Annotated in this window: 50 protein-coding genes (2 of these 50 cut by a window edge); 23 read left to right on the top strand and 27 right to left on the bottom strand. The window is 40.4% G+C overall.

Annotated elements, in window-relative coordinates; translation table 11 throughout:
• On the top strand, positions 1–178 hold the 3' portion of the coding sequence (locus HMPREF2086_RS08280) for a ComEA family DNA-binding protein (RefSeq protein WP_023928313.1). Its footprint begins 80 nt before the window's first position; the window shows 178 of its 258 coding nt (coding positions 81–258); its start codon lies beyond the left edge, outside the window; the stop codon is at positions 176–178.
• A gap of 201 nt (positions 179–379) precedes the next feature.
• Here the strand turns inward: HMPREF2086_RS08280 and HMPREF2086_RS08275 are convergent, their stop codons facing one another.
• The 3 genes from HMPREF2086_RS08275 to HMPREF2086_RS08265 all read right to left on the bottom strand — a co-directional run bounded on the left by HMPREF2086_RS08275 (position 380) and on the right by HMPREF2086_RS08265 (position 3062).
• The gene (locus HMPREF2086_RS08275) at positions 380–1306 is read right to left on the bottom strand and encodes a radical SAM/SPASM domain-containing protein (RefSeq protein ID WP_148374514.1); all 927 of its coding nucleotides are present in this window, start codon (positions 1304–1306) and stop codon (positions 380–382) included.
• A 111-nt stretch (positions 1307–1417) separates the two neighbouring features.
• Positions 1418–2167: a dephospho-CoA kinase gene (gene coaE, locus HMPREF2086_RS08270; protein WP_023928311.1), complete on the bottom strand. Its 750-nt coding sequence runs from the start codon at positions 2165–2167 to the stop codon at positions 1418–1420.
• Between the two features lie 31 nt (positions 2168–2198).
• Positions 2199–3062 (bottom strand): spermine/spermidine synthase domain-containing protein, encoded by an 864-nt coding sequence (locus HMPREF2086_RS08265; protein ID WP_023928310.1) that lies wholly within the window; start codon positions 3060–3062, stop codon positions 2199–2201.
• A gap of 440 nt (positions 3063–3502) precedes the next feature.
• On the opposite strand from HMPREF2086_RS08265, the gene HMPREF2086_RS08260 reads away from it, so the two are divergent.
• Entirely contained in the window at positions 3503–4123 is a 621-nt protein-coding gene (locus HMPREF2086_RS08260) for a TRAP transporter small permease (RefSeq protein ID WP_023928309.1), read from the top strand.
• Positions 4124–4324: 201 nt separating this feature from the next.
• Positions 4325–5620 carry a TRAP transporter large permease gene (locus HMPREF2086_RS08255; RefSeq protein WP_023928308.1) on the top strand — a complete coding sequence of 432 codons (1296 nt, stop codon included), beginning with the start codon at positions 4325–4327 and terminating at the stop codon, positions 5618–5620.
• 145 nt (positions 5621–5765) lie between these two features.
• Here HMPREF2086_RS08255 and HMPREF2086_RS08250 read toward each other — a convergent pair whose 3' ends face one another.
• The 3 genes from HMPREF2086_RS08250 to HMPREF2086_RS08240 all read right to left on the bottom strand — a co-directional run bounded on the left by HMPREF2086_RS08250 (position 5766) and on the right by HMPREF2086_RS08240 (position 7685).
• Positions 5766–6200: a hypothetical protein gene (locus tag HMPREF2086_RS08250; protein WP_023928307.1), complete on the bottom strand. Its 435-nt coding sequence runs from the start codon at positions 6198–6200 to the stop codon at positions 5766–5768.
• A 71-nt stretch (positions 6201–6271) separates the two neighbouring features.
• Complete coding sequence (locus HMPREF2086_RS08245; RefSeq protein WP_023928306.1) at positions 6272–6454, bottom strand: hypothetical protein; 183 nt, start codon at positions 6452–6454, stop codon at positions 6272–6274.
• 22 nt (positions 6455–6476) lie between these two features.
• On the bottom strand, positions 6477–7685 hold the full coding sequence (locus tag HMPREF2086_RS08240) for a hypothetical protein (protein ID WP_023928305.1): 1209 nt from the start codon (positions 7683–7685) through the stop codon (positions 6477–6479).
• A 148-nt stretch (positions 7686–7833) separates the two neighbouring features.
• Here HMPREF2086_RS08240 and HMPREF2086_RS08235 point away from each other — a divergent pair, with 148 nt between their 5' ends.
• The 8 genes from HMPREF2086_RS08235 to HMPREF2086_RS08215 all read left to right on the top strand — a co-directional run bounded on the left by HMPREF2086_RS08235 (position 7834) and on the right by HMPREF2086_RS08215 (position 13870).
• The gene (locus HMPREF2086_RS08235) at positions 7834–8874 is read left to right on the top strand and encodes an arginase family protein (RefSeq protein WP_023928304.1); all 1041 of its coding nucleotides are present in this window, start codon (positions 7834–7836) and stop codon (positions 8872–8874) included.
• 206 nt (positions 8875–9080) lie between these two features.
• Complete coding sequence (locus HMPREF2086_RS12390) at positions 9081–9203, top strand: hypothetical protein (protein ID WP_267902089.1); 123 nt, start codon at positions 9081–9083, stop codon at positions 9201–9203.
• Complete coding sequence (locus HMPREF2086_RS08230; protein WP_023928303.1) at positions 9200–10363, top strand: MFS transporter; 1164 nt, start codon at positions 9200–9202, stop codon at positions 10361–10363. Before HMPREF2086_RS12390 ends, HMPREF2086_RS08230 begins: the two co-directional genes overlap by 4 nt.
• 3 nt (positions 10364–10366) lie before the next feature.
• A complete protein-coding gene (locus HMPREF2086_RS11700; RefSeq protein WP_156921327.1) occupies positions 10367–10531 on the top strand; it encodes a hypothetical protein in 165 nt (54 codons plus the stop codon).
• A gap of 10 nt (positions 10532–10541) precedes the next feature.
• A complete protein-coding gene (locus HMPREF2086_RS08225) occupies positions 10542–11012 on the top strand; it encodes a hypothetical protein (RefSeq protein ID WP_023928302.1) in 471 nt (156 codons plus the stop codon).
• Between the two features lie 205 nt (positions 11013–11217).
• A complete protein-coding gene (locus tag HMPREF2086_RS12165; protein WP_034561528.1) occupies positions 11218–12183 on the top strand; it encodes a DNA adenine methylase in 966 nt (321 codons plus the stop codon).
• A gap of 29 nt (positions 12184–12212) precedes the next feature.
• On the top strand, positions 12213–12380 hold the full coding sequence (locus HMPREF2086_RS11695; RefSeq protein ID WP_156921326.1) for a hypothetical protein: 168 nt from the start codon (positions 12213–12215) through the stop codon (positions 12378–12380).
• Positions 12377–13870: an MFS transporter gene (locus tag HMPREF2086_RS08215; RefSeq protein WP_023928300.1), complete on the top strand. Its 1494-nt coding sequence runs from the start codon at positions 12377–12379 to the stop codon at positions 13868–13870. Before HMPREF2086_RS11695 ends, HMPREF2086_RS08215 begins: the two co-directional genes overlap by 4 nt.
• 57 nt (positions 13871–13927) lie before the next feature.
• Here HMPREF2086_RS08215 and HMPREF2086_RS08210 read toward each other — a convergent pair whose 3' ends face one another.
• From HMPREF2086_RS08210 to purM, 10 genes are all read right to left on the bottom strand, one after another.
• Complete coding sequence (locus HMPREF2086_RS08210; RefSeq protein ID WP_023928299.1) at positions 13928–15265, bottom strand: NTP/NDP exchange transporter; 1338 nt, start codon at positions 15263–15265, stop codon at positions 13928–13930.
• 30 nt (positions 15266–15295) lie between these two features.
• Positions 15296–15616, bottom strand: a complete 321-nt coding sequence (locus HMPREF2086_RS08205) for an SMR family transporter (RefSeq protein ID WP_023928298.1) — start codon at positions 15614–15616, stop codon at positions 15296–15298.
• A complete protein-coding gene (locus tag HMPREF2086_RS08200; RefSeq protein ID WP_023928297.1) occupies positions 15613–16053 on the bottom strand; it encodes a DMT family transporter in 441 nt (146 codons plus the stop codon). Before HMPREF2086_RS08200 ends, HMPREF2086_RS08205 begins: the two co-directional genes overlap by 4 nt.
• Before the next feature lie 91 nt (positions 16054–16144).
• Positions 16145–17086, bottom strand: coding sequence for an aldo/keto reductase (locus HMPREF2086_RS08195; protein WP_023928296.1), 942 nt, complete (start codon positions 17084–17086; stop codon positions 16145–16147).
• Between the two features lie 295 nt (positions 17087–17381).
• The gene (locus HMPREF2086_RS11945) at positions 17382–18005 is read right to left on the bottom strand and encodes a methylated-DNA--[protein]-cysteine S-methyltransferase (protein ID WP_023928295.1); all 624 of its coding nucleotides are present in this window, start codon (positions 18003–18005) and stop codon (positions 17382–17384) included.
• Between the two features lie 107 nt (positions 18006–18112).
• Positions 18113–19075, bottom strand: coding sequence for a YihY family inner membrane protein (locus tag HMPREF2086_RS08185; RefSeq protein ID WP_023928294.1), 963 nt, complete (start codon positions 19073–19075; stop codon positions 18113–18115).
• Positions 19076–19144: 69 nt separating this feature from the next.
• On the bottom strand, positions 19145–21541 hold the full coding sequence (locus HMPREF2086_RS10975) for an RNB domain-containing ribonuclease (RefSeq protein ID WP_023928293.1): 2397 nt from the start codon (positions 21539–21541) through the stop codon (positions 19145–19147).
• Between the two features lie 21 nt (positions 21542–21562).
• A complete protein-coding gene (locus HMPREF2086_RS08175; RefSeq protein WP_034561526.1) occupies positions 21563–22405 on the bottom strand; it encodes a shikimate dehydrogenase in 843 nt (280 codons plus the stop codon).
• A gap of 20 nt (positions 22406–22425) precedes the next feature.
• The gene (locus HMPREF2086_RS08170) at positions 22426–23301 is read right to left on the bottom strand and encodes an SH3 domain-containing protein (protein ID WP_023928291.1); all 876 of its coding nucleotides are present in this window, start codon (positions 23299–23301) and stop codon (positions 22426–22428) included.
• The gene (purM, locus tag HMPREF2086_RS08165) at positions 23298–24389 is read right to left on the bottom strand and encodes a phosphoribosylformylglycinamidine cyclo-ligase (RefSeq protein WP_023928290.1); all 1092 of its coding nucleotides are present in this window, start codon (positions 24387–24389) and stop codon (positions 23298–23300) included. The genes HMPREF2086_RS08170 and purM overlap by 4 nt, the downstream gene beginning before the upstream one ends.
• Positions 24390–24787: 398 nt before the next feature.
• Between purM and HMPREF2086_RS08160 the strand changes: the two genes are divergently transcribed.
• Positions 24788–26071: a hypothetical protein gene (locus tag HMPREF2086_RS08160; RefSeq protein ID WP_023928289.1), complete on the top strand. Its 1284-nt coding sequence runs from the start codon at positions 24788–24790 to the stop codon at positions 26069–26071.
• Positions 26072–26316: 245 nt separating this feature from the next.
• Here the strand turns inward: HMPREF2086_RS08160 and HMPREF2086_RS08150 are convergent, their stop codons facing one another.
• The 4 genes from HMPREF2086_RS08150 to fur form a co-directional block, all read right to left on the bottom strand.
• The gene (locus HMPREF2086_RS08150) at positions 26317–27468 is read right to left on the bottom strand and encodes a hypothetical protein (RefSeq protein WP_023928287.1); all 1152 of its coding nucleotides are present in this window, start codon (positions 27466–27468) and stop codon (positions 26317–26319) included.
• A gap of 88 nt (positions 27469–27556) precedes the next feature.
• Positions 27557–29473, bottom strand: a complete 1917-nt coding sequence (locus tag HMPREF2086_RS08145; RefSeq protein WP_023928286.1) for a phosphoethanolamine transferase — start codon at positions 29471–29473, stop codon at positions 27557–27559.
• A gap of 227 nt (positions 29474–29700) precedes the next feature.
• Positions 29701–31761 carry an RNA polymerase sigma factor RpoD gene (rpoD, locus tag HMPREF2086_RS08140; protein WP_023928285.1) on the bottom strand — a complete coding sequence of 687 codons (2061 nt, stop codon included), beginning with the start codon at positions 31759–31761 and terminating at the stop codon, positions 29701–29703.
• A 742-nt stretch (positions 31762–32503) separates the two neighbouring features.
• Entirely contained in the window at positions 32504–32962 is a 459-nt protein-coding gene (gene fur / locus HMPREF2086_RS08135; RefSeq protein ID WP_023928284.1) for a ferric iron uptake transcriptional regulator, read from the bottom strand.
• Between the two features lie 146 nt (positions 32963–33108).
• Between fur and HMPREF2086_RS12385 the strand changes: the two genes are divergently transcribed.
• From HMPREF2086_RS12385 to rmuC, 3 genes are all read left to right on the top strand, one after another.
• Positions 33109–34506: a methyl-accepting chemotaxis protein gene (locus HMPREF2086_RS12385; protein ID WP_023928283.1), complete on the top strand. Its 1398-nt coding sequence runs from the start codon at positions 33109–33111 to the stop codon at positions 34504–34506.
• Positions 34507–34759: 253 nt separating this feature from the next.
• On the top strand, positions 34760–36721 hold the full coding sequence (locus HMPREF2086_RS08125; protein ID WP_023928282.1) for a penicillin-binding protein 1A: 1962 nt from the start codon (positions 34760–34762) through the stop codon (positions 36719–36721).
• 568 nt (positions 36722–37289) lie between these two features.
• Positions 37290–38804 carry a DNA recombination protein RmuC gene (gene rmuC, locus HMPREF2086_RS08115; RefSeq protein ID WP_023928280.1) on the top strand — a complete coding sequence of 505 codons (1515 nt, stop codon included), beginning with the start codon at positions 37290–37292 and terminating at the stop codon, positions 38802–38804.
• 45 nt (positions 38805–38849) lie between these two features.
• On the opposite strand, the gene HMPREF2086_RS08110 is transcribed toward rmuC, so the two are convergent.
• Genes HMPREF2086_RS08110 through HMPREF2086_RS08095 form a run of 3 tightly spaced genes read right to left on the bottom strand, consistent with a single transcriptional unit; the run spans position 38850 to position 47098 of the window.
• A complete protein-coding gene (locus HMPREF2086_RS08110) occupies positions 38850–40622 on the bottom strand; it encodes an ATP-dependent nuclease (protein ID WP_034561522.1) in 1773 nt (590 codons plus the stop codon).
• A 30-nt stretch (positions 40623–40652) separates the two neighbouring features.
• Complete coding sequence (locus HMPREF2086_RS08105; RefSeq protein WP_023928278.1) at positions 40653–44072, bottom strand: Eco57I restriction-modification methylase domain-containing protein; 3420 nt, start codon at positions 44070–44072, stop codon at positions 40653–40655.
• On the bottom strand, positions 44069–47098 hold the full coding sequence (locus HMPREF2086_RS08095; protein ID WP_023928277.1) for a helicase-related protein: 3030 nt from the start codon (positions 47096–47098) through the stop codon (positions 44069–44071). Before HMPREF2086_RS08095 ends, HMPREF2086_RS08105 begins: the two co-directional genes overlap by 4 nt.
• Positions 47099–47126: 28 nt before the next feature.
• On the opposite strand from HMPREF2086_RS08095, the gene HMPREF2086_RS12150 reads away from it, so the two are divergent.
• Positions 47127–47342 carry a hypothetical protein gene (locus HMPREF2086_RS12150; protein WP_232219100.1) on the top strand — a complete coding sequence of 72 codons (216 nt, stop codon included), beginning with the start codon at positions 47127–47129 and terminating at the stop codon, positions 47340–47342.
• Between the two features lie 93 nt (positions 47343–47435).
• On the opposite strand, the gene flgK is transcribed toward HMPREF2086_RS12150, so the two are convergent.
• The 4 genes from flgK to HMPREF2086_RS08075 all read right to left on the bottom strand — a co-directional run bounded on the left by flgK (position 47436) and on the right by HMPREF2086_RS08075 (position 50293).
• The gene (gene flgK, locus HMPREF2086_RS08090) at positions 47436–49265 is read right to left on the bottom strand and encodes a flagellar hook-associated protein FlgK (protein WP_023928276.1); all 1830 of its coding nucleotides are present in this window, start codon (positions 49263–49265) and stop codon (positions 47436–47438) included.
• Between the two features lie 3 nt (positions 49266–49268).
• A complete protein-coding gene (gene flgN / locus HMPREF2086_RS08085) occupies positions 49269–49706 on the bottom strand; it encodes a flagellar export chaperone FlgN (RefSeq protein WP_023928275.1) in 438 nt (145 codons plus the stop codon).
• Positions 49707–49772: 66 nt separating this feature from the next.
• The gene (locus HMPREF2086_RS08080) at positions 49773–50003 is read right to left on the bottom strand and encodes a hypothetical protein (RefSeq protein WP_023928274.1); all 231 of its coding nucleotides are present in this window, start codon (positions 50001–50003) and stop codon (positions 49773–49775) included.
• Positions 50004–50107: 104 nt separating this feature from the next.
• Complete coding sequence (locus HMPREF2086_RS08075) at positions 50108–50293, bottom strand: hypothetical protein (protein WP_023928273.1); 186 nt, start codon at positions 50291–50293, stop codon at positions 50108–50110.
• 53 nt (positions 50294–50346) lie between these two features.
• Here HMPREF2086_RS08075 and HMPREF2086_RS08070 point away from each other — a divergent pair, with 53 nt between their 5' ends.
• From HMPREF2086_RS08070 to HMPREF2086_RS08040, 7 genes are all read left to right on the top strand, one after another.
• Positions 50347–50577 (top strand): hypothetical protein, encoded by a 231-nt coding sequence (locus tag HMPREF2086_RS08070; RefSeq protein WP_034561520.1) that lies wholly within the window; start codon positions 50347–50349, stop codon positions 50575–50577.
• A 171-nt stretch (positions 50578–50748) separates the two neighbouring features.
• Entirely contained in the window at positions 50749–52713 is a 1965-nt protein-coding gene (locus HMPREF2086_RS08065) for a hypothetical protein (RefSeq protein ID WP_023928272.1), read from the top strand.
• A 46-nt stretch (positions 52714–52759) separates the two neighbouring features.
• Entirely contained in the window at positions 52760–53143 is a 384-nt protein-coding gene (gene panD / locus HMPREF2086_RS08060) for an aspartate 1-decarboxylase (RefSeq protein WP_023928271.1), read from the top strand.
• Positions 53144–53245: 102 nt separating this feature from the next.
• A complete protein-coding gene (locus HMPREF2086_RS11690; RefSeq protein WP_148374513.1) occupies positions 53246–53476 on the top strand; it encodes a hypothetical protein in 231 nt (76 codons plus the stop codon).
• 144 nt (positions 53477–53620) lie between these two features.
• A complete protein-coding gene (locus HMPREF2086_RS08050) occupies positions 53621–53917 on the top strand; it encodes a YbaB/EbfC family nucleoid-associated protein (protein ID WP_023928270.1) in 297 nt (98 codons plus the stop codon).
• A gap of 104 nt (positions 53918–54021) precedes the next feature.
• Positions 54022–56925, top strand: coding sequence for a DNA polymerase I (gene polA / locus HMPREF2086_RS08045; protein ID WP_023928269.1), 2904 nt, complete (start codon positions 54022–54024; stop codon positions 56923–56925).
• A 147-nt stretch (positions 56926–57072) separates the two neighbouring features.
• Positions 57073–57671 carry the start of a methyl-accepting chemotaxis protein gene (locus HMPREF2086_RS08040; RefSeq protein ID WP_023928268.1) on the top strand. 1042 nt of this gene lie beyond the right edge of the window, so only the first 599 of its 1641 coding nucleotides appear in the window; its start codon is at positions 57073–57075; the stop codon falls past the right edge of the window.

Here is a 57671-nt window from a genome sequence, read left to right as displayed (position 1 = left end):
TGCCACGAAAAAAGAGCTAATGACTTTGCAAGGAATCGGTGATAAAAAAGCTGATGAAATCATCAAATACCGAACAAAAACACCTTTTAAGAAAATCGAAGAACTAAAAAACATAAAAGGTATCGGTGCAAAGCTATTTGAAAAAATCAAAGATAAGATTGAAGTAAAGCAAAATTAAGCAGAGTGGAGATAGAGCAGTGTTTTAAGCGACACAAAGCAAAATGAGGTAATCTTTATTTGCTTTGTGTTGCTCTTGTTGTTTTGCTTTATTTTGCTTGCGACATTTTGCCTCGTTTTTTGTATCTTTGTTTTACGGCTTTAAGTTTTACTTTTTCTATTTCAAAAACTATCTCAAATCCCCACCAAAAACTTCCAAACCTCACTCCCAAAATCCACAGATTTTGCAAAGATTTTCACGCACCTCTCCTATCTCAAATCCTGCGATGATATTTTGTGCTCGCTTGCTTGATAAAATCTGCTTTAGTGGTGTGGTAAGAATATTGCCTAGATTTATCTCTCCTTGTGCGTCCATACAGCAGGGGACTACTGCACCATTGCTTAGGATTCCCACTTGTTCGCGCAAGGCATAGCATTTGTGATTTTTTCGTTCATTTTTAGGTGCAAATCCAGCCCAAACAAAGCTATTTTTTACCACCAAAAGAGCATTTTTCCACAAGCGGATTCTGCCCTTTGCATCAAGTAGCTCCTCTATCTTGCCCTCCATAAATAGCTTTTTTGCTTTTCCGCTATTTATGCCATTTCTACTAGCACTTCTATCCCAAAATCCAAAGTCCACAAATGGAGCTAAAAATTTTGTAATGATTTGCAACATATCTTTATCTTGCAATGTGCGCTTATCTTGGATTCTAAGGTTTAGAAAAACGCGTGGATTTGCTATGTGTATGTCAAAAACTTTTGTAAGAGAATCAAGATAGACGCTAAATCGTTTATCGCTAGAGTGAGCGAAATTATCCACGCCTGCTTCTAGCGAAATAGAGAGCTGATATATAGGCGGAGATAAAAGCATATCTAAGCTATGTTTGGCAAAAAATGCACCTGAAGTAACTAGCTCAATTTGTGGAGATTTTGATTTGTTGCGTGCCGCTTCTAGGTATAAATTTAGATTTGGCAACGCGCAAGGGTCGCCCAAAATATGCAAAGCAATGCGCCTACTAAATCTCAAAGCCTCCTCCAAACAATGCCCAAAATCCTCCACACTCATAATCCCCCTTTTTCCTTTAGTAGCGGGACAAAAGCTACAAGAGAGATGACAAATATCACTAAGCTCAATATAGATTTTTTTCACAGCGATTTCCAAAAATAAACTCGTAAATACAAGGTAAATCACACCACAGATAAATAACAGATAAAGCAAGCGGAAAAATATTTAGTGCGTATTTTATATCACGCTTGCTTTTTATCTTTTCTCGCACAAATCAAGCATTTCTATGAAGTCTTTTAGGCTAGATTCTAGCTCCTCTAAAGTTGTGTTGTTAAACAACACAAAATCACTTTTTTGCATTTTTTCTACACTTGGCATTTGAGAATTTATCCTCTGCTGTGCTTGCTCTAGACTAAGCAAATCCCTGCGCAAAATCCGCTCCAACTGCAAGGCTTTGGTCGTAATGATACTTAAGGAAAATCGTGCGTTATACCGCGCTTTTCCACCGCTCTCAAAAAACAGCGGTATGTCTAAAAAATAGTATTTTTTTTGCTCGTTATTTTGTGATGTTTGAGACAAAGTTTTTTCTAGCTCTTGGGCTTTGGCATAGATTTTGGCGTGGATTTGTGGGTGGGTTATGGATTCTAAGAGTTTGCGTTTTTTATCATCTGCAAAGATGATTTTACCTAGCTCTTTTCGATTGATTTTGGGCTGTGAGTTTTGAAAAGATTTTGGGGTGGATTTCACACTCAAATCAAAATCTAGCAAAATCTCTTCTCCAAATATTTCTACAAGTTTATCTGCGTTTTCTTCTAGCACTTGATGAGCGATACTATCAGCACACACCACGCTAAACCCCCACTCTTGTAGCATTTTTATGCAGGTGGATTTCCCGCTTGCGATTCCCCCTGTAATCACAATAGCGTGGGGCAAAAATGGTGAATCCAAAAACAATGAATCACAGATAATCTCATCGTTGCTACTAAAATCATCAATCTTTGACATTTTTATTCTTTAAGTTTTTAGGATTTGTATGCTAGCTTTTGATTAGATTTGTGCTTGCTAGATTTGTGCTTAGTGCAAATGCAGCCTCGTGTATGTCGGCATTATAATAGGCTAGATTTTCTATCATATCGCATTTTTGTAGCCAAAAATCAGCTAGCGGGTGAATGCGCTTGGAAGCAAAAACAAATGCTTTGTGGCTAAAAATGGGTGCAAAAAATGGCATAACAATGCTAAAAAATTTGCCAAAATCTTTTAGTGAAATCTCAAACTCTGCTTCCTCAAAAAGCGGGTGAGGCAGTGGAGCGATAAAGATACTTTCTTCTTGCATAAGCCTTATTAAAGCGTCTATTTCGTGTGGATTTGGCGTGCGGTTATGAATGATTAGGGAGTATTTTTGGATAGGCAAATCAATCATTTTCGCGCAATGTGTAAAAAGCGGATTTTCTCTCACTTCTTTAAAATGTGGCAAAAAGCTGATAAGAGAATCAAGCACTTTGCTATCGCTTTGGACAAAAAATGTGTGCATATCGTGCTTAAAAAGCTGATATGCAATCTCTAGATTAAACCCCCCTACTATCAAAGCGTTGTGTGGTATCAAGGAATTGTGCGCAATAGCTTGGTTACTAGATTGTGTGTTTGCTTTATCTGTGGTTAGTGGATTTGGTGGGGTTTGTAGTCTCTCTTGGATACAGCACGCACCGATATGTGCCACTAGCTCACTCTCTATGTGCAAAAACTTCTCTACAAGCACTTCGCTTTCATCAAAAAGTGCGATTTGCCCTAGTGCGTCCGTGCGAAAAAGCTCCAAAATATGCTCGCTTCTCACATCCAAAATCTTATCTTTTATCGCGTATTCTTCTCGAAAGTTTTTCCCTATCTGTCGATTAAGCCACATTCTTATTTCCTTAAATATTTATATGCAAAATTTGGTAATAAAGTAATTAAAAAACACATTATAAAACACTAAAAATATGAAAACGCTTAAATGAGCGGAAATTTTGGGTTCATAGTGTTTTTTAGTATTTTGGGTTTTTATCGTATTAGATTTATTTTTTGTTTTTATCTTTTTTGTTTATTTCTTAATGCTGTCTCAAATTAGCTAGTTTTGCTAGATTTTATAAAAACTCTCTAAAAAGTTTTAAAAACACCATAAAATGTTATAATGCAGAGTATGGCTTGCATTGCAAATACACAAATAGTGCAAAATAAGCCAAAATCTGCTAGTCCTTTTTAAGCAAAATTCAAGTGAAGCAAAAATAAGTAGTGCTAAAAATCAAAAAGCATAAAACTTAAAAAAGCCAAAACGCACTTAAAAAGGCTAGATAAGGAATCATAATGAAAACTCTGCTTTTATACTTGCAAAAGCCTTTCAAATGGGCTCATCTAAGCCCTAGCGTAAATAAAATCTTCTCTATCCTTGATGTCATCATCGCTGGTATAAACAAAAATATCGCCGTGTTTGGACTAGCAGTAGGTGTAGTCATAGTCGCGCTAAATGTCGCTACGCGCTTCATCGCAAGCATCTACCCCGAAGTGCACTCACTCACTTGGGGTGAGGAGCTATCAAGCTATTGCTTTATATGGAGTGCGCTTTTTGGTGCGGCGTATGGATTTCGCAAAGGAGTGCATATTAGCGTTATGGTGCTTGTGGAGAGATTCCCCCCCGCGCTTGCAAAGGCTTGCGTGATTTTCTCTCACATTTTAAGCGCGGTGTTTTTGGCATTTATGGCGTATGCTGGATTTTTGACAGTGGAGCTGTATATGGATTTGGGGAGATATAGCGAGGCGTTTCACAATGTGCCTTTGTGGATTTTCCTAGTGTGCTTGCCATTGTCGTTTTTGGGTGCGACTTATCGCGTGATAGAAAAAATCTATGAAGTATCGTGGATGGAATCATCTAAAGTAGTCAAGCGCACACAAGATGAGATAATGCACGATGTGGCTGTGAAAGAATAGCGTGTGAGTTAGAGGAAAATACTTTGAAAAAGTGTGGTTTGCTTTGGGAAGTTAAAACTTGGTAAGTCAAATAGATTCTCTTATTTGTAAGGGGTTCTATTTGGTAGATTTTTAAGTTTTAGACACCAAAAGAGCTTAGAATAAAAAATCCACCAACACAAAATCAAAAGTTTGTTTAGTCTGTTTATAAGGAGAGTTTAGATGAGTATCATTGTGCTATTTATATTGTTATTTGCATTGCTTCTAGTTGGCGTGCCTGTGGCGGTTTCGCTTGGGATTAGTTCGCTTGTGTGTATGCTACTTTTTACTAGCCACGACATTAGTGGAATCCCAGATATTTTTATCTCCGCGTTTAAGCCCACACTTATGGCGATTCCTATGTTTATCCTAGCAGGTTCGCTACTAAGCAAAGGAAGTGCCGCAAATCGCATAGTAGATTTTGCCAAATCACTTGTAGGACATCTCCCCGGTGGGCTACCTATGAGCGCGATTCTAGCTTGTATCATATTTGCTGCGGTAAGTGGTAGCTCGCCTGCTACGGTGGTAGCTATCGGCTCGGTTATGTTTATCGCCATAAGAGAAGCGGGATACCCAAAATCTTATGCCGTAGGTGCGATAACCACAGCAGGAAGTCTGGGGATTTTGATTCCACCAAGCGTGGTAATGATAGTCTATGGAGTAACGGCAAGCGGGCTAAGCGATTTGCAAGGCAGAGAAATCGTAGTTTCTATCGAAGCGTTGTTTAAAGCAGGGATTATCCCCGGTCTAATGATAGGTGCTATGATGATGGTATATGCTTACTTTGGTGCAAAAAGGCTAGGATACAAAGCGAGCAAAAGAGAATCTTTCAAAGTAAGGCTAAAGCAGTTTTTGCGTGCGTTTTGGGCACTGCTCATCATCGCAGTGGTGATAGGTGGAATCTATGGAGGAGTATTTACCGCCACAGAAGCCGCAGGCATCGCCGTGGTGTATGCCTTTATCATCTCGGTATTTGTCTATAAAGACTTAAAGCTAAAAGACTTATACGCAGTGTGCTTGGATGCGGCGATAACCACGGCGATGATATTTCTCATCATCGGCTGTGCAGTGGTGTTTGCACATTTCCTCACAAGCGAGCGCATACCTCACAGCATAGCGGAGTTTCTTATCCAAAAGCAGATGACTTGGTGGATGTTTTTAATCGTGGTAAATGTATTGCTTTTTGTTATGGGGCAGTTTATGGAGCCTAGCTCGGTAGTGATGATAATGACACCTCTGCTATTACCTATCGCTGTATCACTTGGCATAGACCCTATACACTTTGGGATAATAATGGTGGTAAATATGGAGCTAGGTATGATAACACCACCTGTGGGGCTAAATCTCTTTGTGGCTAGCTCTCTCACAGGACTTAGCCTAAAAGATGTCGTTATATCTGTGCTTCCGTGGCTAATGGTAATGCTAGTGGGATTGGTGCTAGTAACATATATACCGCAGATTTCACTTGCGTTGGTGTAGATTTCATATAGATATTTGTGTGGGATTTTGGCACAAAGTTTTTATGCCAAAATCGTGCGTGAGATTTTTGCGCTAGATTTTGTGGGGGATTTTTGCGTGTGGGATTGTTCCATAGGATTGCAGATTTTGTGCGCAAAAGTTTTTCCTAGCCATTGTGCAAAACCACCTCGCAAAGCACTTGTGTAGTCATCTTATCTTTTTGCTTGTCGCGCCATTTTACGACATATTTTACCTTTGCTTGCTTTTCTAGCTCATAGCCTTGTGCGATTTTATCACGCAGTGTTTGTGCTAGCTTTTTTGAGAGCCTACCCACGCATTTTTGCACGCATTTTCTCTCCACATATTTATCCTCCGCATATTTATTTTCCGCGCACTTGCCCTCCACGCTTTTCCCTTGCACACCTTTATTTTCCACACCTCTGCCTTGTGCGCCTTTGCATTTATAGAGTAGCTCTATGTCCTCTCTATCGCGCACTTCACACATTTCCCCCGCCATTATGCGCAAATCTTTAAGGTTATTTTGCGCCACTTCATAGCTAGGGCATTTTTTAGCGTGGAATGCAATCGCACCAAAATACAAAACCACACACCTTGAGTAATTTTAAAAGGTTTATAAAAATTTAAAGCCACATAATAAAAATTCGCACAAATTTAAAACCTATGATAATGCCTATGGTGGCGATGTTTTTTGTGTTTTTGCGGGATAACTACGGATTCTTTTATCACCACTTTTTCCGCCACACTCGCGCCACAGCCACTTAGCGCAATGCTTAAGGTAAATCCCATCATCACGCCAAGTGCGACTTTGCCAAACACACTAATTCTTTGCCACATTTCACGCCTACCTTATTTTACACTATCGTAAAGCACTATTTTTAGGCGATTTTTTGGGTGCGTGATTTTGCGTAGGCGTTTCTTTGGTGAGCGAATCCAAACATTCATCGATGAGCAAATCTAGTCGTTGCTTTGTCGCTTGTAAGTGCGAATCTTGCGCCTTTAGCATTTTGTCATACAGCGCGTTAAACTCGCGCGTAGTGGCATTTTTGTCGCCACTTTTTAGCGCGGTGGATAGATTTAGGCTATCTTGCTTTTGGCGAGGCGTCCATTCATCAGCGGTATTGCCCCCAAAGGAAACAATCCTATCGATTCGCCCATAGAGATTGCGCTGCGTAGTGAGTTCGCTAAATTGCTCCTCCAAAAACGCGTTATCTGTCATTTTATCTAGCAGTTTTGCCCCGCCTTTAGTGCCTTTACTTTGCGCACTTTTTACGCTTTGCACTCTTGCCATAAGCGCGGCATTATAAGCCTCCGCAATCGCTTCGCGCAGTTTTGCTTTATTTTGCGCGGATTTATCTTGCAAGTAGGCTTTTTGCGCGTCATTGATTTGGGCGTTAAATTTTCGCTCACGCACTCTGCTTTCTGGATTCACAGGGAGCATTTCCGCGCCGACATTGATATAGTTTGCGATGATTTCTGCCAAAACTTCATCGACACTTAGGCGATTGGCACTTTTATTTGCCTCGCCTTTGGGCGATAGGGCGAATCTATCGCTACTAAATCGCTCAAAACTCATAGCGATTCGCTCACTTCGCAAATCCTCTGTCTCTTTGATATGTGCGCGTTGCTCCTCTAAAAACGCCTCATAATATGCACTCAAAGCCTCTCTTAACGCACTCTCATTTTGTGCAGATTTGTTTTGATTGTAAGCACTTATCGCTTTTGCTACGATTTGTCGCTCATTGCCTTTGTTATTATCTGTTTGCAGATTCATAAAAGGTGGATTTTTGCCCCTTTTTACGCCATTTAGCCACAAATCTATATTTTTATCTCTCTCTTTTTCGCGTTGCGCAAGTTTTTCCTTTTTCTGCGCGATTACAGCATCATAGCTTTTGTTTAGCGCATTTAGTAGATTTTGCTTATTTGCCTCGCTTGGTGCGCGTTTATACTGCGCGATTGCCTTTTTGGTATCCTCTGAAAGTGGCGGATGCTCACTCTCTGCTTTTGCGCCAAATGCTGAACTTTGAGCTAAAAAGATTCCTAAAAATACTGCAACGAAATACTTCATTTTGAACTCCTTTAGGATTTTCATAAGCACAGTAGTATAATGTGATAGTGTGAAATAAAAATGAAAAATATGAATAAAGTATGAATATTTAATCGCTAAATAAAAATATTTGCACTACAATTCCGCCAAAAATATAAGGAGCGCGAAAATGCAAAGAATGAAAATGCTAAGATTTTTTGCTTGTCTTGTTGCTGTGCTTGGCTTGTGCGCGCTTATAAGCGGCTGTGATTCAAGCCAAAATGCCAAAGAAGTATCAAAGGAGCAAACAATGCCAAATCAAACACTTAAACTCATTTTCCCGCAATGGCAGGGTGGCGATATAGTGGGCTTTTTTAAAGATTTAGAGCCAAATGAAGCGGCGCGTGGGTATATTTTGGGCGCACAGATTTTAGATTTGCTGACACGCGATATAAACCCAAGCCTTGATAAAAACACCGCGTTTGTGGATATTTCAAAGGATTTTAGAGTGGATTCAAATGGTGGGCGAATCGTGCAAGGTGGCGTGATTGACAAAGAGATTTTACTCTCCCAGCACAAAGCCGCGCTAAAGATTTTAAGTGAAAAAAGTCCTGCCAAAATCCTAACACTTGGCGGGGAATGCGCCACAAGTATCGCACCATTTGGCTATCTAGCCGATAAATATGCTAAGCAGGGCGAAAATGTCGCGCTTATTTGGATTGATGCGCATCCTGATTTGGGTGTGGCAAATGATGATTTTTACAAAGGCTATCACGCTATGGCGGTGAGCGCGATTGTGGGCGATGAGAGCCTAAAGAGCGATTTTGCGCTTCCTGCGTATATCAAGCCTCAAAATGTCCTTTTTATCGGGCTACATTCTAATGAAGCGGAGCATTACAACGCACGGCGCGAAAATCTAGGAGCGCACTCAATCTCTGGCAAAGACATAGCGGACAATGAAGCAAAGGCACTAAGTGCGATGAGTGCGTGGCTAAAGGAGCGCAGGATAACAAAGGTGCTAATCCACCTTGATTTAGATGTGCTAAATCCAAAGGAACTCTATGTCGCGGTTGGGGATTCTGGAATCTTGAATGTGGCAAGTGTGCTAAATGCAATAAACGCGCTTAGCCAAAATGCTGAAGTCGTGGGGCTTACAATCGCGGAGCATTTGCCAAAAGCGGAATTGCAACTAAAAGCAATGCTAAAAAATCTGCCACTTATTAAAGAGTAGGGATAAGCACAAAAACGCGAACAAAACGCACTTTGGTTAATCTAAGTGCGTTTAAGGGCGAGCTTAAACCAAGTAAAATCTCTCTAAAAGCCCTTTGCAAAGCAAAAAAGCCTTTGATAAAATTTGCAAAATCACAAATCGTTATGTGCGCGGGGAGTTATTATCTTAAGGGAATTATAATTTTTACGCAAATTTAATGCTATTTGATGCTTAAAGCACAAGCACAAAAGCGCGTGCAAGATTGCAAGCAAACGCAAGCGCGGGCAAACGCAAAAACAAACACGGGGCAAGCGCAGGCAAATGCAAGCAAATATAGGCAGGAGAGATGAAAGCAAGTGAAAAGATTTTTTGGCTAAATGTCATATTTTTAGTCGCGCTCACGCTAAATCTGCGTGCCCCTATCACTTCGCTAGGACCAATTATAGAGCCTATCAAAAATGCTTATAGCATAAATTCCGCGCTTGGTGGGCTTTTGACTTCGCTGCCGCTGATTGCATTTGGGAGTGTGAGCTTTTTGGTGGCGTATTTCACGCCTATGCGTGCGATTGTCGTTGGGATTGTGCTTATCATTGTGGGGGAAGTGTATCGTAGCTTTGGGGGAAGTGCTGGGCTTTTTGTGGGAATGGCTTTGCTAGGGAGTGGCATAGCCATTGCAAATGTGCTATTGCCTAGCTTTGTCAAAGAAAAGTTCCCGCACAAAATCGCTACTATGATGGGTGCGTATAGCCTCGTGCTAAACCTCTCTGGCATTTTTGGGATACTGCTTGCCCTGCCACTTTTATCACTGCTAGGCTTACAGTATTCACTGCTTGTGTGGCTACCTTTTGCCCTGCTAGCTTTTGTCGTATATATCCCCCAAATGCGCAACGGCAGGATACTTCGCACGATAAAAAGGCAAAAAAGCAAAATTAATGTTTTCACCCAGCCAAGTGCGTGGAAAATCACGGCGTTTATGGGGGCGCAAAGTTTTGTGGCATACTCTATGTTTGCGTGGCTCGCACTCATCGTTAGCGAAATGGGCTATGGAAGCGAGTTTGGCGCAAGTATATTGCTCCTAGCTCAAGCCATAGCCGTGCCGATAGGGTTTGTGGGACCTGTGATTTTGGGCAAGCTTAGGAATGCTTACCGCGCGGTGTATATGGCGTGCTTGTGCGGGCTATATGTGGTGGGATTTGCCTGCCTTATCTATCTAGATTCTAGAATCGGCGTTGTCATCGGGGCGATTTGCATAGGAATCCCTATGGGTGGCGTGTTTGCAATCGCTCTGCTGTTTATCTCCACCAAAAGCGCGAACTCCCTCATCGCTTCCAAGCTCTCTGCTATGGCGCAGGGCTTTGGCTACCTCATCGCTAGCACTGCGCCCTTTATCATAGGGCTTATGCACGACTATTTTGAGAGCTTCGCGCAGGCGTTGCACTTGCTACTGCTTGTGGGCGTGGTGGTAAGTGTTTTGGGGCTTATCGCGTATAGGGCAAAGGTGATAGAGTAGATTTTGGGTAAGTGCTGGGTGAGGTTGATAGAGCATTGGCAAAATCACAAAATGTGCGAGCAAACAAAGGGCGAGGTTGATAGGGCTAGGAAAATCTGCCTATCTCAAATTTTGCCGTTGTGGTTTTTGGATTATCTTGTGCTAAAATGGTGTTTTATCACATTTTAAGGAGTGCTCTATGAGAAGTTTTATCGCTACTATCGCCGTTGTATCCGCGCTTTTTTGCGCAGGGATTGCCACAAACGCGCTTGCCAAACCCCACGAGCATAAGCCACCAAAGGACGCAAAAGGTGCATTGCAAGGTGAGCTGCCACATATCAAAGGCATAGCCCCCGAAATCTTTGCAAACGCAAGCGAGCAAGCCCAAATCAAAGCCTTGCAAATCGAGTCAGATTCCAAAGAGTCGCTTCACAAAGCCACGCAAAAATACCGCGATGAGCGCGACAAACTAGAGCTACAAAAGCGTATCCTCCAAGTGCGACTCCACCACGCAAAAGCGGGGAATGACACGCAAGCTGCGCAAAGACTGCTTGATGAGATATTTAAAAACGAGCAGGCTATCGTGAGAAATAACCAAGATGAGCGCGAGCTACGCGACAAGCAAGAAGCGCAAAGGATAGAGCGCATTTATACCGAGCTACGAAAGTAGCGCGAAACTATGCGATTTAGCCTAGTCTATAAATATTGTGTGTAGCGTTGGGGGGTGCAAATTGGCTATTGTGGTTGGCTATTTTTGAAATATTTAGGGGAACTTAAATGCTTTTTGGCAAAATCACAAATTTTTCTTACAAAAAATGCTGGCGCGAGGATTTGGAATGCACTGCATTTGCCTACCACAGCACAAAAGATGCGTAATGAATGAAGCAAAACTCATCAAATCCCCTTTGCGCTACCCCGGTGGCAAATCCCGTGCGCTTAAATTCCTCTCTCAATTTTTGCCAAAGGACATAGATGAGTTTAGAGAGCCCTTTTTTGGCGGTGGTTCGCTTGGACTCTATGTCGCGCAAAATCACAGCAAAACAAAAATCTATGCAAACGACTTAAATTATGAGCTGTTTTGCTTTTGGCAAAGTTTGCAGAGGGATTGCGCGGGGCTAATCTCGGGAATCTTGAAGTTAAAAAACCGCTTTGCAGAGGGCAAGGAGCTGTATAAATTTATCCTCTCTCGGCGCAATGATGAGCTAGATGAGCTTACGCGCGGGATTGACTTTTTTATCCTCAATCGCATTACATTCTCTGGCGTGGTGGATAGTGGCGGGTATTCGCAGAAATCTTATGAGAGCAGATTTACGCCAAGTAGCATAGAGCGACTAGAGACAACGAGTAAGATTTTGGGGAATTTTGCGTTTTTTAGTGGCGATTATAAGGAGTTTTTGGGCGAAAAATCTTTGTGTGAGGAGTTTTTGAGCGAGGAATCGTTGGATAAAAGCATAGAAAATATCCCAAAAGCAAGCGATACAATTCAGGGCAAAAACGGCGACAAAAAGAGCGATGAAAAAAGCGTTTTCCTCTTTTTAGACCCGCCATACTTTAGTGCTAGCAAATCAAAACTCTATGGCAAAAAGGGCATTTTGCATACCACATTTAATCACTGCGAGCTGTGCGAAATGCTAAAATCCACCAAGCACAAATTCTTGCTTACTTATGATGATAGCGCGTTTATCCGCGATTTGTATAAGGATTTTTGCCTAAAGGAGTGGAGCTTGCAATACGGAATGAATAACTTTAAGCAGACAAACGCCCCAAAGGGCAAGGAGCTGCTTATCAGCAATTTTGACTTGGCAAAAAGTGTGGCACAAAATTCGCTATTTAGTGCTTAAAGTTTTGAATGTAAAATAAAAGGTAAAATATGAAGTTTCCACACGCAAATCCAAGCATAAAAAAGAACAAACCTAAAATCTTACGCACCAAATTCTGCGCACCAAACCCACACGCAAATGCAAAATCCTACGCGACAAATAATGCGAGCCAAACCCCGCGCACTCTAAAAAGTGCGCACTCTAGGCAATCACAATGAATCCTAGCAATCTCTTAGCGTGGCTAAATTTCTTTGTAGCCGATGTGCGCGATGGCTTGGGACCATTTTTGGGTGTGTTTTTACTCCAAAACGGCTTTGGCGAAGCTCAAGTGGGGCTGATTTCGACCATTAGCCACATTATCGCGCTCGCTCTTGGTGTGCCTTGCGGGATTTTGGTGGATAAAACCACGCGCAAAAAGGAGTGCATCGCGCTTTTCATCACGCTTATTATGCTTTTTTGCTCGCTGAATTACTTTTTCCCCTCATTTATTTTTACACTCCTTGCACAATGCCTAGTCGCCCTTAGTGGCGTGTTTTTAGCCCCTGCCTTTGCCGCGCTCACGCTTGGAATCATCGGCGTGAAGCACTACCCGCTTCAATGCGCTCGCAATGAAGCCTACAAGCACGCAGGCACAGCATTTGGTGCGGCTCTTAGCTTTGTGCTTGCTCTGCACTTTGGCATAGCAAGTGTGTTTGTGATTACCGCGCTACTTGGTGGCTGCTCGCTTGTGGTGCTAGGGCTTATTAGAAGCGAGTGTATCGATGATTTTACCGCGCGAGGCGAGATAAGAGAGAGCGCAAACTATGCAGAGCAAAAAGGTGCTGGGCAAGAGGGCGCGAAGCAAAATGGGGCAAGGAAAAGTGGAGTGGGAAAAGTCGTAAGCATTTGGGCATTGTTTGCCGATAAACGCGTGGTGTTTTTAAGCGTGATAATGTTTTGCTTCCACCTAAGCAACGCCGCAATGCTCCCACTGCTAAGCCAAAGGGCGCAAAAGCTAGGCATTGACTCAAGCGGGGCTTATGCGGCTGCTACGATACTTATCGCACAAAGCACGATGATACTTGTGGCATTTGCTTGCGGGAGGGCATTAGGACGCAATCAAGCTGATAATGCAAAGGAAAATGTTGCAGGTGGAAATGTCGCGAGTGAAAACCTCACGGTGGAAAACCACGCAGTAGGGAATCAAAGCCACGCGCAAAGCCACACAGATGACAAAAACAGCTCCCAAAATCTCGCGCAAAGCACGCAGCAAAATCAAGCACAAAATACGACACAAAATCTGCCACAAAATCCCTTGCCAGCGCAACCAAAAAGGCATAATAATTCAGAATTTAAACTCTATTTTTGGCTCTTTTTTGCCTGCTTTTTTGCACTCATCATTCGCGGAGGCATTGCGGCAAACTTCGCAGGCATAGGTGGAATGATTTTCACACAGATTTTAGATGGCATAGGTGCGGGGGTAAGTGGCGTAATCGTCCCTGTCATCGTGGCATTTATGCTTCGTGGGAGCGGGCATATCAACGCAGGGCTTGCGCTCGTGCTTACCTGCGGGGGACTTGGTGCGGCACTAAGCAACGGGATTGGCGGATATTTCGCGCAATTTTATGGCTACCTATACGCGTATCTTTTCTTAGGCACAGTGGCTATGCTTGGACTAATCCTATGGTGCGCAGGCGCAAAAATGCTAATGCAAAAATATAATGCCTAAAAAGTAGTGCTTCTTTAGAAAATCACTATTACAAAATCATATTTATTGCTCATTTTACTAGCTTGTTTGTTCGTCTTTTTGTTGGTATTTCCTCCCTAGAAACACTCCCAAAATCCCCCACACAAAGCTAATCCCAGCTCCCACCAAAAGCACCACGCTTATGCCTAGACTAAATAACGCGCTCTCTACTTGCGCGCTTAGCGCGTCTCCACCGCGATACACCACCGTGTCTATGAAGTTTTTTACCTTGTATTTCTCATCGCTGCTTAGCGGGACAAAGAGCATTTCGCGTCCCGGTTTCACTAGCGCGTATTCGCCCACGCGGCGCATACTCATAACCACTGCTAAGGGCAAAAACGCGGGGTGGGTAAAGCACAGCACCACAAAGCCTATGCTTACCACAAAGCCAAGTGCGCTAAGAAGTGCGCTTAGGCTAAAGAATTTGGCGATTTTTGCTGTGAGAAAGATTTGGATAAAGAGTGAGAGGCTTTGCACGACTAAGTCAATCGTAGCAAACACCGCCACACGCTCCTCTCTGCTAGAAAATGTCTCTTTGATGATGCGCATCTGCTCCATATAAAGAAAAGTCGAAACTGCGGTAAGCAGTAGCACAAATGCGCAAAGTGCGAGTAAGTAGGGCGATTTGGCGATGAGGGAAAATCCTACAAAGGGGTTTTTCGCACCTATGGTTTTATCAAACCTCTCAAGCGGATTTTGGGAGGCGGTTTCAGGGGTTTTAGGATTTCTAGAATGTGCAACTTGTGCGTGCTTAAAAATGTCGCTTATCATCGCGTGCTTTAGCGCAAGGGCAAGGCAGAGCAAAATCATAGAAGCAAGGATAAAGCTACTCGTGCCGATATGCTCGACTAGATAGCGCACACTTGCCGAGCCAGCGATACTCCCTAAAGACGCACCCGCCGCGATAATCCCAAAAAGTCGCAAGGAAGCCTCCTTGCTAAAAATATCGCTTAGCAAACTCCACGCGCTTGAGAACACAAAAAGATTAAACACACTAACCCAGACATAAAAGATTCTACAAAGCCAGATAAACTCGTTACTTTGAGGCTCTATGAGGCTCATCGCAGTATAAAAAATAAGCAGATTTAGCCCAAAAAACACCAACACAAAATCGATATAAAATCGCCTCTTTATGCGCGTGCTAAGCCACATAAGCGCGAGTGAAGAAGCGATAGTGGCCAAAAAAGTGCCTAAAAACAGCCACTTTAGCTCATCATCTCCGCCACTAAGCCCGAGCGCATCGCGGATAGGGCGAAGCAAGGCATACGAGCTAAAAAGCACAAAAATAAAGCTAAAAGAGAGGATTAGGAGTTTGAACTCGCCTTCTTTTAGGCTGAAAAGTCGCATAAGATTATCATAAGTTTTTAGTTTTGGCATTTAATTCCTTAGATTTTGTTTTTTGGATTTTTACGCAAAGTGTAATAAATACACGGCGATAAGCACGAGTGCGATTCCCACAAATCCTATGGGCTTTAGCTTTTGCGCAAACCAATAATACCCGCCAATCACCGTGCCTAAAATCCCTATCGCTCCCCATAGCGTGTAAGCCACAGGGAGTTCCATTCCCAAATCAAGTGCGAAAGCCAAAAACAAAAACACGCTATCCACAAGAAGTAGCGCGAGTAGCCCCCACCAAAGTTTTTTGAAGCCATCGGATTTTGCTAGGGCGAGATTGGCAAGCACATCTAGCAAGCCAGAAAGCACGATGAGTAAAAATGCTAGTGTCATCTCATCCCTCCACTTGCGCTTTTGACTGCTTCTTTAGTCGCGTTTGGCGTGGGTTTACCTGCTGTGTGCTCGCTCGTTATGCTATTATCGTGCGCCTCACTATGCTCCTCGCCTAAAATAATGCAGATAATCCCTGCAAATCCTATGACAATGCCAAAATACTGCTGTGTGCTTAAAATCGGGTCAAAAAACACAAAGCTAACGAGCAACACGCCTATGCCCCCTACGATTTCCCAAGTGGCATAAGCTACGCCCACCGCGATTTGGCGCAGGGTAAGCGACATAAGGAAGTATGAGAGGTTCATAAGCACGATTAGCAAAGCCTTGCCAAGAGTGCCATTGCCCTCAAAGACTTTTAGCAGGCTAAGACCGCATATCTCTAAGCCAATAGCCCCAAAAAGCATTAGCCACGCGCTTAGGCGAGTGAGTTTTAGCATAGATTCTCTTTTGGTTGGTTTTGTAAGGGGTTGGATATTTTGTGGTGTAAATAATCTAGCGTGATTTATCCACAAACCGCGCTAAAATCTACTAAAACCACTTAAATAAAGGCTCATTGGTATCTAGTGCGTTTAGGGCTTCTCTATCTGTGCTATCAAGTGCAAAGTCAAAAATGCTGATATTTTCTATCATTCGCTCTTTTTTTGCAGTTTTTGGGATAACGATAATATCTTGCTCGACTAAAAATCTAAGGGCGATTTGAGCGGGAGTTTTGCCGTGCTTTTTGGCGATAGACACAAGTGTGGGGTTTGCAAAAAAGTCGTTTTTGCCATTGGCAAAAGGACTCCACGCTTCTAGCTTCGTGCCATAGCTTTTCATCACTTCTCTTAAAGGCTTTTGCTGATAAAAGATATGCGTTTCCATTTGGTTTAGCACGGGGAGTGTTTCACACTTTTTGACAAACTCACTATAAACTTCAGGGGTAAAATTTGAAATCCCAAGAGATTTGATTTTGCCCTCTTTGCGTAGCTTTTCCATCGCTTTATACATAGGCACAGATTGTGGGAAATTCCTATGCAAAAGTAGTAAATCCACATAATCAATTTGGAGTTTTTTTAGCGATTCTTGCGTGGCTTTTAGTGTTTCTTCATAGCTCATATCGCTTGAAAGTTTGGTAGTGATAAATAGCTCTTTGCGCTTTAGCTTCCCGCCTTTTAGTGCGGAATTTATCGCGTTGCCTACATCGCTTTCATTACCATACATTTGGGCTGTATCAATTAGTCGATAGCCTACTTCTAGTGCGTTTTCTACGGCTTTTTGACACTCGCTTCCCTGCATACGCGAAGTGCCAAACCCTACAAGTGGGATTGATATGCCATTATTTAGCGTGGTGGTTTTTGTAGCTTTTGCGTCTTTGGCAAGTGCAGATGAGAGAAATGGAGGAAGTGATGGGAGTGCTAAGCCTAGTGCAAGAGTGGCAGAAGTTTTTATAAATCCTCTGCGTGCGTGATTGTATTGTGTGGTGTTTTTCATTTTGTATTCCTTTGGGGTTAGTTTTTCTATGCTTCTACTATGCTTCTTTAGGGATATTTTGGGAATTTTTATAGCCCAAAAAGCTAGAGATTTACAAACCAGATTTAAAAGTAGCGATTGTATTAGATTTTTGTAAATTAAGGTTTAAGCACAAAATCCAAGTGTGTCAAAGTGTGCTAAAAAGGCAAGCCTGCCAAGATATGTCAAACACTTTATTGCAATGATTTAAAAGGCTTTTTAGACTAAAATCTCTACATAAAAGTGCTTAAAAACTCTTGGTGATTTTATGGCGATTCTAAGTAGTTGTGAGGTTTTCAAGTCCTAGTAAGATTTTCTTTTTTTCTACTCCTCCTGCGTAGCCTATCAAGCTACCATTTGTGCCAATCACTCGGTGGCAGGGGATAATGATTGATATGGGATTGTTTTTTAGCGCACCACCTATGGCTTGGGCTGACATTTTGGCAAGCCCTCTTTGTTGTGCGATTTTTGTAGCCATAGTAGCATAAGTGGTGGTGCTACCATAGCGGATTTTTAGTAGCTCTTGCCACACAAGTAGTGCAAATCTAGAGCCTTGCAGTGCAAGTGGAGGGAGAAAATGCGGAATCCCCCCACCAAAATACATATCTAGCCACTTTTTTGTGAGAGCGAAAATCTCATCGCTCTCATCACATTGTGAAGTTTGCTTTATTTCGCCTTTTGTGTCGTGGCTTTGGTTGTTTGATTTTTTTGATTTTAGCTTTGCTAGATTGTTTTCAAAGTAGATTCCACTTAGGTATTGCTTTGTGTGTGATTCCCCTAAAAGCACAAAAGACTTATCAAAATCATCAAAATTTTTGGGACTAAGAAGCGTGATTTTGCCAAGTGAGGAAAAATCCGCAGGAGGAGTATAAAAACTCACAAAATATTTATCCAATCCCACTTTTTGCGCTCCTTATATGTCTCTAGTGCTACACCAAAAGTGTCAAAATATTATTTCAAATCGCCTCTAAAATTATCGTGTAAATCTATGAGAATAAGCAAAATCTACTATACGGTTTCATTATGTGCTTCTTTTTGATTTGTGTCTTTTTGCTCAATATTAAGCCATTTTAAAACCCCTTGACAAGAGCGCATACCAAATAGCATAACAAGCCAAGAAACATAAATCCACGCCATTAGAAAAAGGATAATTGATACCGAGCCATATAGCGTGGCGTAGGTTTTGTTGTAAGTGATATAAAACACAAAAAGATTTTTGAGTGCAAACCACACAGTGCCAGAAGTAAATGAGCTAAAAAACAAAGTCCTTTTGTGCAATGGCTTGTTTGCAGAGATGCGAAAAAGTATGAGAAATAGCACACAAGTAGCAAGCCAAGAGAACAAATCACTATAAATCAAGGATTTCCCTCCCTGCATAAATAGCCCCTGTGCACTTGCGCTAAAATAAAATATTACCACACTACCTAGCGGAAATAGCGTAATCATCGTCCAATACATTATAAGAGAATCAAAAAATTTGCGCGGTGTAGAATCAAACATTTTGGAGGTAATGTATTCGTAGTTGCGAAAAAATAGCAATGAAGTGATAAATACGCTTACTACGCCTACCATTCCCATTTTTGAGCCGTTTTCCAAAAATGTATTCATAAATTTGATGACTACTTCGGCGTTGGCAGGGAGGATATTTGAGATGATAAGGTGCTGAATATCGCTGATTTTGTCTTGGAAATGTGAGAATGCAAGCAGGACAGAAAAAGTGATAAAAAGCATAGGTATAAGCGCGAAAATCGTATAAAAGCTAAGTGATGAAGCGTAATAAAACATTTCCTCTTTGTAAGTCAAAAAATGATAAATCTCTTTTAGCAGTTTGAATGTTTGTTGTTTTAGTGAATTGGCGAGTTTTAGTAGATTTGTGATAGGAGCAAAAATGAGTGCAAATTTTTTTTGAAAATAGCTTTTTTTGGAAGTTATGTCATTTGGTTGTGTGCTAGATTGTGTATCACTTGGCATTTTGCGCACTCCTTATGTGGTTTGTGGGTGGTTTAGATGATTTGGCGAGTATTATACATTATTTGCTTTTTATTTGATTTGCTTTTTGTGCTTTTGGCTTGATTGTTTTTTGGTTGTTTTGTGCTTATTTTTTGGTTTTTTGGTGGATTTTGCTCTTGGTGTAGAATCCACTTGGGTGCTTATATCAAGTATGTTTGCATATATTCTAGCACTGCCTAGCTCTACTTGGGCGATTTGTGCTAGATATGTAGCGTGCTTTTGCAAGCTAGAATCTCGCACAAAAACCCGCGCCCCTTGCAAAATCTCTTGCAAAGTAGAATTTGGGGCGCGTTGCAGTGCTAGCTGTTGCACAGCGCGTGTAGCCTGTGTGTGCGGCGTGTGGGATTTTGTCTCACTAGATTTTGCTTTGCTAGATTTATCATTAGCTTCCTTTCTAGATTCTGCAAAATCCACTACACCAATAGCAGGGAATCGCTCATCAATAATGCGAATATAAATAGACTCCCCCTGCCATTTTTGCGCACTTCTAGCATATTTTCTATCTTTGAAGCACATTTCACATTTTGCGATTCCTCGCTCTGCTTCATTTAGCAGAGGTGTGGCTATGCGGATAGATTCTAGGGTGAAGTTAATATGCCTTAAAATCTCTTTTTGGTTTGGCAAGGAGGATAGATTTTTGGCAAAACTAATATCTAGCGTGCCACTAGAGCGCAAAAGTAGCTTTACAAGTCTGTGTGCCAAAATATCGCTATATCTGCGTATAGGCGAAGTAAAATGCGTATAAGCCTCAAACCCTAGCCCAAAGTGCTCATTTTTGCTGCAATCATATCGTGCTTCTTTTTGGGATTTTATGATTAGTCTATCAATGATTTCTTTTTCTTTTTGAGTGCTTGCTAGGGATTGTAGGTGGGCGATTTGAGAGTGGATATTTTTGGAGTAGTCATTTTGTGGCTTTTTTGCTCTACTTTTTTTTATGGTGTAGCCAAGCTGTGCTATCTCGCCAAAAAGTGCGTGCAGCCTGTCTTTTGTAGGTGGATTGTGAGTGCGATAGATTCCCTTGCCTCCTAGCGCACTATCCAAAGACATTGCCACACTTACATTTGCAAGTAGCATAGCCTCTTCGATAAGGCTATGAGCGCGAGTTGGCAAAATCGTGCGGATAGATTCTATCTCGCCCTCTTTGTCCAAAGTCATCTTGCGCTCTTTTGTGAAAAAATCAAAGCCTTTTTTTAATCGCTCATTTTTAAGCCCGCTTGCGATATGCCAAAAGGACAAAATCCAGCGAGGATTTGCAAGGCTTTTTAGTGGTTTAAAAATTGCGCTAGATTTTTTAGCTGATTCTAGCGTGTCTAAAAGACTATCGATATACTCATAGCTTACATTTGCTTTGGGAGTGATTAGGGCTTCATAGATTTTGGTGGATTTGGGTGTGATTTTGCGTGATGAAGTGGCGCAGAAGTGTATCTCACATACAAGTGCTAGCTTTAGCTCATTTGCTTTGAGTGAGCATAGATTTTCGCTTAGCTCTTGTGGTAGCATAGGGTGGCATTTATGTGGAAAATATAGGCTAAAAAGTCGCTGCTTTGCCTCCTCATCAAGCGCGGTTTTTGGCAATACATATTCACTTACATCAGCGATAGCGACATACAAAACCTTGCTTTTTTCATCATAGTAAATCGCATCATCGTGGTCTTTTGCATCGCTTGGGTCAATAGTGATAAAATCTAGCTTGGATAAGTCCGCTCTACCAAAAACCTTGCCACCAGCCTTTCCACCAATCTCGCCCCCATATAAACCACCGCTTAAGTCTGTATATAAACTTGGTTCTACTCTATCGCCAAAGCTTTGGGCTAATTGCTTGGCTTCTTGGCTAAACTCCTCTTTCCTATCTGCCAGAAATAGCGCGATAGCTTCATCGACTTTTGATTCCTCTAGCACACCATAAATCTTATTTATCTTTGGTTTTATATTTTCATAGCTAAAAACGCAGTGATAAGGCAACTGCTCTAAGGATTTTTGCGAAAAAGGCAGGGTAGAGATTTCGCCATCTTGGAAGTTTATGCCGATGATTTTACCTTTTTGCTTTTCTAGGTAGATTAGATTTTGTTTTTGGACGTGCTTAGTGCTATGGCTTGATAAAGACTTGATAACGCGCACAAATTTACCTGCCAAAAGTGCTAGCACAATCTCGCCATTTTCCAAAGATTTTGGTGTATTTTTAATAGATAGCCTTATGTCATTGCGTCTTTTGGTGATGTCTTGCAAAAAAATAGATTTTGTAAGTGATGATTTTGGTTTGCTAACGCTAAAAATCCCAAACTTACAATGTAGCTTAAAAAAATTATGATGCTTTTTGCTTTGGTGATTTTCTATCGCGCCACAAGATTTGATTTGCTCATAGATAGAGGAGTATTTTTTGGGAATCTCATTTGTGCCTAAGCAAAGTGAGATGAGAAACTCTTTCAATTTTTTACTCTTTTGTGGCGTTTATGCTTTGTGGCTATTTATCGCTTGGGACATTAGGGCATAGATTTGGTGTTCTTGGTAAAGATTAGATGTATTTTCAGTAGAGATAAAAAGCACTAGGGCTTTTGCCGCCTGCCACAAAAGCATATCTTTGCCGTCTTTGTAGTCTATGTGGCAATCTTTTGCTAGGGCTAAAAATGGTGTTAGATTTTTGCTATACATCAAATCATAAGCTAGTTTGCAGTGAGTAAAAATCTCTGATAGTAGGTTTTTAGGCAATGGTAGCTCGCCTTGCAGGCTCGCACTCGTGGCGTTTATGACTATGTCAAAATCCCTTGCTTCTAGCTCGCTAAAAAGATGATACGCAATCCCACGCGAAGAATAAAAATCCCGCTTAGAATCCGAGCGATTTGCCACCTGCACTTCTAAGCCATATTTTGTCAATATGCACGCCACAGCTTTAGCACTGCCACCAGCACCAAGCACTAATGCGCTTTTTGCCGTGCGTGGGGCAAAATCGGGATTTGGCATAAAATCCCTTATACTCTCTACAAACCCGCTCGCATCGGTGTTGTATCCCTTTAGCTTGCCACTAGATTCTAGCACTAGGGTATTTACCGCGCCGATTTCTTGGGCTAGACTATCTAGCTCATCGGCTTGAGAGAGGGCGTGCTCTTTAAATGGCACGGTGATATTTGCCCCACTAAGATTTAGACGAAAAAATGTATTTTTTAAGTTCTCTCCACTATCAAGGCAAAATCTACCATACATAAAAGGCAAGCCTAATTTTGCTAGGGCGAAATTATGTATAAGCGGGGAGAGGGAGTGGGCGATAGGATTGCCAAATACGCAAAGATATTTCATAAATGATGATTTCTTAAAATCTAATCACTATCTTTTTGAAGCAATCTAAGTGCGATATAGCCACCACTTAGTAGTCTAGCCCAGCCATTTGCTATGGAGTGGACACGCACTCGCTCACCCTTTAGCACCGAGCCTACGATAGGGGAATCATTATCAGGCTTTTGGCGTATATTTGCATTTACAAGCGAAGTATACATTTGCGTGTCTTGCAAGCTAGAATCCTCTCGCTCCAAAGTCAATAGCTTAGCACTTACCCAGCCACCATTTTCTAGCTGTGCCCACTCATCGTTAAACTTAATAACTTTGACTTTTTCGCCACTTGCTAGCCTGCTAAGTAGAGGTGCGCTTATACTTGGCTCTTTTCTCACATTTAGCCTAGTAGTGGTGTAGTATAGCAGGGTTTGAGGGGATTTGGTAGGCTCAATGGTTTGAGTGGCTTGAGAAGTGGTTTGGCTTTGGGCAAGATTTTGGGTAGGGTTTTGAGTAGGACTTTTGTCATTCTCAAGTATATCTTGCGTGCTTTGAGTGCTATATTGCACACTTTCTTGAGAGAAAATCTGCCCATCATCATTTTGTTTTATTTCTTGGTTTTCTTGCAAACTTTGCGTAGCGTATTCATCGGTGTTTTGAGTGAAATGTGCGTTTATTTCCTCTTTTGGATATTCATTTGGATTGCTATTTAGCACGATTCTCTTTATGGAGGAAAAAAACTCACTCAAAATGTTAGAATCCTCAAAATTATTGCTTTGGTAATGATTGTGCCGAGTGAAGCTAGAAGTATCCTCTACTTGCTCGCTATATCGTTCGTTGCTTTTGATAAACATAACATAATACATAACTAGCCCGATTAGGAGGACAAGAAATGGTAGCGTATATGCTCTAAAAAAAGATTTCAACTCTCCCCCCTTATCACAATGTCATTGCCTTTTTTGAGTGTGATACCACTTTGGCTTACCACCTCTCCTAGCACAAAGCCATTACTTCCGCGCAAAACCTCATCGACATTGCCCTCCTCCACACACGCGATAAGTCCCACACCCATATTAAACACACGATATGCCTCCTCTATCTCTACAAACCCACACAAACGCTCAAAAATCTCTTGGCTAGGGATAGCATCTATATTTACAGACGCGCCCAAGTGCTTAGGCAAAGCGCGAGGTAGATTCTCTAGTATGCCACCACCTGTGATATGAGCTAGAGATTTGATAAATTCTCTTTTTTGCCTAAAGAGTGGCACATAGATAGTAGTAGGCTCTAAAAGCGCGTCTATAAGCGGCTTTTTGATATATTTTATGCCACTTTGGGAGCTAGAATCTAGTGCTGATATTTCTTTGCTAAAGTCCATTTTTTCTACTTCAAAAAACACTTTGCGAGCAAGCGAGAATCCATTTGAGTGCAAACCACTGCTTGGGAATCCCACCAAAATGTCGCCCTTTTTTATGCTATTTGGTAGCTCCAAAGATGCCCTCTCTGCGATTCCCACACTGAAGCCAGCTAAGTCAAAATCCCCCTTTGCATACATTGAGGGCATTTCTGCGCTTTCGCCACCTATGAGGGCGCACCCTGCGATTTGGCAACCCTTTGCTATGCCCTCTATCACGCGCAAAGCCTCTTCTTTGTCTAGCTTGCCTGTGGCGTAGTAGTCCAAAAAAAACAGAGGCTCTCCAAAGTTGCAAATCAAATCATTTACACACATAGCCACCAAATCTATGCCGACAAAATCAAGTTTTTTTGCCTCTATGGCAAGACGTAGCTTTGTGCCTACGCCATCAGTGCAAGCTAGTAAAATGGGCTCTTTGTATCCGCCAGGAAGTGAGTATGCTCCTGCAAAAGAGCCGATAGAGCCGATGACATTGCTATCAAAAGTGCGCTTTACAATGGATTTTAGAGAATCAACTAACGCATTTCCCTCATCAATATCAACGCCACTATCGCGGTAAGTAAAGGTCTTATGAGATTGTGTAGAATTATGAGAAGACAAGGTATATCCTTAAAATCTAAGTGTTAAGCAGTCAAAATCCAAACAACCATAAAGTTGGCAGATTTTAGCGTAGAATAAATAATCTATTGCCACATTGCTTAAAAAACGCGCTTAAAAAAGCCAAAATACACGATAAGTTCATAATTTCTTAACTTGTTGCAATGAGTTTGAATGAGATTTTGTGTTTTTCACGCAAAAATGCAAAAAAGTTTTTTTAAAAAAATTTTAGCTAGATTTGTGAAATGCTTTGATTTTGCGCAATTATGAGCAAAATTTCGTAGCATATATTTGGCATAAAATTTGTTTGCTTAAATCAAACTATGCGTAAATGCGCGTTTAATTGCAAAAATTTCGCCTAAAATCTCGCAAAAAGCAACAAAATCTTTAAGGAGCATATTTTGAGGATTTTATATCTAAAAAGCACTATCTTGCTTGCAAATATGGCATTAGCAGGGCTATTTTGTGGTGTGCTTGTCGTGCTGCTTGGTGGATGTGCAAATAAGGCTAGTTTGGAGCGTTTTAGTGTGGAAGAAAAAACGCGCTTTTTCGCACTTATGGAGCAAACTTCAAGTGCGAGATATGCCCTATATAAGCGAGATATAAAAGGGCAAATGGCTTTGCTAAAACAAGCGTGCGAGTATCGCTTGGGGCTTGCGTGCTGGGTGTATGCCTATGAGGAAAATGGCGATAAAAAAGCGTGGAGTATCCCGCTAGAGAGAGCAGCCCTCACGCTAAAAAATGCTTGCCTTGTTATGGCTACCCAAAAGCCAAGCATTGCAAGTGGGCAGTCTTGCGCATTTTTGGGGATTATGCTATCTCAATACCCTCAAATGCAAGTGCATATCTGGGAACTCATCGGGCGAAATATCCAAGTAGAGTGGCTATACAAAAAAGCGTGTGAAATGGGCGAGGGCTGGGGGTGCTATCGCCTAAGCTATGATTTTTTGCAACCAAATGGAGATACAAACGCGATAAAGGTGGCAAATGAGGGCTTAAGAATGACAGCGGCAATGTGTGATAGAGGTGTGGGGTATTATTGCGCACTATCTGGGGTGATATATCAATTTCCATTGCCACACTTTGTGCCAAGCGAGGAAGTGAGACAGGAGAGAATGCGCTACTTCTGGGAAAAGGGCTGCCTAAAAAAAGATGGGGATTCTTGTATCTATCTAGAAAACCTAAATAATGGCGAATACAAAAACGCATACTACCCCAACAAAGCCCTGCCAAATCGGGCATTGCAAGATAGTGGATATAGCTTAAGCACAAATAAAAAAGGCAAGAAAAGCAAGAGGATAAAAAGTTTTAGTGATGAGCTAGACTACTCTAAACTTTTGGATTCTAGCAAAGAGATTAGCAAAAAAGATTTTGACAAAGAAACTAGCCCAAGTGAAAAAGCTAACGAAAAATCTAGTGAAAAAACTAATGGAAAGGCTAGTGAAAAATCAACAGAATCCAAAAGTAAGCCAAAAGAAAAATCTACCAAAAAAGAATCTAGCACGCCAAAATCTAGCACGCAAGCAACGCAAGCGGACTTTGGCGATTTGGATTCTACAAACTCTGCGGAATCTAGTAATCCTACAAATTTAGATTCTGCAAATTTGGAATCTAGTGGTTTAGATTCTGCCAGTCCCACTAATTCTGCCAATCCAAAAGACACTAGCCAAGATAATGATAAATAAGCTATGAATAACAGATATGAGCAGGTAAAAATCATCGCCTATGATGCTTGTGGTGTTTGTGGTGCTTATAGTGTTTGCTATGTGTTTTTATATGTTTTTGTTTTACTGCTATTGTGCCCTCGCTTGCACAACCACTAACCACACCTCCAAGCACAACCATAGACAAAACCAGTGCGAAGCCACGCACATTAGCCCCTAAAATTTTTATCATTTATTCGCTCCTTATTTTTTAAGTTATAGATATTTTATCTTGTAAGCAAATCCAAGCATTCATCGATGAGTAAATCTAGTCGTTGCTTTGTCGCTTGTAAGTGCGAATCTTGCGCCTTTAGCATTTTGTCATACAGCGCGTTAAACTCGCGCGTAGTGGCATTTTTGTCGCCACTTTTTAGCGCGGTGGATAGATTTAGGCTATCTTGCTTTTGGCGAGGCGTCCATTCATCAGCGGTATTGCCCCCAAAGGAAACAATCCTATCGATTCGCCCATAGAGATTGCGCTGCGTAGTGAGTTCGCTAAATTGCTCCTCCAAAAACGCGTTATCTGTCATTTTATCTAGCAGTTTTGCCCCGCCTTTAGTGCCTTTACTTTGCGCACTTTTTACGCTTTGCACTCTTGCCATAAGCGCGGCATTATAAGCCTCCGCAATCGCTTCGCGCAGTTTTGCTTTATTTTGCGCGGATTTATCTTGCAAGTAGGCTTTTTGCGCGTCATTGATTTGGGCGTTAAATTTTCGCTCACGCACTCTGCTTTCTGGATTCACAGGGAGCATTTCCGCGCCGACATTGATATAGTTTGCGATGATTTCTGCCAAAACTTCATCGACACTTAGGCGATTGGCACTTTTATTTGCCTCGCCTTTGGGCGATAGGGCGAATCTATCGCTACTAAATCGCTCAAAACTCATAGCGATTCGCTCACTTCGCAAATCCTCTGTCTCTTTGATATGTGCGCGTTGCTCCTCTAAAAACGCCTCATAATATGCACTCAAAGCCTCTCTTAACGCACTCTCATTTTGTGCAGATTTGTTTTGATTGTAAGCACTTATCGCTTTTGCTACGATTTGTCGCTCATTGCCTTTGTTATTATCTGTTTGCAGATTCATAAAAGGTGGATTTTTGCCCCTTTTTACGCCATTTAGCCACAAATCTATATTTTTATCTCTCTCTTTTTCGCGTTGCGCAAGTTTTTCCTTTTTCTGCGCGATTACAGCATCATAGCTTTTGTTTAGCGCATTTAGTAGATTTTGCTTATTTGCCTCGCTTGGTGCGCGTTTATACTGCGCGATTGCCTTTTTGGTATCCTCTGAAAGTGGCGGATGCTCACTCTCTGCTTTTGCGCCAAATGCTGAACTTTGAGCTAAAAAGATTCCTAAAAATACTGCAACGAAATACTTCATTTTGAACTCCTTTAGGATTTTCATAAGCACAGTAGTATAATGTGATAGTGTGAAATAAAAATGAAAAATATGAATAAAGTATGAATATTTAATCGCTAAATATATCTAAATCTTTGTCATAGTCTTTGGTATTTATCTCTAGAAGTCCAAGAAGTGTGTGAAATACAAAATCGTGCGAGTATGGCTTATCTTTGATAGATTGTAGCTTTTGTGTGAGGGCGGGGTTGGACTTAAACCACATAAATGATGGGATTTGTTTTTGGACTTGTGGGGCTAGAGAGTAGGGAAATCCTCCGTGCATATATTGCCCATATTCGCCTAGAGATTCTCCGTGGTCGCTCATATACCACAGCGCAATATCTGCTTGCGCTGTGTGATTTAGCAGGGAAATGATAGAAGCAAGCACAAAATCCGTGTAAATAAGCGAATTATCATAGGCGTTTTGTATATGTGATTTTTGACATTGGCTAAGCTCGTTATTAGCACACACGGGGCTAAAGATTTCAAACTCTTTTGGATAGCGCAAATCATAGCGCGCTCCGTGGCTTCCTTGTAGCTGGATTACAAGCAGGGTATTGCTTTTGGATAGAGTGTTTTTGGCGATTATGGATTTTATCGTAGGGAGCATATCAGCATCTAGCTGTCCGCTTTGGTTGAAGTAGATGATTTTTTCTTTATCCAAGCGAGCGCATACGCCACCTATGCACTCTCCTCCGTTGTTGCTAACCCAATAAACTTCATATCCCGCTTTTTTGGCGATGTCTAGCACAGAATCGCTATAAAGACTTAGGTTTCTATGCGTGTAGGATTTGCGCGGATAGTGGGTAAGCAAGCAAGGCACAGAAATCGCCGTAATCACGCCACAAGAAGTAAAATCGCTAAAATATACTAGGTTTTTTACTTTTGCCGTGTGGGGGATGGTGTCTCTCTCATAGCCACTATGAGGGAAATTTGCCGCGCGGGCGGATTCTCCTATCACAAGGACAAATAGCTTAGATTTGGCATTTGTGGTGGCATCTTCGCCCAAATGCGTGTAGTGGCTTGGGGTTTGAAATCTATCAATAGCCAAATCTATGCTCGCACGAATGGGGGCAAATGGGTTTAGCACAAAAAGCAGTCTTTGCTCCCTAAAAACATCTACTATCCTTACCCCTTGCAAAGCATATAGAAACGCTATGCTTACAAGCAGGATTAGCAGGATTTTTGGTTTATGTGATTTTGGAGTAAGGGCTTTGCTGTGGTGTTTGCTAGCAAAGTGCAAAGCGCAAAGTATCACTAAGGGAAACACCACAAAAATCCCAAAATGCAGTGCAAAACTAGGGCTTAAAAAATCGCTTGCTTCACGAGGGTTTGTCTGCAAAAAAGAATCAATAATAGACGCACTAAAGCTAATATGCAGTGAATCTAAAAAATAGCTACAAACCCCTGCCACCACAAAAAACATACCTAGCAATGACTTGGCATAAGCGCGAAACATAAGGATTTCTAGCATAGTCCAAAGAAGTAAAAAAGTCGCTAGAAAAATGCTAGATTTTAGCCAAAATCTAGCAAAAGATTGTGTGCTAGAATCTTTGGCAGGGCTAGTAGAGCTGGCGTTGCATTCGTTGATTTTATTTTGCTCTAAAGTGTGGATTTTTGGAGGGGGGGGGGGCGATGATAAAGCACTAGAAGTGCTATGGCTAGATGAGCTTTGGTGTGCGTTATCTAGCTTTGGTAATGCTTGTTTTGTGTTTTTTGCCTCTGTTGTTGCAACCGTTGTGGGCGCGGCAAGTGTTGTAAGCGCAGTAGGCGTGGTAGAAATCTCGCTATTAGATTTTGCTTTGTTTGTTTTGTGTGTATCACAAATTGTGAGATTGTGCGTATTTTGCACTATGTATGTATTTACTTTGTGCCAAAACTCGCCATTATATAGCCAAACCCACACAAACGCACTCAACGCTAGCAAGCAATGATAGTTCGCTAAAATCCTAACAACGCCAAATCTCACAAGCAAATTTTTAAACACAAATCTACCCTATCCAAAATCTAACCTTCGCAAAGTCTAATTCCACAAAATCCAACTCGACAAAATCTAGCCCTGCAAAAATCCATACAAAACAAAATCTAGCTAGTGTAAAGCTACGCTTCCTTACCCAATCTATTGCATTTTTACTTTTGGGGGCAACTCCCACTTGCGCACTTTGCGTGTATTTTATGCTATTTGGTGCATTTGTAGCTTGGACTTTAAGCGGCTTATTCTTCGATATAGTTTTTTAGCTTTCGTCCGACTTTTGGGTGCTTTAGCTTTTTGATTGCGCTTGATTCTATCTGTCGGACGCGCTCACGCGTTACATTTAGCTCTTTGCCGATTTCTTCAAGCGTGCGGTCGCTCTCATCATCAAGTAGCCCAAAGCGCATTTTGATTACGGAGCGTTCGCGCTCATTTAGCTGATTTAGCACATCTTCGATTTGGGAGCGCAAGTCCTCTTTTAGGATATATTCCATAGCACTCATCGTGCTTCTATCCTCGACAAAATCCCCAAACTTCCCGTCATCATCATTGCCGATAGGGGCTTCTAAGCTCACAGGCTCTTTTGTGATTTTGATGACATTTTTGACTTTATCCACAGGTAGCCCCACTTCTTTGGCTATATATTCTGTATCTGGCTCTTTGCCGTGCTCTTGGGTGTATTTGCGCATAATTTTGTGGATTCTGTTTATCGTCTCAATCATATGGATTGGGATTCTAATAGTGCGGGCTTGGTCGGCGATAGCGCGCGAAATCGCTTGGCGTATCCACCAAGTCGCATAAGTGGAGAATTTGAAATTCTTTTGGTATTCAAACTTATCCACCGCTTTCATAAGCCCGATATTTCCCTCTTGGATTAAGTCCAAAAACGGCAATCCACGATTTGTATACCGTTTGGCTATGCTGACTACAAGGCGGAGGTTGGATTTTGCCATTTTGGTTTTTGCTTTGTCGCTGATGGTTTTGCCTCGCTTGATTTGCTCCAAAATCTCTTTTAGCTTCTCTGGCTCTAGGTTGAACCCACCCTCGCTTGCTTCTTTTGTCTGAAATAGCTTTTTTAGCTCCATATACACACTTAGCATTGTAGCTTCTGGAATCGCATTTAGTATATCCTCTCTGCTCATATTTGTGATATTGCTAAGGATTTTTTGGTGATTTTCCACAAGTATGTCATTAAACAGAGGTAGCTTATACTCAAGTCGCTTAAGCTCTCTCTCAAACCCATCGCCACTTCTTAGGCTATTTTCCATAGCTTTTACGATTTCGTTGATTAGCTTACTTGTGGGTCCTAAGTCAAGTAGTTTGTCTTTTAGTAGCTCTTTCTTGTGAGCTAGAGTGAGGATATACATTAGCTCATCTTCTGGGATTTCTACGACATTCATTGCAGAATTTGCGCTAGATTTGTCTTTGCTAGATTTTTCCTTACTTGTTTTTTCGTTACTTGATTTTTTGTTTGGGCTATCCTTTTTGCTATCTATGGTGCTATTTAGCGAGATTTGCTCGGGCATAGATTCTAGCACTTTTAGCCATTCTTTTTTTGCTTTATCTAGTGCTTTGAAGCTTTGGATAACTTTTTCGATACGCTTTTTGTCCTTTTTGGTTATGGGGCGTTTGCTCTCATCTATGTCGTTATACTCTCCGTCATTATGCTCGCTATCGTTATCTTCGTATTTGTTGTCTTGGTATTTTGCATCGTATTTCCCCTCATCGACACTCTCATCATCAAAGTCATCTTCCTCGCCGTCCTCCTCATCATCAAAGCTCTTAAAAAGCTCTTTTACGCGTCTTTCTCGATTGATAAGCGCGTCTTTGTAGTCATAGATAAAGTCGATGAGATAAGGCACAGAGCAAATCGCATCAAGGATAATATTTTCCCCAAATTCTATTTGCTTGCTAAGCTCTACTTCTTCCTCCTTTGTGAGTAGCTCGATTTGCCCCATTTCGCGCAGATACATTCGCACAGGACTATCACTCCTACTCCACTCAAGTAGCTCTTTATCTTTCATAAAATCAAATTCGCTATCTAGCTCGTTTTCTACAAATTCTCTGCGCTCCCTCTCGGCTTCCTCTTTGTCTTTGATATTTAGCTTTTTTGCAAGCTCTGATGAGCTCAAAAGTGTGCATTTATACTTTTTGACAAGGTCGTTGATTTTTTTGACTTGGGCTTGGTTTGGTGGCTTTTTTAGAATCTGGGCTACGGCTTCGTGGGACACCATTTTGGGTTCTGCGGTTTTAAACAACTTTTCTAATTCTTGGCTGGTTGTGAGTTTTTTTGTGGCTGACATTTTATCCCTCTTTATCTAAGTCTCTGGGCTTATGCAGAAGTTTTATAAGGATTCTTTAGAGAATCAACTAGAATTGTTTGGCGAAATATAAAATCAAAATCCAAAAGATTTAAGCAAAATCACACATTAAGGCGACTCTGCTAGGCAATCCACTTGCAAAGAAGTGCTATCAAACGAAGCATCATCAAGCTAAATTTGATTGTATTTAACTTCTACAAGTTGGACTTGATTTGATTCAATCCATTGGGTAGCTACAAAATCGGCTAGTTTTTAAAATTTTTAGAAAAATATTTTATGCAGTAATCTAAAGCCTTATAATCTCGCTATTCTCAACTGATTTGATTGCAAATTTATTTATGGTAAAAATCGCCAAGCAAACATAAGCAAATATCACGCCCAAAAATCACATAAGGTGTAAAAAACTATGCCAAAAGAAATAAGAAGTCTAAAAATAGCTAATGATTTAAATCTCTTTGTGGAGAATCCAAAAGAAAGATTTTAAGTGTTTTTGGAGGTAAAACTTGAGCAAAATTCTATCAAGTCTTTTTGCTGTCTAGGTTTAGCAAAGATTTTAGTGTGGTAGCAAAATCAAGTGATTGCAAGCGATAAAACGCGCAAAATCCCCCTCCAAAACACCAAAACCAAAATGTATTGTGTGGATTGCTATGCAAGTCTTGGGACTTGCTCGCAATTACAAAATGAAAGAAGTAAAGGAAGTAAAACTATTTTTTGAGCGCACGCCCTAGTCTCGTAGCTGTTTTTGGCATTTCTCACAGATGACAAACAGCCTCATATCGTGGCTGATTAGCTTTGCTTTTAGGGATTTTACCACCTCAATTTGGCGAGATTCTATCTCATTGTCGACAAACTCCTCAATCGCTCCGCAATGCAAGCAAATAATGTGGTCGTGGTGCTCTTTTGCCGCGATTTCGTATCGCTTGCCACCTTTATCTGGCTCTATGGAGGTTACAAATTTTTCTTTTTCCAAAAAGCCCAAGATTCTATACACGGAAGAAATACTCGTAGATTTATCACGCAAGCGCAAGTTATTAGCGATTTCTTCGGGGGTTAGGTGTGTGCCACTTTTATAAAGCACGGATACAATCTCTTCGCGTTGTTTGGAGTTTTTTAGCCCGTCTTGCTTGACAAAAAGTCGCAATCTATCAATGATAGCATCTAAAGTTTCAAGTCTGTTTTTCATTTTACACCTCATAATGAGAATTCAAAAATTAGCGAAATTATAATACATTTTTAATAAATAAGAAACAAAATCTATGTTAAAATGCCTTTAGCAAACGCAAAAATGAGGTTGCAAAATCAAAAATTAAAGTTGTAAGGAGTCTTGCTATGTTTGGTTCTTCTAGTGAAACAAAAGCTGCACTGCAAAAGCAAGTAGCGGAAAATCAAGCCTTAAAAGCAGAAGTAGAGCATTACAAAAAAATCGCTTCATTTGGGTTTGATGAAGCCTTAGTCGGTGTGAAAAATGGGGAGGCGGTTTTTGCAAATTCTGTGGCATTGTCTTTGGGGAATCTACCTGATTTCATAAGAGCACTAGGAGAACTTGGAGATGGGCACTCTGTCATATCAGTAGGTGGCAAAAACTTCTCACTAAAAAGCCAAAACATTGATGGTGTGGTGTTTTATCGATTTGTCCAAGAGGGCTCTAAAAGAGATAGTGATGATGGTGTGGATTTGCTAGCGACTTACCACAAAAGCCTAAAAGACGGAATCGTAGGCGTGCAAAGCTCATTGCAAAATATTTTGGAACAATCAAAAAAAATCCAAGTAGGTGCAGAACACAATGAAGAAGAACTAGCTGAAGTGGGTAAAGTAAGCCAAAAAGCCGAAGAAAGCATAAAAGAGCTCTATGAAAGTATGCAAAACGCCACAAACATCGCAAACTCACTTGCCCAAAGAAGCAATGAAATCACTAATGTCGTATCTCTAATCGATGACATAGCCGAGCAAACAAACCTCCTTGCGCTAAATGCGGCTATTGAAGCTGCTAGAGCGGGTGAGCACGGGAGAGGATTTGCCGTTGTCGCTGATGAGGTGCGCAAACTAGCAGAAAAAACCCAAAAAGCAACCAAAGAAATCGCCATAGTCGTAAAATCTATGCAACAAGAAGCAAGCGATATACAAACCACTACGGAAGAAACTTCGACTTTCACAGCTGAAGTAAAGGCAAATGTCGAAGATATCTACGCCAAAAGTAACCTCGCCATAAACACCGTAAAACTAGCCAAAAATGCTCTACGCTCTTGCAATAATGAGGTGTTTTGCACCCTTGCTAAGCTCGACCACACGGTGTTTAAAAACAATCTCTACGCACTTGTGTTTGGACTATCTGATAGCTTCAATCAAGTCCCGCATACAAATTGCCGTCTTGGCAAGTGGTATTATGAGGGCGATGGCAAAGAGCATTTTGCTATGACTGCGGGGTATAGGGATTTAGAGCCTTTCCACGCGCAAGTGCATACTCAAGCAAATAGCCTAGCTGAAGCAATAATGAGCAAGCAAAATCCACCAAAAAGCTTCATAGATGAGAAAGTGGTGGGAATGGAAAAGGGAAGCGAGGGTGTAATGTCCTGCCTTGATAAAATGCTAGCTGAAAAAGTAGATAGCGTCCAACAAGAAAGAGCAGATATAAGAGATGCTAGGCAAAATATGGCTCAGGCTAGCACACAAACCCAACCAAAGCCAGCAGAATCTAAAGAGCCTGAAGTGCAAGCCCCAAAAGCATAGGCAAACCCTAGAAGCAAGCAAGGGAGTAAATCTCTTGTGCTGTCTAAATTCTGCACTGCTTAAATGTGGTATTTGGACTATGCAGAGTGAAGTGTAAGCGTGAAGTAGGGCAAGGTAGGTGCTTATCTAGTTTTTTTGGATTTGCGCTTTTGTCTGAAAAAGTCGTGCAAAGCCCGAAAAAGTCGAAATTTAAATAAATTTAAGCAAAGCAGGTAAAATCTTTGCATAAAAAATATAAGGCAAGTAAAAATAAATGATTAGAAAAGTCGCATTATCTAGTTGTGTCGTTGGTGGATTGATATTTGGTGTGTATTTGATTGCGCTGTATTTTGAGCTAAGCGCGGATTTGGATAAAGTAAGGCACTACTCCCCAAAAGTCGCTACCCAAATCTATGACAGAAAAAACCGCCTCATAGCCAATGTATTTGACACGGAATTTCGATTCTACGCGAAATTTGATGAGATTCCACCGCGAATGATTGAGGCGTTGCTAGCTATTGAGGATACGCTTTTTTTTGAGCACGGCGGGATAAACTATGATGGCATTATCCGTGCGATGCTAAAAAATATCCGCACAGGGCGACTAGGAGAGGGTGGAAGCACGCTTACGCAGCAGGTGGTAAAAAATATCATTTTGACGCGAGAGCGCACCATAAGTCGCAAAATCAAAGAAGCCTTGCTTACCGTGCAAGTAGAAGAAATTATTAGCAAAGAGCAGATTTTGGAGATTTATCTAAATGAGGTGTTTTTGGGGCACGGATACTATGGTGTCAAAACCGCAGCACTTGGCTACTTCAAAAAAACACTAAATCAGCTAAGCCTAAAAGAAATCGCTATTTTGGTAGGGCTACCACAATCCCCTAGCACTTATGACCCTACCAAAAATTTGGATTTGGCACTTACGCGTGCAAATGACATTATCCGCAGAATGTATGATTTGGGGTGGATTTCTAAGGAGTATAGAGACTCATCACTTGCAGAAAAGCCCATAGTATATCATCAGACGCTTACTCAAAATGTCGCTCCTTATGTAACTGATTATGCTTTAAGGCAACTAAGCTCCATAAAAGACATAAAAACAGGTGGCTACACTATCAAGCTACACATAGATTTGGACTACCAAGAAGTCGCCCAAAAAGCCCTAAAGAACGGCTACACTGCGCTACAAGCTCGACAGCTAAAGCTACTCCAAGCCCAAAGACCCAAAGGCGCAGAACCTACCATACTTCCTAGCGAAGATGACTTGACTGCAAATGATACGCTAAATGGTGCGGTAGTCATCACAGATAACAAAACGGGCAAGATTTTAGCCCTTGTAGGTGGGGTAAATCACGAAAAAAGTCCGTATAATCGCGCAGTAGATGCTTATCGCCAAATGGGAAGTAGCATAAAGCCATTTATATATCAAATCGCCTTTGATAGAGGATACTCCACCGCTACACAAGTCCCCGATGCTGCGCGGAGCTTTGATGAGTGGAATCCTAGAAATTCTGGTGGGAAGTTTCAAGGAATGGTAACCCTCCAAGACGCCCTTATCCACTCTCGCAATCTAGCCACGATAAATGTCGCCACGCTTGTTGGGTTTAGCAACATCTACAATGGCTTGCTAAATTTTGGCTTTAGTGGGTTTAGCGCGGATATGACAATCGCTATCGGTAGTCTAAACGCCACGCCGATAATGGTGGCAAAAGAGTATTCGATATTTTCAAACTATGGCGTGCGCAACGAGCCCGTGCTAATTGATAGTGTAATCGACCCGCAGGGCAATGTGTTTTCTTATGAGACGCAATCAGAAGTGATAATCTCACCCGAGCAGTCGTTTCTCACTACCTCCGTGCTACGCGAAGTCGTCAGGGCAGGCACAGGCAGACGCGCAGCAGTAAGCGGGATAGAGACAGCAGGCAAGACAGGCACGACAAACAACAATGTGGATTTTTGGTTTTGCGGATATACGCCCGATGTGCAGGCTATTATATGGTTTGGTCGCGATGATAATAGCCCCATAGGGAGATATGAGAGTGCCTCTGCGGTGGCAGCACCTGTGTTTGCCGAGATAGTAGCAGGAGCGGTGAGAATCGACCCGAGCTTGCGCCGTATATTTCCTCGCCCCGAAGCCGTGCGCTCAAAAACTATTGACAAAAATACATTTTTTTATACGCGCACTTCGCCACTACCAAATATCAGCAATATCGTTACTGAGCAGAATCTATACTAGGAAGTTTTTGGTGGTGTATTTCGTTTTTTAATGGGTTCTATGGTTTTGTTGTGCCAAATCATAGAACTGCGTATCAAATCGTAGAGTTGATAGACTAGCTTATTGATTTGAGATTCTAACTCGTTAGTGTTGTCATATTGTGATTTGTTTGTTTTGTTATATTGCGCCGTAGGCGAAATATTTTTATTGTAATTGCTTGTATCATTTGTTTGTCATTTTTAGATTCCGTTACCTTGTCATCACAATTCTTTATACTCTTGTCATCAGCTTCCTCTATCTTGTCATTCTTTGCTTTCGTAAAGAAGCAAAGAATCTCTTTTGTCCTAATGATTTTTATCATTTTGAGCATTTGTAGAATACGAAAAATCTCTCTTTTGTTTTTGAGATACTTCGGGCTTTGCCCTCAGTATAACAAACGGGATATATTGTAGGGTATTTTCTGTCAACTTGTTTTCCGCACATTTCTACAATTAAGCATTGTTCTAGTTGTTTTGTCATCAAAAAATCCAAAAATTTTATTTAAAATTAGATAAACTGCGCTAATGTTTTCACTAAAAAGGAATCAATGATGATTTATGTTATCTCTGCATTGCTAATTATCGTGCTTGTGGCTTGTGGGCTTTGTGTTGCAAAAATTATCTCTTTGCGTAATGCAAATGTGATTCTAAAATCTAGCGATAATTTTTATAAACAACAACTACAAGGTAAAGATGATTATATTTATGGATTAAAACAAGCCCATAGTGATGAGTTGGCAAATCTAAAGTCTCATCACAATGAAATGCTAGAAAATCAAAATAAAAACAACCAAGCAAAATTTGACATATTAAAAACGGAAAAAGAAAAGCGGATAAGCGAATTAGAATCCGAACAAGTCGCATTTGAAAGAAAATACAATCAAAACATAGAGCAAATTAGGGCTCAATATCAGCAGGATAAAGAGAAAGATTTGGCGCAATATGAAAAGAATCTAAAAACTATCCGCGAGGAAATTGACAAGCGATTTGAAATGCAAAAAAACGCGCTTTTAGAGCAAAATAAAAATATGTTAAATGCAGATTCGCGTAAAGTGCTAGATGAGATTTTTACGCCCATAAAAAACAAAGTCGAGCAATATTCCAAACAACTATCAGAAAATGAAATCAAATTAGGCACACATATTGACTCAATGTTTAAGCAAACCCAAAAACTTGGCGCGACTGCCGATGAATTCGCTAAGATTTTGCGTGGCGATAAAAAGATTCGCGGGAATTTTGGAGAATTGCAACTAAAAAGCGTGTTAGAATCTAGTGGGCTTATTCAAGGGGAACATTATGAGATTCAAGCGCATTTTAGAGATGATGATAGGGGGCTAAAGCCTGATGCAATCGTGCATTTGGATAAAGAGCGAAGCATTATCATTGATGCGAAGTTTTCCTTGCCAAATAATTACTCTATGGGCAATTTTAGTGAATCTAGCGAATTTAAAAGCATAGATTTGCTAGATAGCACACTTTGTAAGCAAATAGCGCAAAATCTAAAATCGCGCATAGATGACCTCTCCAAAAAGCCTTATGAAAAATTTACTAGCAAAAATCCGCGATTCGCACAGACGCGAATCTATGATTTTATGCTACTTTTTGTGCCATATAATAATATCTTAGATTTGGCGTTGAATGCTGAGCCAACGCTTTATCAATATGCTTTTAACAAACAAATCTATCTAACCACGCCACACACGCTATTTATGGCACTTAAAACAATAAACATTAGCTGGACTTATGTAGAGAGCGATGAGAAAGTGAAAGAGGCGTTTAGCGAAATGGGGAAAATTTATAATAAATTTGAAGGGTTGTGCAAGGACTTTGAAAAACTCAATCGCGCCATAAAAACCATTTGCACTGCGAGCGAGGATATGGAGACCAAATTATTTAGCAAAAAAGATGGAATCGAATTAAAGCTAAATAAAATCAAAGAATTAGGTGCAAAAACTAAAAAAACTATAAGTGAGAAATCTATAACCGAGAGTAAGGAATCTACAAAAAGTGATATGAATATGATTGAGATAGATGATAGTGGCGAGGATACGGAAAATGGCTCATAGAAATTGATAACATATCAAAAAATTATTGGGCTTAAGCTAAATTTATTAAATAAAAAAATCTTTCATAGCCTCAAACCAACTTTTAATTTCATCAAAATTTTGCAAGTTGTCCTCGCTAATTTGCAACCATATATCTTTACAATTAAACATTTCTTTGATTATGATTTCTCTTTTATGTAAATTCTCATTAAATTTTGTTGTTTTTTGAGCAATTAAATTTGCAATGTCTTTATTGTCCCATTCCTTTTTATCGTTCTCTGAAAATATAAAGTCCAATTCTAATTTGGATTTAAAATAATTCTCCACAATATCTATGGGATAATAATTTTCTATTTCTCGTTTTTGCGTAGTTATGACTTTTATATTATCTTGCTCAATAATATTTTCTCGCTCCTTATCATCTCTATCTATAAAATAAATCTGCTTGATATTACTACCTTTTAGATAATCCTGCTTTATCCAACTTTCAATATTTCCGCCACCACGCAATGGAACAATTGTTATGCTTTCAATATTAAAAATATCCCTTAAACAATCAACCTTATCTAAATTCTTAAAAAACTTTATATCGCTTTCACCCTCTACAAACAAAACACCTTTGTATGATACATAGGGCAATATTCCCAAAGTTTCAACCACTTGCCTAATATCTAAAGTCTCTTTTTGTAATATTTTTCTTGCATTATTTTCATCTTTTGTAACAAATATAACTTCATCTTTACCTACTAATTTAACTATTTCAGGCGTATGTGTGGTAATTAACACTTGCCTATTTGGATTTTGCGATATTGTTTTAAGCGTTTCAATAATTTTTCTTTGAAAATCTGGGTGCTGTGAAGTTTCTGGCTCTTCTATGGCATAAATCATATTTGAGTGATTTTGTCTTTCAGAATCCGCTATAAAGAAACTTAACAAAAACAATCTCTTTACTCCACTTCCTCTTTTGTTAAACGGCATTTCATCATCACTTTTAAATTCATAGCTAAATATGCTCTCTAAAGCCTTATCTTGCATATTTACAGATAAAGAATTTGCGATGTCTTCGTTAAAGCTTTTTAATTTTTCAAGTGTTTGGTTTGAAAAATCTTGTATTTTTTGCTTTATTTCTTGTTTTATATTTATAAATTGTTGCTCCACTTCAGCCACAGCATTTTTGGCTATCGCCTTTGTAATATCAGTAACTTCAGCATCTTTATCGGTGTTTGTTCTATCTGCTCTAAACAACATAAATTTTGGCAATTTTAATTTTATTTTTTCATAAATATTTGCAATATCGCTTTCTTTGAAATTTACATTGATTTCTTGAATATCGAGATTTAGACTTTCTTGTTTGTTAAACAAAAATTCTCTCATCGCTTTTTTAATCGTTTTATTAACATTTTGATTCTCAAATTTTTCAACTTCTTTTTTCAAATCAGTAATTCTAAGAGTAATCAAAGGTTTATCCCAATTATTTGGATAATTAGCTATGATAAAAATATTTTTTAGTTTTCCTTTTTCAAAAACTTTTTTGATTTGCAGAAGTCCATTATTGTCAAGCAGATATTCATTATCTAGTGTAGTTTGCGTGTTCTCACTTTCTGCAGAATCCAAAAATATAGGCATATTAGTTTCAACTCTAAATAAACAAGTTATTCTAATTTCTTTATTTGTTGAATACATATTAGCATCGTTATCCAAAGGCTTTTCATTTTCAAAAAATATATTTAAGGCATCTAAAATGGTAGATTTTCCAACATCATTCTTACCTATAATGACGCTTAGTTTAGGCAACTCAAATTCTACACTTTGATAGCTACGAAAATTCTCTATCTTTATTTTTTGTAAGTTGCATTTTAATTCCTTTTTTTAAGATTTTATTATTTTAACCTCATCAAATGTCAAATTATACAATTCATAAACTAAATCATCGATTTGTTTTTCAAATTCGTTTGTATCTTTGTTTTGTGATTTAGATTCTAATGTCCTATCCACTAAACTTCCAATTTCATCAGCTAAATCTTGGTTGTTTGAATCTATTTTTGGGAAACTAAAATCATTTAAATAGCTTGGCATAAGCCTTGTTGCACTTCCCAAATTTGCACTTGAGTGCCTGATAAAAAACCAAAACAATCTAGAATTTAAAACACCTAAAATCATTTTTTCTAGATTCTTATATCCTTGTTTCAAATAAACATTATGGATACTCGCATTGTGATAGAAGCCGACATTATCAAATCCAAACCTTGAATGATTTAGCAAATCTGGTATCATAACTTTTGGCTTATTGTAAGTGTGTGGATTTCTTATCGCAGAAAATTTATAAAAATCATCATCGTTTAGCTTTATTTTTCGTTGCATAAGCAGTGATTTTCTGTCTTGTAAATATTGATAAATGAGGGGATATTTTTTACTCATAGTATTGCTTTTTATTAAAGCATTTTGATTGTCATACGGATAAAGTATATATGTTGCATATTTACAATACTCGTATCGCCTTATATTCTCACCATAGACAAAAGGTTGCAGCAAATCTTTTTCTAACTCAAATTCACCAAAGTCATTTTTAACCTTGTATAATTTTTTGGATTCTAAAACAAAGTCAAACAAAAATACATCATCATTTCCACTTGATGAGCCTTTTGCTATCTGCGCTATTTGTGAAAATTTTAACTCAAAAGATTTTATTTTTTGGACTAAATCTGTGCTTTTGCTTTGTGGCTCAAAACTAAAAAATTTAGGATTTAGATTTTGCTGTGGTATTTTTTGAATGTTTGTGTAAATGTCATTTGCAAAGTTTTGCAAACTTGCGACTTTTGAATAAGAAAAAGTATGTATTGGCTTAGTCTTTGATATGGAGATAATACACGAATCTACCTTTGCATTATCAAATATTTTTACCCCATCACAATCCACATAAAATACAATTTGGTTTTGCAAAATCAAATTACGCAAATTTTGCCCATAACTTGCTTTTGTGAATTTATTACTAACAATGTAACTAAGAGTGCCTTTTTGCTTTAGTAGCCCAAAGCCTTTTGCAAAGAAATAGGTGTAAATATCCGCACTACCACAAGCAAAACCTACATAAGATTTGGAAATTGCCTCTTTGTTTGGAATATTTTGCCCTCTTATGTAAGGCGGATTGCCAATCACAATATCAAAAGATTCAACGCCAAACATATATGTGCTATCAAAGAAATCTGCTACATTATGGGGATTAAATGGTTTCCACTTTGTAAGTGGTGTATCTCCCTCTGCTTCAAAAAATAAGCTTTGTGAGATTTTATCACAGGTGGCTTGATAGCGCGATTGCAATGCGTCTTTATCGTGGCTAGTAAATGTATCAAGGCGAATTTGTCGCAATTCATCTAATCCACTTTCATATAAATCGCTTCCTAATTGCCTACCTTTTGAATCGCGTAGCTCTGTTTGCAAAGGCAGTAGCGAATTTGCAGATATGAACTTAAACTCCAAATTTGGCAGGGACTTAATATCGCTAGGATTTTCATCGACAATGAGTGAGAGAAAGCAACGCAGTCGCGCGATTTCGGTAGCCATAGGCTGAATGTCTATGCCATAAATGCAACTTTGCAAAATCTCTAATTTACGCGCATAGTATGGGCGTAAATCGCCTAGCAAGTCTTGGAGTCGGATAATCTCGCTTAAAATCCCCATAGGGAATGCGCCTGAGCCACAGGCTGGGTCGAGAATCTTTAGGGTGCTTAGGGTGGCAAGGATTAGCGCGTTGTCTTTTTGCGATAAATCGTGGAGTTTGCCACTCGCTTCGTCAATAGACGCTTTAGTCTTATTTCCTCGCTCGTGGCTACACAGCCCCGATTTCTCATCAAAAATACTTCCGCGCTGGGAATAGATAGAATCTTTTTGGATACTTCGGGCTTCGCCCTCAGTATGACAAAAATTGGGAGTAGATTTTGCAAAATCATACCCACCCCCTTTGTCCCCCTCCGCAAAGGAGGGGGAATGTGCAAAGTCCTCAAAGACTAGGGATTGCAAATATGCGGAATCCACTTTGCCTTTTAGGTGTGTTTGCAAATGTAGCAAAATCGCACTTCGCACCATATAGCGCACGATTTCGCTGGGCGTGTAGTAGCTTCCTGTGGATTTGCGTAGGGAGTTTTTATCGAGTTTATCTAGCTTATTGTCTGTGAAAAGCTGTGAGAGTAGGGACTCAAAAATCTGCCCCAAAAGCTCGGGGTCTAGGGCGACTTCCTCCGCACTCTCATCTGCCTCATCGATAGTGAAATGATATGAATCTAGCGTGGCAAAAAGCCTATCAAAAAGCGCGTTGTCAATCTTTAGTGTGTTTGCGTGGGTGTGGGGATTGCTTGGGATAAAATAATCGCTTGTCTGTGGGCTAAATAATCCGCCATTTAGGTAGGGAATTGTTGAGAGAATCTCTACAATCTGTGGTGGCAAAAATCCGTAATCACGCGAATCTTGCGGTGTGTTTAGCGTGGTAAAAAAGAGTGGCTCTAGCACTTCGTGGTAATAATCAGCACTTAAGCTAGTATCCCAAAGATTCGCTTTTATAATGCCCTTTTTCTCCAAAAATTTACAAAACAAAATGCGTGAAAATAGGCGCAAGATAAATTCACGCTTTTGGGTTGTGTCATACCCACCCCCTTTGTCCCCATCCGCAGGGGATGGGGAAATGTTTGGCAAAGTGAGATTTTCTACAAAGTCGGCAAAATGCACCAAAATCTTGGCGTAAAATTCTTTATTGAGTGCGGAAATGCTTAGTGCCTCTAAAATCTCGCCGTAGTAATTATCTACTTCTTTTGGTGTGATTTTGGCGATAGATTGCAGGTTGCGCGTGTGGGCTTGACTTGGGTGGGCTAAATCTATGTCTTTAATGAGCGTGATTTTTTCTACAATGTCGGTGTGAATCGTGCGGGATTTGTGCAATCTGCGCTTAGCAAAGGCGATAGATAAATGCGTGGGGCTAAGAAAAAAGATAATGTTGTAGCTAGGGATAGCGCGATTTATGGCGCGAGTGGCTTTTATCAAATTTGCTTTTTTATGCGAATCTATTTCTACGAGACTAAAGGCTAAGTTTTTATGCGCGGTATATTCACTTGGCTTTAGGAATTGCTCTCTATCGGCATTTGTAGCATAAATAATGCTGTTTAAGAAATCAAACTCATTAAGATTGGCGATAGGTGCGTTTGAAGCAAGTCCTAGATTGCGTAAGCGAAAAGATTCGCCTAAAAATGCCTTAAAATTCTCTTTGTTTAGGGGATAAAGTGCGTTTAGTGCTTGTGTCATTTTGTGCCTCCAAAGGTTGTAAAATCTGGGTTGATAAGTAGCCACGCAATAAGCCTAAATGTCTTTGGCTCAATAAAGACAAGTCCGCCATCGCTTTTGCTTTGGCTTTGTATGCTGGATTGGTAATGCTGAATCTGTGCATTTAGCTGTCCTGTAATGTTTTCAAAAATGCCTTTTAACGCGATTATGTCTGTGTAGTCATTTGTGATATGCTCTAGCTGTGAAAATGCTTCTTGTGGCTTTGTAGTGCTGTTGCAAATAATGATTTGAGAGAGATTATTTTGCTTATCGCTTGGCAAAATGCTAGGCAGTAGCGTTTGGGTGGAAATATCATAAAGGCAGGGATAGAGCGAATCGATTTGGTTAGAATGTCGTAGCATAGAAGTGTCTTGCAATAAAGCAAAGAGTAGGTTTTGCCCTGCATTATCAAGTGCGATAGAAAATATGCCCTCTTTTAGGTGGGATTTTTTGGATTTGACAAAATCGCTAAAAAGATTTGCTAGATTGATAAAAGAGCTTGATTCTTGCTCTAGCGCGACAAACTCGCTCTCCATTGCTTTTAGTTGCTTTGTGCGTAAGTCTTTGTGCGTTTGGTAGCGTTGCTCTTGCTCTTGTGAAAATGGATTTTCTAGCGCGGTGGCAGAGTTTGCTGCCTCTAGCTTATAGCGCAGCTTTGACTCCAAATCGATATAAGAATCTATATCCATATCGGGGAAAAAGTGCGTGATATGGTTTATCTTGTGCGTTGAGCCGATACGCCAAATCCGTCCGATTCGCTGAATGGCTCGAATGGGATTAAAAGCAATGTCCCAATTTAGCAAGTTCGCGCAATCTTGCAGGTTTTGCCCCTCGCTTAGGCAATCTGTGGCGACTAAAATGTCGATTTCGCGCTCATTTTCTTGTAGCGTGTAGTGCAGTGATTTTGGCGAAAATCGCTTTTTGTGGTTGCTAAACTCGCTTGGACTTGTATTGCCCGTGATAGATTCTGTGATAATGTCGCTAAATGAAGCCCTTAGTGCGGTGGTAAGTGCATTTGCAGTAACGATACTCTCTGTAAAAATAATGAGCTTTTCACGCTTAATAGAAGCGGAATCTATAAGCCGTTTTAGAGCTTGGAATTTCGCACTTTTGGCAAAATCTATCGTGGAGTTATAAGAGTGTAGCTTGGATTTTATGCTTTTTAGCTTTGCTAAATCGCTTTGTGTGTCATTATAAAATTCTTGGCTTAATGCGCTTATATGGCGCGAATCTATAATGCTTTGTAGTCGCTGTGGGAATGCGCTAGGCTCATCTAAAGATTCAATAGAGGAATCTGCCCACGCCAAATCCCACTCTGCAAAGGATATGGAAAAAGAGGGCGAAGAGGACGCACAAAAGGTGGAATGCGTGGAATCGCTTAAATCTAGGAAACTTTTATGATATGCGATGATTTTATCCAAAATGCTACTAAAGGCATCGACACTTGATTCTAATGCTTTGATAAGCGACATACATAAAAATCCGCGCGGTGTGGAGTATCCGCCCAAATTAGCAAGTTTGTCGCTTTGTAGCTCATCGATGATTTCACTTGGCAAATATCGCTCGTTATAGGGGTCATAAATGCAAAATGATAGGCTGTTTTGCGAATCATTTACACCCAAAATCTCTAGCAGTGAATCTATGCTAAAGTCTATGTGTGGTGGGATTGATGAGAGTTTTTCTACATTGATGGCTTTTTTGGGTAGGGATTTGCCTAAAGATTTTAGATACTGCTCTATTTCCTTTGCGGAGCGCGAAAAGATAAGATTGCATAGCTTGTAATAATCTAGTGGCAGGATAATCTCATCGTAAGAATCTAGGGCATCTTGCTGTGGCTCTTCTTTAACTTTTTTGGTGATTTCATTGGCGCGTTTGCAGATAGCTATGGGGTTTAGTGGCATACCATTTATAGTAATGCGTTCGCCTTTTAGGCTAAGCTGGTGGGCTAAGTCTAAGTAGCTGTTGTTTATAGGCGTGGCAGAGAGTAGCAATAGGTGTGAATCGTGTGAAATTTTTCCTTTTAGTTTGCGATAGGTGGGATTATCATTGCGAAAGGTGTGGGACTCATCGATGATGACTAAATCTGCGGACTTTAGAAATGGGATTCGCTCATTTTTGTTTATCGCTTCATCATAAGTGTAAAACTCGATATTTTGGCTTAGGATAAAGGGATTTTGCGAATCGTGCTTGTAGCTGTGCCATTGCGCTTTTAGCTTGGCTGGAGAAATGATAGCTATGCGCTTATATAGCGTGGCTAGGGATAGTGCGCTTAGCGTTTTGCCACTGCCCACAGGGTCTGCTAGTAAAGCTATGCCGTAAGTTTTTAGTCGTTTGTAGATTTCGCGTGTGGCGACTAGCTGGAAAGGATAAAGCGCGTAAGCCTTTGCCCCGCGCTCTAAATCAAGCTCTTCGTTTGTGGATAAGTCTTGGGTTTGGCTTGTGAAATAGGACGCGATTTTATCAAGTATGTCCTTTGGGCTGTGATAAAAATAGCTCGTTTGCAAGGACTCTAGCACCTCATCTGTGGAGTCTTTGCATTGAGATAAAAGGGTGTCAAAGTAGATTTTGCACTCTTTGGTTGTCTCTTTGGAATCACAAAGTAGGTTTAGCTCTTTGTTTGAGCTATCTCCATAAAGCCCTAAGCCACTTGCAGTGAGATTTGAGCTACCGATTATGACATTTTGCTCGATTTTGGGGTTTGTGCTATCGTGCAAAAAATACATTTTTGAGTGGATAAGCGTGTGGGCGGTGGAAGTGTAGAATGATATAGGGTGGTTTTTGATAAAATTATAAGCGATTTTATTCGCGCTAATCTCATCTAGCTGGGCATCAATATCTAAGATATTTTCATCTAAGTAAAAGGCAATATCGCTTGTGCTAGTTTGCGTATTTTGCTGGTTTTGTGTGCTTTGCTCACTTTTGCCCAAAATAATGCAAATGGCGTTTAGATTATCTTTTAGGCAGGAAAGGCGTTGAAGTGCTTTGGCGTTGTAAAATCCGCTAATCACGCATAAGTCAATCTTTGTAGCGTTATTTGTGTCATTGCTACTATATGAGTGTATGAGCGAATCTAGGCGGTTTATAAGGGTATTGCTACCCTCGTTTGTGATGAGATTTGAAAGTGGTGTGGGCGAGCCAGCTTTAGTAGGAGATTGCGCGAAATTTAGATTTTGTGTGTCTGGGCAATTTTGCGTAGCAGGGCAATTTTGTGTGGTGGGAGCAATTAGGTTTTTACGGGGGGGGGGCAGATAAGAGTGAGGTGTCTGGTATAAGAGTGGTTTGGATAGGCATTTGAAGTCCTTTTTGGCTAGATTTTAGGCAAAATCACAAAATTAGTAAGCTAGTTTAAGGTTGCTTAATACTTAGCAGAGTGTCTATCATTTTGTCAATGGTGGTTATGACTTTAGCATTTGCAGCATATCCACCTTGAAACTTGATTAAATCCACCATTTCCTCATCGATACTCACTTGCGTGATAGATAGATGCTCTTTTTTGGTGGCTTCAAATACAGATGTTTTGGTATCAAGTGTGCGCTGTGTCTCCTCTGTGTCAGTGGCTATGCGTCCTGCGGCAAACTGATAAAACTCATTTATGCCCATTTTGAAAGGCTGCTTTGTGTGCTTGTTGAAAAAGTCGATTTTGTCGTATTGGAGTTGTTGCATCATATTTGCCACATCGAAGTTACCCGCTGTGGGGGTTAGCCACGGGCGGATTTGCGTGGCGTCTTTTTCATAGTCTCTATGTAGCCTTATGTCTCTAGCACTTTGTCCTTGCAAAAATTTGTTGATTCCCATAGCACCTGTGAAATTTGTGCCATTGTCCTTGATAGCGACATATATCCCCTCTCGTGGATTTGTAGACTCTATGACAAACTGCTTGACTTCGGGGTCAAATATCGCCCTAAAGTAATCATCAAAGTCGTTTATGTCGTTGTTGTCATCATTGTCATCTTTGTTGCCATTTATCGCACGGACAATGTCGTGCATAGTGGTTACATTGTCTATGTAGATTCTCTTTGTAGCGATGACATCGCCTTTTGTGTTGTATGCCATTAGGTCAAATGAGCCGTTTTTGAAATTATAATTGGTATCTTTTAGTGCTTCATATCGCCCGAACTGCACTTGCTCGCCTATGAGCTCTTTTGCTGCGGATTGGGCATAAATAGCATTTGTGGCTTCCATAAAGCCTTGCGCAAAAGTGTCAAGCAAATCAATATAATGCTGAATATGCCCGATTTTTGTGCCTTTGTAGCCTGTGTTATAAAGCGAGATAAGAGAGCCTGCCTTGCCCTCATCAAGTTTATCAGTGATGTCTACATCTTTAAAATCATAAGTATGCCAATAAACGCGGTTTAGGTGCTCGGCATTGTTTTCTTTGTCTAGCTTTATGGGGTGGAAAGTGTAGCCATCTACCATATTAAATCCGCGTGCGATATTCATCACATAGTTTTCGTCAAAATCCGCATTTCTAGCTTGCAGGAGAGAATCTGTGCGGAGATGATTTTTATACACGCGCCCACCGATGATTTCGATAAGGTGGAATTCGTATTGGTCGCGTCTATCGCGCAGTTCATTTGCTTGGCGATATTGCTTGGCGTCTTCCATTTCTTTGATTTTGCCATTTAGCTGGGCGATTTCAGAGCCTAAACGATTTGCCTCATTGATAAGCGTTTCTAGATTTTCGCTAGCTTGTCGTTGAAGATTTACAAGCTTTGTGCGAGTATCACGCAGATTTCGCGTAAGCACTTGGGTGGCTTCTGCTAGGACTTGCTTTTGGGCTGGGTCTTGGGAGTTTTTGGAGACATCTTTCCACGCATTAAAATACGCTTCTAAATCATTATAAATCCCTACACCCTCGACATCTGGAAAGTAGGCTGAAATCTCGCGTAAGAAGTCAAAGCTGTTTTGAAAAAACGCCATTTCTGAGCCTGACTTGGTATATCTGTCAAACACAAAATCATCGTGGATTCTGCGAATGGCGGGAATATCTACACCGCGCCCGATGATAAGCCCTTGGTGCATCACAAGCGGTCGCTCTGGCTGGGCTATCACGCGCTTACGGCTATAAAACTCATCGCTAGCGTTTGAGATATTGTTGCTCGTGGTGTCTACCATTACTTGGTGTCCCACAAGCCCTGTGTATGAGGTATTTAGTGAAGAGAGAATCCCGCCCATAGCCTAAGCCTTGATTTGCAAAAGATTTATGCTTGATTTGGGGGTGGATTTTTTATCGCCATAAGTTTGGGCTTCTTTGGGGATAAGTTTGTCCATAAGTGAGGTAAAAAACTCACTCACAGCGAAAACGATTTGAGCGTAGCTAGAATTTAGCTTTTTTAGCTCCTTTAGGGCTTGGCTCATCTCATCAAAAAGCTCTTGTGTCCTAGAATCGATTAGGTCTTTTATTTCTTTTTGGGGGTTGTTATTTTTGAGGGCAAGCATCTCTTGGCTAATCAAGCTTTTTTTGGTCTCAAACTCCTTGATGAGGGCGTCTTTTTTGGGATTGCGCTCAAAAATCTCATCGTGCTTGGCTAGCTTTATGGACTCTATGTCTTGCTTTGTGTAGTCGATAAGTGTGCGTAAGTCAGCGATAGCACCTTGAAGATATTGCATAACCATTTTTTATCCTTATCTGCCCCCTCACGCGCAAAGCACACTGCTAAAAAGCAGATAAGGAGGTTTTGGCTATAAGTTAAGCAAATCTAGTGCCATTTTTTCGGAAGTTTTTTGTAAGTCGAGTTTGTATTCTTTTGCCTCGATAGAGTCCCTAATCTGCGCGATTTTGTTCTGCGCTGCGACTTGGGCTACATCGTCATTTTGGCGATTTCGCTGCGTGGCGATTTTTGTGTCTTCGTCTTTGTATGCGTTTGCATTTCGCGCATTTAGAGAAGCGATATTTGAGCTTATGGTATTCATCTGCACTCCTTTGGTGATTTTGGTCTAGTTCGCTTATATGTATCTGTCAAGCTATATCGGTTGAAAAATCCAACGATTTAAGCCTATTTTTCCCCACTTCAATTCTACTTCTTCATAGCCTTATTCATCTCTTTGGCTAGATTATCTAGGCTTGTAGCACCTTTTATCCCCTTTTCTTGAAAAAGTGATACATTTGGATTGACACGATATGTAAAAAACCCAACAAACACCATAACATAGCAAAACAAAAAAAAGCATAGCGTTGGAAAAATCCAAGTTTTCACATCCATTTTGCAACCTTTTGTAAAGATATGCCCCGCTATGAATAACACAAGAATGCGCTGTGCGAAATCTATGCAACACAAAAACCAAATGTAAAAACTGCATAGAAACGATAAATGTGAGCTGCAAAAATGTAAGCGATGCCCACACTCACGCGCTAATCTCGCCTTACGAGGCACGATTATATAACAAAATCGGCAAAAAGCGGATAGTTTTTGCGTATTTTTGCTCTCTTTTGTGCAAATATTTGCATATTTTGCTTGATTTTGTGGATTTTTGCGTGATTTTTTAATTTATCGTGCTCTTATTCATCGTGTGTTTATAGCTATATTTTTGACTCCTAAAATGTTAATTATTTGTTTGAAGTATTGCTAAATAATTGCGCTAAAATCTCAAAGTTGTAGCTTTTGCGTTTTAATTTGGTTTTATTTCATAAAAATATAGGGTTAAGGTGTCCTCTAAAATGTCTAAAAAAATAGAAACACACAAAAAAAATACTTCTAAAGATTCTAATTGCTCGCTTGATTCTACCTTTGCTTTTATATTTCTTAGCACAAAATCACACAAAGCTATCGCGCCATTTGAAGCGATATTGTGCGATTTGGCAAAAAAGCATAGATTAGATTTTGGAAGTGAGTTTTGTCCTAGCAAAGAGTGGATAAAGCCAAGTGAGCTGTATTTCTTTGTCCGCCCTATAAATGACGCCAAGGCAAATGATGGTGTGGCAAATGACACAATCATCGCCTTTGCCAACTCCATAAGTGAGAATCTACCTTTGAGTATGGATTTTGTATTTAAGGGTATAGAGAGTGCAAAATCCTTGCAAGAATCAAGCATTTTGCCAAAAAAGATTAGCTATGCTAAAATTTTGCACTCTAAAACCCCGCACGATAGGACACTACCAAAAAATGCAGAATCTATCCCCACCGTGCAAGAGATGAAAGCCCTTTTAGGTGCATTTGAAGAGAAAAATGAGGATAACACGGCAAGCGATTTGTCGCTATGCTCCGTGCTAAAGCCCTTTTTTGTGGATATACGATATGGCGATGAAGTCTTTGACACAAAAAGTGCAAAAAAAATCGCACCAAAAGATTCTAGCCTTGCTGTGCTCCTTGCTAGGCTTGCTAGTAAGTTAGCGGAGGGCAAGCCTGTTAGAATCCGCACAAAAAGAGGCGATATGACTTTAAGCGTGGGGGAGAAATCCCCTCTTGTGATGTTTTGGGAGCTTGGGGCACTGCAAAGTTTTATGCGGGTAAATCAAGCCCAAATCAGCCTGCTTGGGAGCTTTGAGAAGCCAAGTATGAAGCTGTGTCCAAAAGAAGTCTTTGCAAAAGAGTTTTTTGGCAAGCAAAATCAAGTAGCGCAATCAGCAGGTATGGCAAATCCTGTGGAGATTGAGTGTGTTTTGGCTTATGAGCCACTTTTGGCATTGCTTGGAGTGTATGCTAGGGCGCGTGGCGTGGAGTTTGTCTTTGTAAAGCCTTTTGATAAAAAATCTAGTGAGATTTTGGAGAGTGCGCTTACATACACGATTCCACCCTATAAGCGCGTATCTTGCGACAAAAACGGCACTTATGTGGAGGATAGATTTTGCAAGCTAAATCTTTTCTCTCTTATCCGCAAGCACTATGTGTCATCTACCCCATCACTATCCTTGCAAAACACCGCCAAAATCGCAAATGCTTCTCAAATGCTAGTATGCTACCTCTCAAAATCCAAAAACACAGCTATATGGGTTTATCGCCAAGTGCCAAATGACAATCAACAAGCACCACAAAATCAAGCACGAAAGGACACATTTAGCGAGATTTTGCACATAGATTTTAGCTTAAATCCGACTCACGCTTTAGCAGAGATTGCCACGAGAGAAAATGGCGATAAGCTAATTGCCAACTTCACTTCTCATTTTGGGGAGCATAGCCTAGATTTTTCGCTTGAGGATTCTACAAAAGCTACTTTTGCGAAAGAGTTAGAAAAATCTTGCAAAAACCTTATAGAGTTTTTTTCTGTCATTGCAAAAGTGCTTAGACTTTGCCCAAAAGACGCAAGTGTGGAAGAGGGTGTGAATAGTGTGCTAAATAAAGCTAAATTGTTCTTGCGCGATAAGGGACCTAGAATTGATTATAAAACGGTAAAGTCCCCTCAAGGTGGATTGGCACTTGATATGCCTAGAATCTTGCGAAGTGCAATGAGCTTCTCTCTAGCAGGTGTGGATAGCGCGACTTTGTGCTATGGGGTGGTGGATTCTTTGTGTGAGTTTGTTGGAAATCTAGCGCGAGATATGGGGCAAAACTACGCAATTAAGAAAGTATTTTTGTGTGGCGATATGCTTACGGAATCTATCTTTTTGGATAAAATACTGCACTATTTGCCAAAAGATATGGAGATAATCCTCCCACAAGATGGCTTTGTAGATTTTTATAAATAGTATCTAGCGGCACTTAGATAATGCAAATAACGCAAAAAGGATAAATATGCAATGTGAAATGCTTTTTTCTAAAATCCACCGCGCAACTGTGAGCGAAGCAAATATCAACTATGTCGGCTCTATAACGATAGATTCTAGCTTGTGCGAAGAGGCTGGGCTGCTAGAGGGTATGAAAGTCGATGTGGTAAATGTAAATAATGGCGAAAGGCTAAGCACCTATGTGATATTGGGAGAAGCAGGTAGTGGCGTAGTGTGTCTAAATGGCGCAGCCGCACGCAAAGCAAGTGTGGGCGATATAATCATCATCATCGCTTATGTGAGTATGGACTATGAGAGGGCAAAATCCCACAAGCCAAAAGTCGTCTTTGTAGATAGCCACAACCATATCACAAAGGTAGAATCAAATATTGATTCTTATCCAAAGGCATAAAAGTAGATGAAATCTTGCGAGAGATTGAGATATGCAAAATAATGATATTTTAATATTATTTAGATACAATACGCGCTATTGCATACACTTAAGAGGTGCTTGTTGAGCAAAAAAGATGCCATAAAATCAAACATAAACTTGGCTATTGCGCTGATAGTGTTGCTATTATCTGCGTTGTTTTCTGTTTTGGCATATCTTTTTGTGAATTTTAGAGAGTTAGCTTTGCTTGAGCTGTGCATAGTTATGCTTGTTGCTGTTTCGTTATTGTCTGGGATAGTATGCGCTTCTTTTTTGTATGTCAAAAATGTAAGAAAGATAGAGAAAATGAAATGACTGCTGGAATGATTGCTTTAATTTTTTGCACATTAGCTTTTATTGTCGCGCTAGGCGTGGTGTGCTTCACTCTCTCTAGAGCCTAAATCAAGCCATTTAAAATCCAAAAATACCTAAATCTTGCGTGGCGATTAAGGAGTAAAAATGTTTGATATAAAAAATCTAAGCCAAATGCTAGGTGGAATGCAAGAGCAAATCCAAGAAATGGAGCAAAAAAGCAAGGATACGATTCTCACTGCCAAAAGTGGTGGCGGACTACTTAGTGTGAGCATCAATGGTGTGGGCGAAGTAGTGGATATACTCATAGATGATAGCTTGCTAGAGGATAAAGAATCCTTGCAGATTTTGCTTATCTCTGCGCTAAATGACGCTTATAAAAATGTCGAGGAGAATCGCAAATCTTTGGCACTAGGAATGCTTGGCAAAATAAATCCTTTTTAAGATATGAAAATTTAAGCCACGCAAAGTGCTTGCAAGAACATAAATAGAGCAAAATCTAAGCAAAATCAACTCAAACTCAACCACACAAAACACGGAGCAAAAAGGTGCAAAAACTCATCATTATTGATACTTTTGGATTCTTTTTTCGCAATTTTTATGCCCTCCCACCACTTCGCAACAAAGATGGATTCCCCACAGGGCTGCTTATGGGGTTTGCCAACCTCATAATGAAGCTACACAAAAACAACGAGGGGGATTTCATCGTGTTTGCCCTAGAGGGCGGGGGAGAAAACAAGCGCAAGCAATACTACAAAGACTACAAAGCAAACCGCGCAAAAGCACCTGATGACTTGGTTTTACAGCTACCCATAGCCATAAAGTGGATAGAGCAAATGGGATTTGTAAATCTATCCTTTGAGGGCTATGAAGCAGATGATGTCATCGCCTCACTTGCCACACTAGCGCAAAAAAGGGGCTTAAAAGTCGAAATCATAAGCCACGACAAAGACTTATATCAGCTTATAAACGAAAATATCCACTTGCTAGACCCTGTGAAAAATAAAGAAATCCACGAGGAGGAGTGCTTTGAAAAATTTGGCGTATATCCCAAAAATTTCATCGACTATCAAAGTCTAGTAGGCGATAGTAGCGATAATGTGCCCGGGGTAAAAGGCATAGGCACAAAAAGTGCAGCCAAACTCATAGAGAGGTTTGAAAATCTAGAAAATATCTATGAAAATGCAACATCTCTGCGTGAGGTGGTAGGAGAAAGACTAGCAAATGCCATAGAACAAAATAGGGAATCTGCATTTTTAAGCAAAAGGCTTGTAACGCTAGAGCGGGATTTATTTAGCGAGTTTGAATTCTCAAAATCCATAATGCCACAAAAAAATCCACTCATCAAAATCCTAGATGAGATGAAAAAATATGAGTTTGCCAAAATCGTGCAAAGACTAAGCAATGAAAAACCAAATGTGCCTTTTAGCCAAATCATCGCCCAAGATTCTAAAAAAGAGCAGAAAGCTAAAGAGGAATATGAAGCACAAAAAGATAAAAAACGCATAGCAAAAAAAGGGCTTGGGGGACTTGAGATAGAAGATGCCTTTGCAGAGCTAGATTCTACCTCGCAGGAAACAATAGAGAAAAATCACCCAACCTTTGGCTACATAAACCAATCACTTCTAGCAGACAAAACAGATGAAATTTTAGCCAAAGCTCCTTTTTGCTTCAATGCAAAGAAAATAGAATCTCTTAGCGAGCTAGAGGGGATTTTGGATAGTATGCCAAAAGACTGCCTTATCGCTTATGATTGCGAAACTACGGCTATTGATACCAAAGTAGCGCAAATAGTGGGGTTTAGCTTTTGTGCTGATGGGGTAAATGCTTATTATGTCCCCATAGCCCATAGCTACTTAGGCGTAGAATCCCAAATAAGCCTAGAGGAAGCAAAAGAGGGGATAAGAAAGATTTTTGCTCATCCTCTCATCGGACATAATCTCAAATACGACCTAAAAATCGCCCAAAATCTTGGAATCTACTATGACTACGCAAATGGTAAAATCTATGATTCTATGGTGCTTGCGTGGCTTTTTGATAGCGTAAGCAAGGTCGGGCTTGATGAGCAAATGAGAAAGTGGTTTGCCCACTCTATGATAGGCTTTGGCGAGGTGCTAGGCAAGCTAGATGATTTCTCACAAGTGCCAATCCCAAATGCCACCAAATACGCCGCTGAAGATGCGAGTGCTTCTTTTAGGCTGTTTTTTCGCCTAAAATACGAACTAGAATCGCGTGGTTTGGATAGTATTTTTGAGCTAGCAAAAGACCTAGAGTTTCCCTTTGTATCCGTGCTTTTGGAAATGGAGGAAGAAGGCATAGCTATTGATGAAAATCATTTCAAAGACTTGCTAGAGAGATTTTCTAAAGAAATCGCACAAATTGAGCAAGAGATTTTCTCTCTATGCGGAAGTGTGTTTAACCTAAACTCCCCAAAGCAACTTGCAAATATGCTATTTGATACCCTAAAGCTAAAGGCACAGAGGCAAATAAAAGGCGGGTATAGCACTGATGAAAAAACCTTGCAAAATCTGCTAGAAGCCCACCCTTGCATACCCAAAATCCTAGAATACAGAGAGCTAGCAAAGCTAAAGGGCACTTATGTCGAGCCTATGCTAAAGCTACAAAAACAAGGCAAAATCTACACTTCGTTTTTGCAGACAGGCACTGCCACAGGACGCCTAAGCTCCAAATCCCCAAACCTCCAAAATATCCCCGTGCGAAGCGAGCAGGGCAGGCTTATCCGTGCTGGATTTTGCGCTAGTGGAGAAAATAAGATTTTGCTATCGATTGACTACTCTCAAATCGAGCTTAGACTTTTGGCTCACTTTTGTCAAGATATCGCACTTATTAAAGCATTTAGAGATGATTTAGACATTCACTTACAAACCGCAAAGGCAATCTTTGGCGAAAAAGAAGCGGTGCAAAAACGCAATATTGCAAAGAGCATAAACTTCGGGCTTATCTATGGAATGGGCTCTACCAAACTATCTCAAACGCTAAAAATCCCACAAAAAGAAGCAAAAAGCTATATTGAGGGATATTTTTTATCATTCCCCACGGTCAAAGATTTTCTAAATTCAAAAAAACAAGAGATTTTGGAGAAAGGCTATGCAGAGACTTTGCTAGGACATAGGCGATATTTTAGCTTTGCGCACGCTAGTGAATTTATGCAGGCAAACTTCCTGCGTGAGGGAGTAAACTCGATTTTTCAAGGCAGTGCAGCGGATTTAATCAAAATGGCAATGCTAAAAATTCACGCTCACATAAAAGAAAGCAAAAGCGATATAAAAATGCTTTTGCAAGTGCACGATGAGCTGATTTTCGAGCTAGACAAAGAGGGAGCGGAGCAAAAAGCAAAAGAGCTAGGCGTGATAATGGATAATATCTATACGCTAAATGTCCCACTAAAATCAAGCTACGCGCTAGGACGCACTTGGGCAGAGCTAAAATAATACTGCTAAAACAATCCTAGATAGTGCCAAAACACTGCAAAACACTAATGGATTTTGTGCTATAATCCACAATCTGCTTTTGAATAATTTTAGATAGCACAAGTTAGGGGTTTGGTAATAAAAATAAAAAAACACAAAGGATAAAATATGACAAAAAAACCGATGAGCGTGTTTGTGATTTTGGGGCTTGGGTATGCTGCGATAGTGGCGATTATGCTACTTGTTTGTATCTATGCGATAATCCAAATCGGCTCTATTAGGGACAAACTCACAGAGATAAACGAAGTAAATTCCGTCAAACAGCGCATAGCGATTGACTTTCGTGGAAGTGTGCACGATGAGTCTATTGATGTGCGAGATGTCGTGCTTACAGACTTTAGCGATAGAACTACGCTTAGCAGGCTAAATCAGCAGATTAGACAGCTCCAAGATAAGTATGAAAACGCACGAGAAAGAATGAAAAATACTTTTGAAACAAAAAATGGGCTTGGCAAGGTAGAAACAGAGATTTTGGGACGCATAGATGCTATTGATTCTCGCGCTCGCCCTATAATCGCACAACTGCTTGAGGCAAAAAAAAGTGGCGATGAGATGGGTGCGATAAATGCGCTAAATGCTGTGCGCCCGATATTTGTAGAGTGGCTTGCTACTATCAATGAGTTTATCGACTTAGAAGAGAGCAAAAACCAAGCAGTAACTCCTGTGGTGCAAAACGCCGTAGCAGTGTTTAGAGGGGTGTTTATCAT

It is taken from the genome of Helicobacter macacae MIT 99-5501 (assembly GCF_000507845.1).
Lineage (GTDB): Bacteria > Campylobacterota > Campylobacteria > Campylobacterales > Helicobacteraceae > Helicobacter_B > Helicobacter_B macacae.
This window is presented reverse-complemented; position numbering and strand designations above follow the sequence as displayed.

Bases quoted from the DNA above. Each gene is read 5' to 3' on its own strand.
- HMPREF2086_RS08215 (WP_023928300.1), top strand. From the start codon at position 12,377: ATGAATCCTAGCAATCTCTTAGCGTGGCTAAATTTCTTTGTAGCCGAT.
- HMPREF2086_RS08210 (WP_023928299.1), bottom strand. From the start codon at position 15,265: ATGCCAAAACTAAAAACTTATGATAATCTTATGCGACTTTTCAGCCTA.
- HMPREF2086_RS08080 (WP_023928274.1), bottom strand. From the start codon at position 50,003: ATGAATACCATAAGCTCAAATATCGCTTCTCTAAATGCGCGAAATGCA.
- HMPREF2086_RS08050 (WP_023928270.1), top strand. From the start codon at position 53,621: ATGTTTGATATAAAAAATCTAAGCCAAATGCTAGGTGGAATGCAAGAG.
- HMPREF2086_RS08240 (WP_023928305.1), bottom strand. From the start codon at position 7,685: ATGAAGTATTTCGTTGCAGTATTTTTAGGAATCTTTTTAGCTCAAAGT.
- HMPREF2086_RS08105 (WP_023928278.1), bottom strand. From the start codon at position 44,072: ATGACACAAGCACTAAACGCACTTTATCCCCTAAACAAAGAGAATTTT.
- HMPREF2086_RS08205 (WP_023928298.1), bottom strand. From the start codon at position 15,616: ATGACACTAGCATTTTTACTCATCGTGCTTTCTGGCTTGCTAGATGTG.
- rmuC (WP_023928280.1), top strand. From the start codon at position 37,290: ATGATTTATGTTATCTCTGCATTGCTAATTATCGTGCTTGTGGCTTGT.
- fur (WP_023928284.1), bottom strand. From the start codon at position 32,962: ATGAAAAACAGACTTGAAACTTTAGATGCTATCATTGATAGATTGCGA.
- HMPREF2086_RS08200 (WP_023928297.1), bottom strand. From the start codon at position 16,053: ATGCTAAAACTCACTCGCCTAAGCGCGTGGCTAATGCTTTTTGGGGCT.
- HMPREF2086_RS11695 (WP_156921326.1), top strand. From the start codon at position 12,213: ATGAAGTTTCCACACGCAAATCCAAGCATAAAAAAGAACAAACCTAAA.
- HMPREF2086_RS12390 (WP_267902089.1), top strand. From the start codon at position 9,081: ATGCTTAAAGCACAAGCACAAAAGCGCGTGCAAGATTGCAAGCAAACG.
- HMPREF2086_RS08235 (WP_023928304.1), top strand. From the start codon at position 7,834: ATGCAAAGAATGAAAATGCTAAGATTTTTTGCTTGTCTTGTTGCTGTG.
- flgN (WP_023928275.1), bottom strand. From the start codon at position 49,706: ATGGTTATGCAATATCTTCAAGGTGCTATCGCTGACTTACGCACACTT.
- flgK (WP_023928276.1), bottom strand. From the start codon at position 49,265: ATGGGCGGGATTCTCTCTTCACTAAATACCTCATACACAGGGCTTGTG.
- HMPREF2086_RS12385 (WP_023928283.1), top strand. From the start codon at position 33,109: ATGTTTGGTTCTTCTAGTGAAACAAAAGCTGCACTGCAAAAGCAAGTA.
- HMPREF2086_RS08150 (WP_023928287.1), bottom strand. From the start codon at position 27,468: ATGAAGTATTTCGTTGCAGTATTTTTAGGAATCTTTTTAGCTCAAAGT.
- HMPREF2086_RS08245 (WP_023928306.1), bottom strand. From the start codon at position 6,454: ATGTGGCAAAGAATTAGTGTGTTTGGCAAAGTCGCACTTGGCGTGATG.
- HMPREF2086_RS08175 (WP_034561526.1), bottom strand. From the start codon at position 22,405: ATGAAATATCTTTGCGTATTTGGCAATCCTATCGCCCACTCCCTCTCC.
- HMPREF2086_RS08125 (WP_023928282.1), top strand. From the start codon at position 34,760: ATGATTAGAAAAGTCGCATTATCTAGTTGTGTCGTTGGTGGATTGATA.
- HMPREF2086_RS08065 (WP_023928272.1), top strand. From the start codon at position 50,749: ATGTCTAAAAAAATAGAAACACACAAAAAAAATACTTCTAAAGATTCT.
- HMPREF2086_RS08075 (WP_023928273.1), bottom strand. From the start codon at position 50,293: ATGGATGTGAAAACTTGGATTTTTCCAACGCTATGCTTTTTTTTGTTT.
- HMPREF2086_RS12165 (WP_034561528.1), top strand. From the start codon at position 11,218: ATGAATGAAGCAAAACTCATCAAATCCCCTTTGCGCTACCCCGGTGGC.
- panD (WP_023928271.1), top strand. From the start codon at position 52,760: ATGCAATGTGAAATGCTTTTTTCTAAAATCCACCGCGCAACTGTGAGC.
- coaE (WP_023928311.1), bottom strand. From the start codon at position 2,167: ATGTCAAAGATTGATGATTTTAGTAGCAACGATGAGATTATCTGTGAT.
- HMPREF2086_RS08255 (WP_023928308.1), top strand. From the start codon at position 4,325: ATGAGTATCATTGTGCTATTTATATTGTTATTTGCATTGCTTCTAGTT.
- HMPREF2086_RS08195 (WP_023928296.1), bottom strand. From the start codon at position 17,086: ATGAAAAACACCACACAATACAATCACGCACGCAGAGGATTTATAAAA.
- HMPREF2086_RS08265 (WP_023928310.1), bottom strand. From the start codon at position 3,062: ATGTGGCTTAATCGACAGATAGGGAAAAACTTTCGAGAAGAATACGCG.
- HMPREF2086_RS08225 (WP_023928302.1), top strand. From the start codon at position 10,542: ATGAGAAGTTTTATCGCTACTATCGCCGTTGTATCCGCGCTTTTTTGC.
- HMPREF2086_RS08185 (WP_023928294.1), bottom strand. From the start codon at position 19,075: ATGCCAAGTGATACACAATCTAGCACACAACCAAATGACATAACTTCC.
- HMPREF2086_RS08230 (WP_023928303.1), top strand. From the start codon at position 9,200: ATGAAAGCAAGTGAAAAGATTTTTTGGCTAAATGTCATATTTTTAGTC.
- rpoD (WP_023928285.1), bottom strand. From the start codon at position 31,761: ATGTCAGCCACAAAAAAACTCACAACCAGCCAAGAATTAGAAAAGTTG.
- HMPREF2086_RS08260 (WP_023928309.1), top strand. From the start codon at position 3,503: ATGAAAACTCTGCTTTTATACTTGCAAAAGCCTTTCAAATGGGCTCAT.